Genomic DNA, 56,467 nt, shown 5'->3' with positions numbered 1-56,467 from the left:
CCAGCTGTTTGCCGTAATCGTCGGCTTGCTCAGCAAGCTGCGCGTTGTATGCGTTAGCCTGCCAAACCCAAGCTGCTCGGGCGCCAACCGCACAGGCATGCAGCAACGCCGCGACAGCCAATAGGCGGGAGACCCACCCGTTCACTGCAGCACCTCAAGCGCTCGAGCGTCGATGGCCTTTCGATCCTCCAGGCCATTGGTACCGCCGTTGAAGCGCTTGGTGATGGCCAAGAGGTCGCCTTTGTGCGCGACGCTATTCAGTCCCTCTTTCTGCCAGAGCCAGCCAGCCGACAACGATGCGTAGACCGGATGATCGAGCAGCTCTGGCGTGTTCAGCAGCCGGCTATCTCCGAACAGCGCTTCGCTACAAGCTTCACAGCTGAAACGGCCAGTCACTTGAATCAGACCCCGGCCGCGATAGAGTTGGTCATCCCCATCCACTTCAGGCGTGCTGCCGAGGCGCTAGGCCAGGTGACTGGTGCTTAACATGCCGTCGACAGGAGGGGCAGGCGTGATCCCAGCCTCTGGTTTGATGGTGTAGTACAACGGTACGTCGATCATCTCACTCGAACAGGTATGCGCTGACTACATTACGCGCCTCATGCCGCTCATATTCGAACGCAAGGTGCTGCCCGGGGAAATCAAGCTGCCTATCACCCGACTTGAATTGAGCCAGAAGAGCGCTATGGGCATACACATTGCCGATCTAGCCCTTTAGATAGAGCAGCAGCGGGATGCGGCGCGCAAAGAGTGTGCGCAGTTGAATGAGATGTGACGTGCGGCTGATACAAGACTGCGATCCAGGATCATTTTCAGCTGTCTACAGCGAACTATATGGCTGAATCCGCGTCTGCACCCAGTCGAGCCCACCTTAGCGACTTAGCGTTGATGGCCTCCTACAATCGGCGGCCATTTACTTGCTCTCTCAATGGGCTGGATGGCAACGGTCGGATTGCCCTAATCCCGGACACGATACTGACCGCTTTCGTGCCATAGCTGCCATTGGAGGACGATTGCTGGCTTGAAGCGAGCCGCAACTCGGTCTAGCCCCCCCACAGTACCATCAGCCTTTCTAGTGATGGAGGGCGCGCTCTATCTCGTTGCTTGCCACAGCTCGGAAACCTCGGATTTACTGGTCGTCCCACTTAATGGCTACGGCTTTTTCTCGCTATATCTTACAGTGATCTTGATATTTTCTGACTCTCGCCTTGCATAGTCGCAGCGCTTCGGTGTATGTCAGCCAGAAAGGAAACGAAGACGAAAAATGCGGGAGCTAAGCAATGCTCCAAGCCCAAAGTTAGCCCTAGAGGAAAATATTTTTTCGAGGCTTGCCACAAGCCGTGGCAGCCCCAAGCAAATACTTGAACAACCAGCACCTGCTGATGCACAATTAGCAATAGCACTCCAAGCACTGTTAGGCGCACATTCATGAATCTTGATATTTTGTTTTCTCCATCCATATTACTTTCTTTCTTAGCATGCCTCGCACTACCTTTATTATGTCTATTCAATTGCTTGATTAGCTCTAACCTTACACGCCCAGTTGTATTTATGCTTGGGATTTGCTTTATTGGTATCGGCGTCTTTGGACACATTGCTTTTCTCGATATGCTAGAGCGATGTAAAGAATGGCAATCTTCAGGCCATGTGTCGCAGAATGTACTGTCTCGGCTTGAGCGCTACCACCTGGTATTCGCCTACATGCTTCCATTCGTATCAGGAGCGATTGGGACTAACGTTATTTCCGATGCGCTACTGAAACACCATACTTATGAGCGGTCTTTTTCTGCTTTAGAATTCCTTCAAGACCTTACGAAAATTGCTCTGATGCCAGTCGGTCTAGTTGTCGGCGTTGTTGTCAGTATAGTTTGGATCTTGCTTCTGCCGATAACTCCTGCTCGCCGCCTGCTTCGCTCTATGCTTCCTAAAGTTTGGCGCTGGATATTTCTGAAGGCTTTAAAACTCAGCATTATTGCCCGAAATAATACTAGCTCGAAGCACGACAATCTAAATCTAGAGCACGACGGCACTAGCTGAGTTTTTCGAATGTTTCATTGCGCTTAATTGCGATCAACTACAATCAGCCTGCAGGCTACATTAGTAATGGGTTTTGGCCCGGTTTCGGGGTGGATGAGGGACCGCAGCGGGTTGAAAGCGGCCACTCTACTAATCGGATAGACCCAAAGCGGTGATAACAGAGTAGATAAGGCCTCTGCGGGCAGGCCGAACCGTCCATTGGGCTAATCAGCTCCGTTGCATCGAATCGTCAAAAAAAATCCGAGTGGCGCTTACCGACGCATGGATGATCCGTTCTCACCGGCTCCACTCCTTATATCGAACACCTCTCAGATGCGTGTAACGTCACAGCGAATGTCAGTCACAATGGCCGGGCATACTCGAAACCTGCCGGATAAACCAGGCCGTTCGGAACAACCTGTTCACACCTTTATTGCGTAGATCGTGAAAGTGCAGATACTCCACGCCAAGCATCTTGCATGCCATGAACTATGCCGTGCCAATTGAATCGGTGCCGTAAGGGAGATCTGCGTGCACAAACGTGGCAAGCTTTGCACAATCGCCCTCGCCCCATGCGGCAGATGTCACCACTCGTCGCTGCCGATCTCAATCATGTCCTTGACTGGGTGCCCTCCACGGTAGGCGATAGCGCCAGACACGGCCAACTCGGACTCTCGTCGCTTTGCCCAGACCTGTGCTGCTTGCTTGCGGACGAATGTCTGGGCTTCTTGATAGACTAGGCCACCCTTTTTGTTAAGGCTGACTTGGACGGATAACCCAACCGTTCAATCAGCCTTTTTCCTTGCTCTAATCGTTGCCATGATTTCCGGTGGTACAAGCGTTATTGGCCGGTGGTACATCGCACCAACGTCACACCAAGACGCCATAAAATCCCGGAAAAACGATTGAAAATGCGTAGACCAGAATGCCCCTAGAATCAGCCTCAAAGCCACAAACCACGCACCCTGAGCCCTCCCGCCGCTTCAGCGTTGCCCCCATGATGGACTGGACCGACCGCCACTGCCGGTTCTTCCTGCGCCTACTCTCCAAGCACACCCTGCTCTACACCGAAATGGTCACCACCGGTGCCCTGCTGCACAACGACGCCCAGCGTTTCCTGCGCCACGATGCCTCCGAGCACCCGCTGGCCCTGCAACTGGGCGGCAGCGTGCCGGCGGATCTGGCGGCGTGTGCGCGGCTGGCTGAAGCCGATGGCTATGATGAGGTCAACCTCAATGTCGGCTGCCCCAGCGATCGGGTGCAGAACAACATGATCGGTGCCTGCCTGATGGCGCACCCGGCGCTGGTGGCCGATTGCGTGAAGGCCATGCGCGACGCCGTCTCGACACCGGTGACGGTCAAGCACCGCATCGGCATCAATGGCCGCGACAGCTATGCACAGTTGTGTGACTTCGTCGGGCAGGTGCGCGAGGCGGGTTGCCGCAGTTTCACCGTGCACGCACGCATCGCCATTCTCGAAGGGTTGTCGCCCAAGGAAAACCGCGAAGTGCCGCCGCTGCGCTATGACGTGGCCGCGCAGCTGAAAGCTGATTTCCCGGACCTTGAGATCGTGCTCAACGGCGGTATCAAGACCTTGGCCGACTGCCATACCCACCTTCAGACCTTCGATGGCGTGATGCTGGGCCGCGAGGCCTATCACAACCCGTATCTGCTGGCCGAGGTGGATCAACAGCTGTTCGGCAGCGTTGCACCGGTGGTCACCCGCACCGAAGTGCTGGCGCAGTTACGGCCTTACATCGTGGCGCATATGCAGGCAGGGGGTGCGATGCATCACGTGACCCGGCATATTCTCGGCCTGGCCCAGGGCTTCAAGGGCGCTCGCCGGTTTCGCCAACTGCTTTCGGCAGACATCCACAAGGCGGCCGAGCCGCTGGCCGTGTTCGACCAGGCCGTCGAGTTGTTGCAGGGGCGTTGAGGGCGCTGGCGTGTCACGCAAGCGCCTGCCGATTGCGCGACACGATGCAAGGCCCGGCCTGAAGGGAACCTGGGAGACGGTGGGTACTCGAACACTCACCTCTCGTACAGCCGGGCCCTTGAGCGACCGTGGGGGCTGGGGTAATGTCGAGCCATTGCACAGGACAGAGCACGCCCATGACTTCCAAGCTGGAACAACTCAAGCAGTTCACTACCGTGGTCGCCGACACCGGTGACCTGGACGCCATCACGCGCCTGAAACCGGTAGATGCCACCACCAACCCGTCGCTGCTGCTCAAGGCTGCTGCCATCCCGGCCTATGCCGAGTTGCTCACGCGCGTGAAGGGCGAGGCCAACGGTAATGTGGACCAGGCCTGCGACATGTTCGCGGTGGCTGTGGGTTCGGGCATTTTGAAAGCCATCCCCGGGCGTATCTCGACCGAAGTGGATGCGCGGCTGTCGTTCGACGAGCCTGCCCTGCTGGCCAAGGCGCGCTCGCTGATCGAGCTGTACGACAAGGCCGGTGTTGGCCGTGACCGTGTGCTGATCAAGCTGGCGTCTACCTGGGAAGGTATTCGCGCCGCCGAAAAGCTGGAGAAGGAAGGCATCCAGACCAACCTGACCTTGCTGTTCTCCTTCGCCCAGGCCCAGGCCTGCGCCGACGCCGGTGTGTTCCTGATTTCGCCGTTCGTGGGCCGGATCTACGATTGGTACAAGAAAAGCACGGGCAAGGAGTACACCGGTGCCGATGATCCAGGCGTACAGTCCGTCACGCGGATCTACAACTACTACAAGGCCAACGGCTACGACACCGTGGTCATGGGCGCCAGCTTCCGCAACACCAACCAGATCGAACAGCTCGCCGGTTGCGATCGCCTGACCATCAGCCCAGAGCTGCTGCAGCAGTTGAGCGAAGACCAGGGCGACTTGCCGCAGGTACTGAAGCCAGGCAATGCCGGGGAGCCCAAGCGTCAACTGAGTGAGAGCGAGTTCCGCTGGGACATGAACGAAGACGCCATGGCTACCGAGAAGCTGGCCGAAGGCATCCGCCAGTTTGCACGCGATCAGGAGAAGCTTGAGAAGGTCATGGCTGAAAAGGGCTGACCCAACCTTAGGGACTTGAGGCGGGCGGGAAATGTTCGACATTTCCCGCCCGTTTCGTATTTGCCTCCAGGGTGACGCTGTCGTGTGTCCTGCACACCGTTGCCGAATGTCGCAACTCGATCAACTGCGCTCCAGCGCACTCACCAGGTCATGAAAGGCTTCGCGATTGGACTCATTCAAGCCCATCAGAATACGGTGCGCTTCCAACACCTTGGCGCGCACCACCTCTTCGTTCTGATCCTGGGATGGCAGGTCGGACAGGCATTCGGGGCATGGGATGGGGCGGTCGACGATGTTGAATACCTGATCGAACCCCATCGATTGCAACAGGCGGGAAATATCCGGGTTGGTAGTCACGACGGTCGGCAGCAGACCCACTTTCTGTCGCGACAGGATCGACAACTTGGCGAGCAAGCCAAGGGTGGTGCTGTCGATGCTTTCGGTTTCGGTCAGGTCGATCACGATGGTCGAGAAATTCAGCGCGGTGAATATTCGCTCGATCGTTGCATCGAGCGCCGAACACAAGGTCAGGCGCACTTCACCGACGAACTTCAGTACGAAGGTACCGTCCTGCTCGGCGAACTGGATTCTACCGGTACTCATTGAAGGTTCCTGCTCAACACCAATAGGGCGATATCATCCGGCATCTCCCCTAGCGTAGCCAATCCAAAACGTTGACGCAGCCCATCCAGGCTACCCTCTGCCGCCCTGACGATTTCAGGCAACGCGGCTTCTTTATCTTTGAGCGTATCACCTGGCAAAAGGTCCAGGATGCCATCGGACATCAGGCTCAGGCTAAAACGCGGTGGCAATTCGATCACCAGGTCCTGGTAACGGGCCTCCTCGAACAGCCCCACCGGCAAGCCGCGGCCTTCAAGGTAGCGGGTGTGCTCGGGCGTGTGCAGCACCGGCAGCGGCAAGTGCCCGCCTACGGCATAGGTCAGCAACCCAGTGTCCTCATCGATCACCCCGCCCACCATGGTCACGTGCTTGCCCAGCTTGCAGTTGATCAACCCACGGTTGATGTGGCTGAGTACTTCAGAAGGCTGGAACTCGCGCATGTTTTTGCCACGCTTGAATTCGAACAGAAGGCGGGTAGTCATGAACTTCAGCAGCACGGTGACAAAGGCCGAAGAAGCGCCGTGCCCGGACACGTCGGCCAGGTAAAAAACAATGCGCCGCTCATCCACACGGAAGTAGTCGGCGAAGTCACCTGACAGATACAGCGACGGGATGATCTGGTGCTCGAAGGCAAAATCACCCGCATGCCAAGGGCTCTGGGGCAACATGTTCATCTGCACTTGCCGACCGGCGGTCTGATCTTCCTGCAACAGGTGCAGGCTGGCCTCCAGTTCGCGGTTGGCAGCCTCGAGCTTCTCGCGGTAGCGCTGGTTTTCCAGCACAAGGTGCGCGCGATCCAGCGCACGGCGTACCGAGTGCTCCAGCACCGCCAGGTCTTCGAGTGGCTTGATCAGGTAGTCCGCAGCGCCCAGGCGCAATGCATCCACCGCATCGGCCATGACCCCGGCACCCGACACCACGATCACGGGTAACTGCGGTGCACGCGCGCTGATCTGACGAATCAGTTCGAGCCCGCCCATTTGCGGCATGCGCAAATCGCAGATCACAAGATCAGGCTGGTGTTCTTCGAAGACCTGAAGCCCCTGCTGGCCATTGCCAGCCTGGAGAACGCTGAAGCCACTGTCTTCAAGATACGCGGCGAGGCTTGCACGGACCACGTCGTCGTCATCGATGATCAGCAGCGTTGCACTGGTTTTCTGCATGTGGGCGAACGGCGCCGATTGGGGTTTGTGCAGCGAGCCGGTAAGGCAGACCAACAGCTGCGGGAATTCTTAACAGGTCGCAGGCTCTTTGCAGTTGCAGGGCAAGAAAGCCTACCGGGCAACTGCGAGATATGCGGTGTAAGGCGCAGACGGTACTCCCATCCGCCAGGGGTTTCAAGCATTCGAACGGTACGCTTGAGCGGCTTTACAGGGCAAATCACCGAGAGTTATAAGAAACCTTCACGATGTAACCTCACAGGAAGGATGCAGCATGCTCGATAGCGCCACCAGCCACAGCGAGAAACGCGATTTCATCCGCATGCGCATCGACACGCCGGTCACCCTGGTGCACGAGGGTAACGTCATCGCCGCCGTGTGTCTCGACCTGTCCAGTAGCGGGATGCAAGTACAAGCCCCTCAGCCGTTCCAGGTCGGGGATCGGCTGGAGGTGCGCCTGGAGTCGGATCACCCGTCGCTCGAAGGCTTGCACGCCACGGCGGAAGTGGTGTGGATCGCGGCCCAGGCGGATGGGCAGCATACGTTCGGGCTGCGCATCCTGGCCATGCGGTAGGATTAGAAATCGTCCTCGACTTCGCCGTCGCGCACCTTGAACTCACGGTTCTGCAGGTAGGCATTGCGAATGAAGATGTATTTGTCCCCCTGAATCAGCTTCTCGGCCGGCAGCAGGCTCGCACGGGTATCCACCACGTCCAGGGCGAAGGCCGAGTTGCGGGTAGGGACATGGTCTACGTAGCGATAGGGCCGGGTGAAGGTGTCCGGGTACTTGGCTACGCCATCGCGCACGGTGCTGGGGCCGAGCAACGGAATGACCACGTACGGGCCGCTGGGTACACCCCAGTAGCCCAGGGTCTGGCCGAAGTCCTCATCGCTGCGCTGCAGGCCCATCTTGGTGCCGACATCGAAGAACCCCGCCAGGCCGAAGGTGGTGTTGACGATCAGGCGCGCCGTATCCACCCCTGCCGCATGGGGCTTGAGCTGCAGGACGTTGTTGGCCAGGTTGGTCACATCGCCCAGGTTGCGGAACATATTGTGAATGCCGTCTTCGAGAAACTGCGGCGTCACGGTGTCATAGCCCTTGGCGAGCGGCTTGAGCGCGTACGTATCGAGGGTATCGTTGAAGCGGAAGATCGGGCGATTGACCGCTTCCCAGGGGTCTTCTTCGGTCGCGGCCTGGGTAGCCGCCACGGGCGCCAGCAGCATGCTGGCGCATACACAGGCCTGGGTGACTCGTTCGATCACACTGGCACCGATCCTACGCATAGTGTTTCTCCATCAGGATTATCGGCCGCAAGCGCAACAGGCGCGCTGCTGTAGTGCGGCAGTATAGAGTTTTGCAGGCCGATAGACAGCTTTCGGCAGCCATGAAGTTTAATGTGACCAAGTGTTGCGTCTGTGGTGCTACGCGATGGCTGCAAGTTTTAGCGAAAAGCCATTACTCCCCTGCCTTGTGGATGAAAATCATCGCTTGGCAGTTAATACGCGAGAAATACAGACACAGCCCAGCGGCTGCCAGTCATGCAAATCCAAGACGAAGGGTTTACGCTCAATACAGGCCAGAACCTTTGCCGCCTCGCTGAGGTCCATGGCTTGCCAAACCCATGATGGAGAATTGCCAATGCCTGCCCGCGAATTGCAAGAGCGCCTCAACAGCCTGCGCGAGCAACTGGATCGCAACGTGCCACTTTCGGACGAAGAGCTGGCTGCGCTCCACGAAGAAGCGCGCCAGATCGAAGCGCAACTGAAGCTGGAAAACGCCACGCCTGACAACAACCTGGCCGACGGTGTGAACCTCGCCGTGGAGCGATTTGAAGCCGACCACCCTGACCTGACGGCCACCCTGCGCAGCATTGCCAACTCGCTGCACAGCATGGGTATCTGAAACATACCGCTCGGGCTACTGCGCGCCCAGCGCAGCGCAGTGGCCTGCCTTGACCCGCACCCAGGCCAGAGGCGAACAGCACATGGCCTGCTGTCAGGATCGGCTGCTGTTCAACGCAGGCGCACCTCTGCGGCGGTCACTGCCTGGCTAGCCGCCCATTGTTCACGACGATTTCCCCCATGCTGCGGTAGGGGTTGATGTCCAGCCCACCTCGGCGCACATACCGGGCATAAACGGTCAAGTGCTCAGGCTGCAACAGATTCTTCAGGTCCAGGTAGATGCGCTCCACGCATTGCTCATGGAAGTCCGCATGCTGGCGGAAGCTGATGAGGTAGGTCAGCAGGCTGGCGTGATCAAGTGCCCTGCCTTTGTAGGTCACTACCACACTCCCCCAGTCAGGCTGTCCGGTGACCGGGCAGTTGGACTTGAGCAAATGGCTGTGCAGCGTCTCTTCGACCACCTGATGGGCGTCGCATTGCAACAGCTCCGGTTGCGGCTGCGCATAGTTGGAAATAGCCACGTCCAGCCCATCGATGCAGGTGCCTGGCAAAGCGACCACGCCTTGGGCCTCAACCTCTTCCAGCGTTTTGACCTTAACCCCTACCGCCTTGCCGGCGGCCGCCGAGAGATCCTTCTCAAGGCACGCCTGCAACGGCTCGATGCCCGCAAAAACGGTCTGGTTCAACGAGTTCAGGTAAAGCTTGAATGACTTCGATTCGATGATGTTGGGCGAATCGGCCGGGATGGCGAACTCGCCTATGGCAACCACCGGCTTACCCGAGGGCAGCAGCCAGGACAGTTCGAAGCAGTTCCAGTAATCCACACCTTGCCAGGGCAGCGTCTGCGCGGTGACGCCCAGCTCCGCCCACTTGGCGGTGCGTGGGATCGGGAACAACAGCTCCGGGGAATAGGTGGCGACGTATTCACTGGACTTGCCCAGCGGGGAGTGTTCGGCGGCAGGGTGCATTGGAACTGACCTGAAAGTGTGGAGTGGACGCTAGCGTTCGTACGGTGCGCGCCCCCATTCTGGGGCAATCCTGTCGTGTACAGGATGACGCGTAGGGCGCCCAGTCTACCCTTTTGCTTACCGCCTTGCAGCGCCACTCATTCGATGATCAGCGGCCCCACCATGCCCGCTTGGTAATGGCCTGGCACATTACAGGCGAATTCGACGGGTGCAGAGGCCTTGAAGCTCCAGGTCAACTCGGCGCGCTGGCCAGGCATCACCAGCACCGTGTTACCGCCGCCATGCCCATGGCCTGCACCATGATCATGCCCGCTCACGGCGCCATGCCCCATGCCCTGTTCGCCTACGGCCGCATTGAACAGCTCGCCTTGCATGGCAACCATCTGCTTCTGGTGTTCGGCATGCATGACCTTGTCACCGAGGTTGAACTCGTGGGGCAATTGCCCTTCGTTGATCAACACAAAGCGCACTGTCTCACCCGCCTTGACAGTGAGGCTGGTGGGCTCGAAGGCGATATCCTTGAGCCTCACCTCGACCGTACGGGTGGCTTTTTCGGCTGGCGCAGGCTCACCGAAAGCCAGTGTGTGGGCGGTGCCTGCCTGAGCAAGACTACTGGCCAGCGTCAGTGCGCAGGCGATGATAAAGCGAGACATCTGGGTTCCCATTCGTTGGATTGAACAGTGCGATAGTGAGCCCTCGCGACTGCCGTGAACCTGACCGTTGCATTACAAGCCTGTCAGTTTGGCCGAACGCTGCGCAGGTCACGTATGATCCTGGCACCCACGCGCCGGCTGGACTCCACCGCGGCGCCGCATCGCCAGCCGGAGCTTGCCTCAATGAAACTGTTGATCGTCGAAGACCAGGCCCGTACTGGCCAGTACCTGCATCAGGGCCTGAGCGAGGCCGGCTTCACGGTAGAGCTGGCCACCGATGGCGAGACTGGCCAGTTCCTGGCGCTGACGGGCGATCACGACCTTTTGATCCTGGATGTGATGCTGCCAGGGCGCGACGGCTGGCAGATCCTCAAGGCCGTGCGGCAAGCCGGTATCGATACGCCTGTGCTGTTTCTGACCGCCCGCGATGCCATCGAGGACCGGGTAAATGGCTTGGAACTGGGCGCCGATGATTACCTGATCAAGCCATTCGCCTTTTCGGAGCTGCTGGCGCGTGTGCGCAGCCTGCTCAGGCGCGGGGCCACGCCCAGTGCCGATACCTCGCTGGCGGTGGCGGACCTGCGCCTTGACCTGATTCGCCGGCGTGTCGAGCGCGGCGGCCAGCGCATCGACCTGACCGCCAAGGAGTTCGGTTTGCTCGAGCTGCTGTTGCGCCGTCATGGTGAAGTGCTGTCCAAGGCGCTTATCGCGTCCCAGGTATGGGACATGAACTTTGCCAGCGACACTAACGTGATCGAAGTGGCCATTCGGCGACTGCGGGCCAAGGTGGACGATGCCTACGACGACAAGCTGATCCACACGGTGCGCGGCATGGGTTATGTGCTGGAAGTGCGTTCGTCGTGAGGCGCCGCATTTCGCTGACCAGCCGCCTGGCGCTGCTGTTCGCCGCCTGCACAGCTGCGGTTTCGCTAGGGGCGGGCCTTGTGTTCAATCAGGCCAGCGAGCAGCATTTCATCGAACTCGACCAGCAGTTGCTGGCGTCGCGCCTGTCATTGTTGCGCCGTCACCTGACTGACGTCGGCACACAAGCCGATCTGCAAACCCGCCTGCCTGCCCTGCACGAGGAGCTGAGTCATCAGGCCGACCTGTCCGTGCGGGTCACCTCAGGCAGTGGCGCCACCTGGTTCGAGAGCCGCGCCGGCCTCCCCCCTGCGCCCTCCTCCACGGGTTTGAACACGCTACACGCGCAGGGCACTGACTACCGTAGCCTTGCTGTGGCGCTGATGCCCGGCAGCGCGGCCTCACCGCACCTTGTGCTGTACCTTGACATCACCCATCACCAGCATTTTCTGCAGGGCATGCAGCGTCTGGTCTGGCTGACAGTCGGGCTGTCGGCGCTGGTCACCGCCCTGCTGGGCGCCTGGGCAGCGCGTAGCGGCCTGCGCCCCTTGAGGCAGATGGGGCGCATCACCGCACGCGTCTCTGCCCGCTCGCTCACCACTCGCCTACCTGTGGAGCAGATGCCTGCCGAACTGGCCCAATTGGCTGACAGCCTCAATGCCATGCTGCAGCGCCTGGACGATGCGTTTCAGCGCCTGTCGGCGTTTTCGGCTGATATCGCCCATGAACTGCGTACGCCGCTGTCCAATCTGCTGACCCACACCCAGGTCACCCTGACTCGCCCACGCAGCCTCGACGCCTACCGGGAGGCCTTGCATGACAATCTGGAAGAGCTGCAAGCAATGGCGCAGATGATCAATGACATGCTCTTCCTGGCCAAGGCCGACCAGGGGCTATTGGCACCAGATGCCACACCACTGGCGCTGCATGATGAAGTGGATTCGCTGTTGGAGTATTACGCCCTGGCTGCTGAAGAAGCGGCCGTGCAGCTGACACGCCAGGGGCAGGCGTGGCTGCCCGGCGACCGGACCATGCTGCGCCGGGCGCTCTGCAACTTGCTCGACAACGCCCTGCGCTTCACGCCGGCGGGCGGACAGGTGCGGATCACACTGGCGGCTGGGCCGAGCATTACCGTGGCCAACACAGGCAGCGCCATCGAGGCGACGGCACTGCCACGGCTGTTCGATCGTTTCTACCGGGTGGACCCTTCCAGGCATGACGGCGGCGGCGAACACGCCGGCCTGGGCCTGGCGATCACGCGGTCGATCGTGCAGGCCCATGGCGGGCGGATTCAGGTGGCGAGCGAGTCTGGCTGGACCCGCTTCACGCTGGACTTCACAAGCCGGTAAAGGCTCCGTCAAACCGCCAGGCCGATGGCCGGTTGTACCTGGGAAGCCCGGTAGGCTGGGTATAGGGTCGCCAGGAAGCTCATCACCAGCCCTGCCGCGCAGATCATCACCACGTCCCCGCTTTGCAGCTCCGATGGCAGGCTGCTGATGAAGTACACGTCGGAGGTGAAGATATGCTGACCGCTGATCCGCTCCAGCCAGCCCACGATCTGGCTCACGTTGAGCGCGGCGATCACCCCCAGCACGCCGCCGATCAGCGTGCCGACCACGCCAATCAAGCTGCCCTGGACCATGAACGTACCCATGATCTGCGCAGGCGTTGCCCCGAGGGTACGCAGGATGGCGATATCCGGCCCTTTGTCGTTTACCACCATGACCAAGGTGGCGATGATGTTGAACGCGGCCACGGCAATGATCATCAGCAGCAACAGGCCGATCATGGTCTTTTCCATCTTCATGGCACTGAACAGGCTGCCTTGGGTATGGGACCAGTCATCTGCCCGATAGCCCTCACCCAGCTGCGCTGCGATGGCCTTGGACACCTGCGGGGCGGCGTACAGGTCATGCAGTTTCAGCCGCACACCCTGCACCTGGCCGGGCGCCCAACGCTGCATCGTCGCGGCATCAGCCATGTGAATGTAGGCCTGAGAGCCATCGAGTTCGGCGCCCACCTTGAAGATGCCCACCACGGTCAAGCGCTGCATGCGTGGGGTGATCCCGCCAGGCTCGCTGCTGATCTCCGGCACGATCAAGGTCAGTTTGTCCCCGGTATTCAGGCGAAAGCGGCGGGCCGTCAGCTCGCCGATCACCACGCCGAACTCGCCGGGCTGCAAGTCCTGCAGGCGACCCTGAACGATATGCCGCCCTACGATCGACACCTTGTTTTCCTCGGCCGGGTCGATACCGCCTACCTGAATCGGCTGCATGGCACCCTTGTAGGACAGCATGCCTTCCATTTCGGTGATCGGGGCCGCGGCAACCACGGCAGGGTTTTTCATGGCCGCATCGGCCACTTGCTGCCAGTTGTCCAGCGGCTGCTGGCCCAGGATAGCCGCGTGGGGTACCAGGCCCAGGATGCGCGAGCTCATTTCGCGCTGGAAGCCATTCATCACCGACAGCACCACGATCATGGCCAGCACGCCCAGGGACAGGCCGATCATCGAGGTCATGGAGATGAACGAGATGAAATGGTTGCGACGCTTGGCCCGGGTATAGCGCGCGCCGATGAAGATGGGCAGGGGTCTGAACATGTGCGGATACACCCAATCAAAACAGGTCGCGGGATGAAAGGGTCACCCCGCTCGGTCGGTCAGATCGCCACCAGGTGGCCATTGTCGAGTTTCAGTACACGGTCCATCTGACGCGCAAGGCTCAGGTCGTGGGTCACCACCAGGAACGCCGTGCGCGAAGCGCTGGACAGTTCCTGCATCAACTCCTGGATGCCCTGTGCAGTATGGTGATCGAGGTTCCCGGTGGGTTCATCCAGCATCACCAGGCCTGGGCGGTTGACCAGCGCACGTGCGATGGCCACTCGCTGACGCTCGCCGCCAGACAGCTCGGCCGGCTTGTGATTGAGCCGATGCCCCAGCCCAACGCGTTTAAGCAGCGCCTCGGCACGTTCACGCGCCTCTGGAATAGCCGTACGGCCGATCAGCAGTGGCATGCACACGTTCTCGAGGGCCGTGAATTCGGGCAGCAGGTGATGAAACTGGTACACGAAACCCAACTCGCGGTTGCGCAGCAGGCCCCGGGCGCGCTCGCCCAACGCCGATAGCTCTTCGCCGGCCAGCCAGACACTGCCCTGGGTAGGGCGATCCAGGCCGCCCAGCAGGTTGAGCAAGGTGCTTTTGCCCGACCCCGAACTGCCGACAATGGCGATACGCTCGCCGGCGTGCAGTTCCAGGTTCAGGCCAGACAAGACCTGCACCGACTCGGGGCCCTCATCGTAGGACTTGCCCAGGTTGCGGCAACTCAGAACGGCTTTATCACTCATGCGCGACTCACTCATAACGTAACGCCTCTGCTGGCTGGGTGCGTGCCGCACGCCAGGCAGGGTACAGGGTGGCGAAGAAACTCAGGACCAATGCCGCACCACAGACCATGTACACATCCTGGGCCTGGATCTGCGAGGGCAGGTAATCGATGAAATACACGTCGGCGTTGAGGAATTTGTGGCCGATCAGGTGCTCGATACCGGCGATGACCGTGCTGACGTTGAGCGCCGCAATGATGCCCACCACGGCCCCGATCAACGTGCCCACCACACCGATCACAGTGCCCTGCACCATGAAGATGAGCATGATTTGCCCAGGGGTGGCGCCCAACGTGCGCAGGATGGCGATGTCCCCCCGCTTGTCGTTGACCACCATAACCAGTGTGGAAATGATGTTGAACGCGGCAACCGCGACGATCAGCAGCAACAGCAGGCCGATCATGGCTTTTTCCATGCGAATGGCCTGGTAGAGATTGCCATGGGTACGGGTCCAGTCGCGGCTATAGAAATCCTGGTCACCCAGTTGTTGGGCGATGTCGTAGGCCACGCGCGGGGCCTGGAACAGGTCATCGAACTTCAAGCGCAGGCCCTGCACCTGGTCGGGCTTCCAGCGGTGCAGGCGCGACAGGTCGGCGATGTTGGTCAGCCCCAGGTAACCGTCGATCTCGCCGGCCCCCACATGGAAGGTGCCCACCACGGTGAAGCGCTTCATGCGCGGGAACATGCCGGCCGGCGTGACGCTGACCTCCGGGGCCACGAAAGTGAGTTTGTCGCCCACGGCCACACCCAACTTGGCCGCGGCCTTGTCACCGATCATGATGCCCCACTCGCCGGGCGCCAACTGGTCCAGCCCGCCCTGCTGGACGAAGTTGTCGATGATCGACACCTCCCGTTCCCGGGCCGGATCGATGCCGTTGAGCAGCACCTTCTGCACCTTGCCGTCATGGGTCAGCAGACCCTGCATCTGGGTGAAGGGCGCGACCGCCACCACCTGCCGATTCTGCTTTACTTGTTCGGCAAGGGCAGGCCAGTCGGCGATGGGCTGGCCGCTCTCGAGCGTGGCGTGAGGGATCATGCCCAACACGCGGGTGCGCATCTCGTGGTCGAACCCGTTCATCACCGACAGCACCACGATCATGACTACCACGCCCAGGGCGAGGCCGATCATCGAGGTCAGGGAAATGAACGAGACGAAGTGATTGCGACGTTTGGCACGGGTATAACGCGTGCCGATGAATGCGAAAAGAGGTCTGAACATGTCGGGGCTTGTTCGGATGGAAGGGAACGTCCTTGTGGCGAGGCGCCTATGGCGGCTTTACACTCGGACCACCGCCGCTACCATGGGTTCGCCATGACGACATTAGACGAAGAAGATCGCCGCGAATACTACCGCATCGCCGATCGGATCGCACTTCAAATCAGCCCATTGAGCGCGGCCGAAGCCCTGGATCCAGATGTGTTGCAGGATGATTCCCCGCTGTTCAATCTGCTCAGCGAGCTGCACCTGGCCGACTTCGAGGCCCAGCACCTGCTGCGCCAGCTCAGCGACAAGGACCGCACCCTTGCAGCGTTTCTACGGGTACAAAACAAGCGCCTGGACGTGCTCAGCGCCGTGGTCGCCCATACCCTGCTGGGCGAGGTAGGCCAGCCGCAGGCAGTCGTGGTGTCCGAAGGTGGCCTTGAGTGCATCCAGCCAGAGCCCTTTGCACAGGGTAGCCAGGTGAAGGTACAAATGGTGCTGATGCCGCGCGCCCACGGCCTGCTGTTGCGTGGCAAGATCACCCATTGCGACGCCAGGCCCCAGGGCGGCTTCGAGGTCGGCATCGAATTCATCGACATGGTCGATGCCCAGCGCCAGCTGCTTGCCCGCTACATTCTGCAACGCCAGCAACAGCAAAGACGCCAGCAACTTGAACAGAACGCCCCATCACCCTGACTCATTTTCTCACTGAAGGAACGAACGTGACCCTGATCTACGGCCATCGCGGCGCCAAGGGCGAAGCACCCGAGAACACCCTGAACAGCTTCCGCCAGTGCCTGTCCCACGGCATCATGCGCTGCGAGCTGGATCTGCACCTGTCGGCCGACAACCAGCTGATGGTGATCCATGACCCTACCCTCAAGCGCACCACCGGCAAGCGCGGCAAGGTGGTCGAGCACCCGGCCGATGACCTGGTCAAGCTCGACGCACGTCAGGGTGGCCCGGGCTGGGTCCAGCCTTGCCCTATCCCACGCCTGGAAGAGCTGTTCGAGAAGTGCCCGTTCGAGCACTGGCAGCTGGAAGTCAAGAGCGCCTCGCGCACCCGCGCAGCCACTACGGTGCTGGCCATACGCGAGCTGGCCCAGCAGTTCGGCTTGCTGGACAAGGTGACGATCACCTCCAGTTCACGCGAAGTGCTGGGCGCCGCTCAAGAATTGGTGCCGGACGTGCAACGCGGCCTGGTGGCCGAATACGCCTGGCTCGACCCGCTGAAGGTTGCACAGAATTATGGTTGCCAGATGCTGGCACTGAATTGGACGTTGTGCACCCCGGAACGCCTGCAAAAAGCGCAGAAGCAGGGTTTGCACGTATCGGTATGGACGGTCAACGAGCCGGCGCTGATGCGCAGGCTCGCTGATTTTGGCGTGGACAGCCTGATTACAGACTTTCCCGGTTTGGCCAGGACCACCCTCGGGCAGGGTTGAATTCGGTCTCTCCGACCGGCTCAGGCCACCGGTCGGAGCCGCTCAAAAAAGCCGGTTCAGACCGTCATAGGCCGCTACCCGATAGGCTTCTGCCATGGTCGGGTAGTTGAACGTGGTGTTCACGAAGTACTTGAGGTTGTTCAGCTCGCCTGGCTGATTCATCACTGCCTGGCCGATATGCACGATCTCGGATGCCTGGTAGCCGAAGCAGTGCACACCCAGCACCTGCAGGGTCTCGCGGTGGAACAGGATTTTCAGCATGCCCTGGGGCTCACCGGCGATCTGCGCCCGGGCCATGCTCTTGAAGAAGGCCTTGCCCACTTCATAGGGCACCTTGGCCTGGGTCAGTTCCTGCTCGTTCTTGCCGATCGAGCTGATTTCCGGAATGGTGTAGATGCCCGTCGGCACATCGTTGACGAAACGCCAGCTTCCGTTGTCGACGATGCTGCCTGCGGCCGAGCGGCCCTGGTCGTGCGCGGCACTGGCCAGGCTCGGCCAGCCGATCACGTCGCCTGCGCCGTAGATGTTCGGCACGCTGGTGCGGTAGGCCTCGTCCACTTCGATCTGGCCGCGGCTGTTGACCTTGATGCCGATGTTCTCCAGCCCCAGCTTGTCGGTATTGCCGGTCCGCCCGTTGCACCAGAGCAAGGCATCGGCCTTGATCTTCTTGCCCGACTTCAGGTGCAGGATGACGCCGTTGTCCAGGCCCTCGACCCGCTCATAATCTTCGTTGTGGCGCACGGTGATGTTGTTGTTGCTGAAGTGGTAGCTCAGGGCCTGGGAGATTTCCGAATCCAGGAAGCTGAGCAGTTGCCCACGGTTGTCCACCAGCTCGACCAGCACACCAAGGCCGCTGAAGATCGAGGCGTACTCGCACCCGATCACGCCGGCGCCATACACAATCAGCTTGCGCGGGGTGTGGCTGAGGCTGAGGATGGTGTCGCTGTCGTACACACGCGGGTGGTTGAAGTCGATGTCTGCGGGCCGATAGGGGCGCGAACCGGTGGCGATGATGATGTGCTTGGCGTTGAGTTTTTCCACCACGCCATTGGGGCAGACCACTTCGACGGTCTGCTCGTCAGCGAAGCTGCCGGTGCCGAAGAACAGGTCGACGCGGTTGCGGGCGTAGTAGCCCGTGCGCGAGGCCACCTGCTTGGCGATGACCTTTTCGGCGCTCTTGAGCACGTCCGGGAAGGAGAACCAACGCGGCTCGCCGATGGCGCGGAACATGGTGTTGGTGTTGAACTGCATGATCTGCCGCACCGAGTGACGCAGCGCCTTGGACGGGATGGTGCCCAGGTGGGTGCAGTTACCCCCGACCTGGCGACGGGTGTCGACCATTGCCACCTTGCGCCCTGCTTTGGCGGCGTTCATTGCCGCACCTTCCCCGGCCGGGCCGGAACCCAGCACCACTACGTCGTAGTTGTAGACAGCCATGCGTACTCCTTCAGAACTGGCCCGCAAGCCACGGTCGCTTGCGGCGCACGATCATGCCGCCTCGGCGCCATGAGAAAAATCGGGTGCAGTCTAATCAAGCGTGAACGGCGCGCACATTAACCCTTGGTCGCGTCGTAGGCCAATTTCGCCCGCACTACATAAAGCACCGTCTCCCTGGCGGCAATCATCCTTGTCCACGCTTTCGATCACCTTTCACTGCCTGCTCAGACGGAAATACCGCCCAGGCACCTGCGAAACGGCGGTTATTGTCCCTGAAATGTTGCGCTGAGTCACTCGATGCCCCCCTGCGCTCTGCTAGGACAAGCGCCCGTGCCCGGCAGCGCAAACGAAAACGGGAACCCGAAGGTTCCCGTGTGTTCAGCGTCTGACTGGCCGATCAGCGTGGAAAGGCAGGTGGGTTGACCCCGGCCATGTCTTCCATCACGCGCACGACCTGGCAGCTGTAGCCGAACTCGTTGTCATACCACACGTACAGCACGACGCGATTGTCGTTGCAGATGGTGGCTTCGGCGTCTACCACACCGGCGTGGCGCGAACCCACGAAGTCGGTGGAGACCACTTCCTGGGAGCTCACATAGTCGATCTGCTTGTGCAGGTCCGAGTGCATGGCCGTCTGGCGCAGGTACTCGTTGATTTCCTCGCGGCTGGTGGCCTTTTCCAGGTTCAGGTTGAGGATTGCCATCGACACGTTCGGCGTCGGCACGCGAATGGCGTTGCCGGTCAACTTGCCCTTGAGCACAGGCAGGGCCTTGGCGGCGGCGGTGGCAGCACCGGTTTCGGTGATGACCATGTTCAGCGGCGCGGCGCGGCCACGGCGGCTGCCCTTGTGGAAGTTGTCGATCAGGTTCTGGTCGTTGGTGAACGAGTGAACGGTTTCGACGTGGCCGTTGACGATGCCGTACTGGTCGTTGACGGCCTTGAGCACCGGCACGATGGCGTTGGTGGTGCAGGAGGCGGCGGAGATGATCTTGTCATCGGCCGTGATCTCGCCGTGGTTGATGCCATGCACGATGTTCTTCAGGGCACCCTTGCCAGGTGCGGTGAGGATCACGCGGCTGGCACCCGGGCAGGCCAGGTGCTGGCCCAGGCCGTCGGCATCACGCCATACGCCGGTGTTGTCCACGATCAGCGCGTTGTCGATGCCGTACTGGGTGTAGTCGACTTCGCTCGGGTTCTTGGCGTAGATGATCTGGATCAGGTTGCCGTTGGCCGTCAAGGTGTTGTTGGCTTCGTCGATGGTGATGGTGCCATCGAACGGCCCATGCACCGAATCACGACGCAGCAGGCTGGCACGCTTGACCAGATCGTTCTCGGCGCCTTTGCGCACGACGATGGCACGCAGGCGCAGGCCGTCGCCACCACCGGTCTTCTCGATCAGGATACGCGCCAGCAGGCGACCGATACGGCCGAAACCATACAGCACGACGTCGGTGCCTTTGCGCGCGGCGGCGTTCTGCTGGCCCACCACGTCAGCCAGTTCTTCACGCACGAACTGCTCGGCGCTGCGGCCGTTGCCTTCGAGCTTGAACTTGTTGGCCAGCTTGCCCAGGTCGACCGAGGCGGCGCCCAGTTTCAGCTCGCTCATGGCCTTGAGCAGGGGGAATGTCTCGTGAACGGACAGTTCGGTTTCGTCGGTCTGGCGATGACGCGCAAAGCGGTGTGCCTTGAGGATCGAGATAACCGAACGGTTGATCAGGCTGCGGCCATAGATCGAGCTCACCACATTGTTGTTGCGGTAGAGCTGACCGATAAGCGGGATCATCGCTTCAGCCAGGGCTTCACGATCGATCCACTCACCAAGACACTGGTCGGGCTTCTGAGTCACGGGAACCTTCCACATGTAGGGACAGAAAAAAGGGGCTACATTATGACGCCCCGATGCGTAACCGGCAATGAGCGCCTGTCGTGGTCACGCACATCGATCATCCTGCCCCATTGGAGCCTGACAGCCGCCAGCGTCACCGGTACAATCGGTCTCTTTGCCGAAACGCTTGGAGTGCAATCTCCCGTGTCAGTTCTGCGCCTACCGCAACTGTCGGCTACCGCCGGCAAACAAACCTGGGGCAACCTGCCCGGTGCCGCCCTCAGCCTTGCCATCGCCGAGGCCGCCAGCAGCGCTGGCCGCTTCACCCTGCTGCTGACGGCAGACAGCCAGGCCGCCGACCGCCTGGAGCAGGAACTGAAGTTCTTCGCGCCCGAGTTGCCGGTGCTGCCGTTTCCCGACTGGGAGACCCTGCCCTACGACCTGTTCTCGCCCCACCAGGACATCATCTCCCAGCGCATCGCCAGCCTGTACCGGCTGCCGGAGCTGAGCCACGGCATCCTGGTAGTGCCCATCACCACGGCCTTGCATCGCCTGGCCCCGACCCGCTTCCTGCTGGGCAGCAGCCTGGTGCTGGACGTGGGCCAGACCATCGATGTGGAGCAGATGCGCAGCCGCCTGGAAGCCAGTGGTTACCGCTGCGTGGACACCGTCTATGAGCATGGCGAGTTCGCCGTGCGTGGGGCCTTGATCGACCTGTTCCCGATGGGCAGCAAGCTGCCCTACCGCATCGACCTGTTCGACGACGAAATCGAAACGCTGCGCACGTTCGACCCCGAGACCCAGCGCTCGATCGACAAGGTCGACTCCATTCGCCTGCTGCCGGCACGCGAATTTCCGATGCAAAAAGAGGAAGTCACCCGGTTCAAGGCACGCTTTCGCGAGCGTTTCGACGTGGATTTTCGCCGCAGCGCGATCTTCCAGGACCTGGCCAGCGGCATCATCCCGTCCGGTATCGAGTACTACCTACCGCTGTTCTTCGAAGAAACCTCGACCCTGTTCGACTACCTGCCGGCCGATACCCAGGTGTTTTCGCTGCCGGGCGTGGAGCAGGCGGCCGAGCACTTCTGGAACGACGTACGCGGGCGCTACGAGGACCGCCGGGGCGACCTGAGCCGGCCCTTGCTGCCGCCGGCCGAGCTGTTCATGCCGGTTGAAGACTGTTTCGCGCGCCTCAAGCAGTGGCCACGGGTGGTGGTCAGCCGCGATGACCTGGACCCAGGCGCCGGGCGCCAGCGCTTCGCCGCTCGCCCCCTGCCTGACCTTGCCATCGAAGCCAAGGCCAACCAGCCGCTGGCGGCATTGGCAGGGTTTCTCGACCAGTTCGATGGGCGCGTGTTGTTCACCGCAGAATCGGCCGGACGCCGCGAAGTGCTGCTTGAGCTGCTCGAACGGCTCAAGCTGCGCCCGAACACGGTCGAAGGCTGGACCGACTTCGTCACCGGTAGCGAACGCCTGAACATCACCATCGCACCGCTCGACGAAGGCCTGCTGCTCGACGACCCGGCCATGGCCCTGATCGCCGAAAGCCCGCTGTTCGGTCAGCGGGTGATGCAGCGCCGCCGCCGCGACAAGCGCGGTGAAGCCGCCAACGATGCCGTCATCAAGAACCTGACCGAGCTGCGTGAAGGCGCGCCGGTGGTGCATATCGATCATGGCGTGGGCCGCTACCTGGGCCTGGCGACGCTGGAAATCGACGGCCAGGCCGCCGAGTTCCTGACCCTCCAATACGCCGAGGGCGCCAAGCTCTACGTACCCGTTGCCAACCTGCACCTGATCGCCCGCTACACCGGCAGCGATGACGCGCTGGCGCCCCTGCACCGCCTGGGCTCGGAAACCTGGCAGAAAGCCAAGCGCAAGGCCGCCGAACAGGTACGCGACGTCGCCGCCGAGCTGCTCGACATCTATGCCCGCCGTGCAGCGCGCAAGGGTTACGCGTTCGCCGACCCGGCCGCCGACTACGCCACGTTCAGCGCAGGCTTCCCGTTCGAAGAAACCCCCGACCAGCAAGCGGCCATCGAAGCGGTACGCGCCGATATGCTGGCGCCCAAGCCCATGGATCGTCTGGTGTGCGGCGACGTAGGCTTCGGCAAGACCGAGGTGGCCATGCGTGCAGCGTTCATCGCCGTGCACAGCGGTCGCCAGGTGGCTGTGCTGGTGCCCACCACCCTGCTGGCCCAGCAGCATTACAACAGTTTCCGCGACCGTTTTGCGGACTGGCCGGTCACCGTCGAGGTGATGAGCCGCTTCAAGTCGGCCAAGGAAGTGGCCAATGCCGCGGCCGAGCTGGCCGAGGGCAAGATCGACATCCTGATCGGCACCCACAAGCTGCTCCAGGACGACGTACGCTTCAAGGACCTGGGCCTGGCCATCATCGACGAAGAGCATCGTTTCGGGGTGCGTCAGAAAGAGCAGCTCAAGGCGCTGCGCAGCGAAGTGGACATCCTGACCCTGACTGCCACGCCCATCCCGCGCACCTTGAACATGGCCGTGGCGGGCATGCGCGATCTGTCGATCATCGCCACGCCGCCGGCCCGGCGCCTGTCGGTACGCACCTTCGTCATGGAACAGAACAACAGCACCGTCAAGGAAGCGCTGCTGCGCGAACTGCTGCGCGGTGGCCAGGTGTACTACCTGCACAACGATGTGAAAACCATCGAGAAATGCGCTGCCGACCTGGCCGAACTGGTCCCCGAGGCGCGCATCGGCATTGGTCACGGCCAGATGCGCGAGCGCGAGCTGGAGCAGGTGATGAGCGACTTCTACCACAAGCGCTTCAACGTGCTGGTGGCCTCGACCATCATCGAAACCGGCATCGACGTGCCCAGCGCCAATACCATCGTCATCGAGCGTGCCGACAAGTTCGGCCTGGCCCAGTTGCACCAATTGCGTGGCCGGGTCGGTCGCAGCCACCACCAGGCCTATGCCTACCTGCTGACGCCAACGCGCCAGAAGGTCAGCGGCGACGCCGAAAAACGCCTCGAAGCCATCGCCAACACCCAGGACCTGGGCGCCGGGTTCGTGCTCGCGACCAACGACCTGGAAATCCGCGGGGCTGGCGAGTTGCTCGGAGACGGCCAGAGCGGCCAGATCCAGGCGGTGGGCTTTACCCTGTACATGGAAATGCTCGAGCGCGCCGTCAAGGCGATCCGCAAGGGCACCCAGCCAAACCTTGAACAACCGCTGGGCGGCGGCCCGGAAATCAACCTGCGCCTGCCAGCCCTGATCCCCGAGGACTACCTGCCGGACGTGCATGCGCGGCTGATCCTGTACAAGCGCATCGCCTCGGCGGCCGATGAGGAAGGCCTCAAGGACCTGCAGGTCGAGATGATCGACCGCTTTGGCCTTCTGCCAGAGCCCACCAAGAACCTCATGCGCCTGACGCTGCTCAAGTTGCAGGCGGAGAAACTGGGCATCAAGAAAGTCGACGCCGGCCCCAATGGCGGCAAGCTCGAGTTCGAGGCCGAAACGCCGGTCGATCCTCTGACCCTGATCAAGCTGATCCAGAGCCAGCCCAAGCGCTACAAGTTCGAAGGCGCCACCCAGTTCCGCTTCATGGTCCCGATGGAGCGGCCTGATGAGCGTTTCAACACCCTTGAGGCGCTGTTCGAGCGCCTGACACCAAAGCCTGCCTAAGGAAGATCCATGCGCGCCATTCGCTGTCTGACCCTGCTACTGGTGGCGTTTGCCCCAGCGGCATTCGCCCAGGGCCCGTATCAGGTCGAAATGATCCTGGTAAGGCAGAACAACGTACCCGCGTTCACCAGCCCGTTCGCGCCTGAAGACTGGAGCGCTGGCGCGCCACGGCTGGACAAAGGCGCAGAGCAGCGCCCGGCGCTCGAAGACGAGGCTACACGCCTGGGTGCCACGACCGACTACACGGTGCTCATGCACCGGGCCTGGCAACAGCAGGTAGGCGATGGGCCCAGTCGCATCGCATTGGGTGAGGGTGCCGAGCAGTTCGGCCATTTCCCGATCGAGGGCAACCTGAGCATCACCCAGGGTCGCTTCATCCAGGTCGAAGCCAACCTTTGGGTCAACCAGCTCGACGGCAACGGCAGCGTGCTGCAGAGCGAGCAGTTTCGGCAGGCCAACAGCAATGTGAAAGGCGGACAACTGACCTACCTGGACGGCGGCCATCTGGCCATGCTGTTGAAGATCACCCCACCTGGCACACCCAAGATGCCGTCGCAGGACATGCTGGAGCAGTGACCCATGAGACGTAAAGGACCTGATGCCTTCGAGCTGCTGAACGAGTACCCCAACTGGATCGAATGTTTCGATGCAGGTGCTCTAAAGCGAGGCGAGGTCTATGCGAGCGAGGGCAAGGCCGAGCTCGAGTACCTGGACGGGCAAAGGTTTTCTGCGCTGTGCGAAGGCAGTGCAGGACAAACCTACAGGCAGACCATCGAAGTGAGCGTGCATGCCGGGCGCTGCATCGTCGAGGGCGACTGCAGTTGCCCTGTGGGGTACAACTGCAAGCATTGCGCAGCCGCGCTGCTGCTGATCAGCGACCCCTTCGACAAGCCACTGGTAGCCAAGCCCACCTCTGCGCAGATGTCAGCCGAGCTTCAGTATTGGCTCAGCAATCTCGAACAAGCGCCCGCACCGGTTAAACCCGGCAAGGACAAGCGCGGGCGCTCGGTCTGCTACAACCTGCACCTTCAGGACGATGCCAGTTGCTCGGTGGTCGTGCGCAAAGGCACCGAAACCGAAGACGGCATTCGCTTCAGCCGGGTGCAATCGGTCTACGACTTCCTGTACGACCGGCCAAAATTCGTGACCGAAGAAGACGCACGCATCCTGCGTCTGCTCTCCTCGCTCAACCAGGGGGGCGGCCAGGAGCGGGGCTACAGGTTGACCGGGGGCGAAGGCGGTGAGTTGCTCCAGCGCATTATCGACACGGGCCGGCTGTACCTGTTCGACACTCAGCCACCACTGCAGCCCGGGCCGGTGCGCCAGGGCGAGTTTCGCTGGGTGCGCCTGGACAATGGTGCGTACCGTGGCTTGTGGTTCACTGGCGAGGATAAATCCAACTGCGTCATCCCATTGCTTCCGCTGTACTACCTGGACATGGTCACCCATGAGATCGGCGTCCTGGAACATGGGCTAAACCCACACGTTGCGATGCAACTGACCCTCGCGCCCGAGGTGCCGGAGCACCTGGTCGTGCCGCTCAGCCACAAGCTCAACGCCTTGAGCCATGCCGTGCCGACGCCGACCGAGGTCCAGGAGCAACACGTCGATGACATTCAGCCCACCGCGCACCTGGTACTTGGGAGCCTGGAGTTCACCGCCTACATGCCCAAGACCGGTCGCATGCAGCGCCAGATGCAGCACCGCGCCGCGCTGTCGTTCGACTACGACGGCCTGTCGGCCAGCGGCAATACCGACAAGCCGCTGACGCGCCTGGTGGGCAGCGTGAGCCAGCGCATCAGCCGCCAGCCCAAGGCTGAGCAAGCCCTGCGCAATGTCCTGCGTGACATGGGGTTCAAGGTCGCGACCCGGCAGAGCAAGGCACTGCCCGACAGCGCCGGCGAAATGTTCCTGCTTCCCGACGACGAGGCCTGGCTGCAATTCGTGCGCACCAACCTGCCCCAGCTGCGTGAAGCGGGCTGGCAGGTGGACGTCAACCGCGACTTCGCGTTCGACTTGCAGGAGGTAGAAGACTGGTACGCCACGGTCGATGAAACGCCAGGCCGTGAATGGTTCGACCTTGAGTTGGGTATCGTCGTCGAAGGGCAGCGGCACAGCCTGCTGCCCATCGTCCTGCAACTGTTGCGCAACAGCCCTGAGCTGCTACGCCCCAGCGAACTGGCCAAGCGCAACGACGAGGAGCACCTGCTGATCGATCTCAACCGCGGCCGGATCGATGCCCCTGCCCTGCGCGTGGCTCTGCCTTATGGCCGGGTCAAGGCCGTGATGGCGACCTTGGGCGAGCTGTACCTGAGCGAACCTGAAGCCGGGACGGCACTGCGCATGAGCCGAGCAGACGCTGCGCGCCTGAACGGGATCGAAGCGCTGCCCCTGCATTGGGAAGGCGGTGAGCATGTGCGCGACCTGGGTCGCCGCCTGCGCGATGCCAGGGATTTGCAGGTCGCCCCACCTGCTGGCCTGCAAGCCAGCCTGCGCGGCTACCAGCAGCAGGGGCTCAACTGGCTGCAAGCACTGCGGGAAATGGGCACCGGTGGCATCCTTGGGGATGACATGGGCCTGGGCAAGACCTTGCAGGCCCTGGCCCATGTGCTGCTGGAAAAAGAAGCGGGCCGTTTGAGCGCGCCAGCACTGGCTGTCATGCCGACCAGCCTGATACCCAACTGGCTGGACGAGGCGCAGCGCTTCGCACCCGGCCTTCGGGTGCTGGCCCTGCACGGGCCAGCCCGCAGCAAGCATTTCGCCCGCCTGCACGATTACGACCTCATCCTGACCACCTATGCACTGGTGCCCCGCGATCTTGCGCATTTGCGTGCGCAGCCATGGCACCTGCTGTTGCTCGACGAGGCGCAGAACATCAAGAGCAGCACCAGCAAGGCAGCCATGGCCGTGTGCCAACTGCAGGCTACCCAGCGCCTGTGCCTGACCGGTACACCGATGGAAAACAATCTCGGCGAGCTGTGGTCGATCTTCCACTTCCTGATGCCCGGCTGGCTGGGTGACCTCAAGCGCTTCAATCAGGACTACCGCACGCCTATCGAGCGCCAGGGCAATACCGAGCGCCTGACCCACCTGATCACGCGCATTCGCCCCTTCCTGCTACGCCGCACGAAAGAGCAGGTCGCCACCGAGCTGCCAGCCAAGACAGAGCTGGTGCACTGGGTCGAACTGAGTGACGCACAGCGTGACACCTACGAGGCCGTGCGGGTGGCGATGGACAAGAAGGTCCGCGACGAGGTAGCCCGCAACGGTGCCGCACGCAGCCAGATCGTCATCCTCGATGCACTGCTCAAGCTGCGCCAGGTGTGTTGCGACTTGCGCCTGGTCAAGGGCGTGGACATCAAGGGCAACCAGAGCGACAAGGGCAAGCTGGGCGCGCTGCTGGAGATGCTCGAAGAGCTGATGGGCGAAGGCCGCCGCGTGCTGCTGTTCTCCCAGTTCACCTCGATGCTGGCGTTGATCGAGCAGGAACTGAAAAAGCGCAGCATCCGCTACAGCCTGTTGACCGGCGACACTCGCGACCGCCGCACCCCTGTCCAGCAGTTCCAGGAGGGGGACAGCCAGGTCTTTCTGATCAGCCTCAAGGCAGGCGGGGTGGGCTTGAACCTGACGGCAGCCGACACCGTCATCCATTACGACCCGTGGTGGAACCCGGCCAGCGAAAACCAGGCGACCGACCGGGCCTACCGCATTGGCCAGGACAAGCCTGTGTTCGTGTTCAAGCTGATCACCCGCGGCACGGTGGAGGAAAAGATCCAGCTGTTGCAGCAGGAAAAAGCAGCGCTGGCTGCCAGCCTGCTAGACGGTGGCAAGGCCGGGCAATGGCGACTGGGGGACGAGGAAATAGAGGCGCTGTTTGCGCCGCTGCCGGGCAAGCGCGGTCGGTAGCAGCTGTCGGAACGCGTACCCGCTGGGTATATGCGTTCCGACAGGCTGCTGGACGATGAGCGGCTAGTCGATCAACTGGGCGTCCTTGAGCGCGCACAGCGCCTGCAGCCAACGCGGATGCTGGCGATAATCGGTGCAGGCGGTGCCTTGGCCGCGCATGCTGGCGATCCGAGGTGACGGGGTGACCTGCATACGCTGAGCAGCACCCAGCGCCAGTTCGGCCGCAGCACGGTCGTTGCAAACCAGCCCCATGTCGCACCCGGCGCTGAATGCCGCCTCGATGCGGCTGGCCGCATCACCGACCACATGAGCACCGGCCATGGACAGGTCGTCACTGAAGATGACCCCGTCGAAACCTAGCTCGCCGCGCAAAATATCTTGCAGCCACCGGCGGGAAAAGCCTGCCGGACGGTTGTCGACCTGCGGGTAGATCACATGGGCAGGCATCACTGCTGCCAATTGACCACTCAGGCGGCTGAACGGCACCAGGTCTGCCGCACGCAGTTGCTCCAGGCTACGCTCGTCAGTGGGTATCGCCACATGGGAATCGGCTTCTGCCCAACCATGGCCTGGGAAATGTTTGCCACAAGCAGCCATGCCTGCCGCGTTCATGCCGCGGATGAACGCGCCGGCCAATTGCGTAGCCCGCAGCGGATCACCTTCGAAGGCGCGGCTGCCCACCACCGCGCTGCGCTGGTGATCCAAGTCCAGCACCGGAGCGAAGCTCAGGTCCAGGCCAACGGCAAGGACTTCGGTCGCCATCAACCAGCCACATTGTTCGGCCAGGTACTCAGCATTGGCAGTGTCGGCCAGGGCACGCATCGCCGGCAGGCGCACGAACCCCTGGCGCAGACGCTGTACCCGACCGCCCTCCTGGTCGACGGTCAGGATCAGGTCCGGGCGCAGCGCACGAATGGACGCGCACAACGCACGCACCTGGCGCGGGCTGTCGATGTTGCGGGCGAAGATAATCAACCCCGCCACTTCGGGCTGGCGCAACAGCTGCCGGTCTTCGGCGGTCAGCCAGGTACCGGCGATATCCACCATCAATGAGCCTTGCAGGCTGGCGGTCATGAGAAATCCTTCAATAGAGACAGGGGAAAGCCCGCTTAGGGCTGGCGACTGGCGAGCTCATGCCTTGGCGGGGGCTGCACCGCTGACGGTCTTGCTGCGCGGGCGCAACTGGGCGCTGGCCATGGCCGCATCGGTGACACCGGTATCGGCACGCATGCCGGCAGCCAGGAACGGCACCATCAAGCGCATCACCTGCTCGATGGAGGTGTTGATGCCAAAGTCAGTCTCCGCGATGGCTCGCAGCGCCTTGATGCCCGACATGCTGAACGCAGCAGCCCCGAGCATGAAATGCACACGCCAGAACAATTCGAGCGGAGGAATGCGTGGCGCGGCTTCGTTGACCAGCAACATGTAGCGGCGGAACACCTTGCCATACATGTCTTCGAGGTAACGGCGCAAATGGCCTTGGCTCTGGCTGAACGCCAGGCCCAGCAGCCGCATGAAGATCGACAGGTCGTTGTTGCTGCGCGGCTGCACGGCAAGGGCTTGCTCGACCAGCATCTCCAGTAACTCTTCGAGGGTGGGCTTGTGCTCGGGGCGGGCCTGGCGCCGCTCCAGCTCGCGCTCCAGGCTGGCGCAGAATGGCCCCAGGAAACGAGAGAATACCGCCTGGATCAGCGCTTTCTTGGAACCGAAGTGGTAATTCACCGCCGCCAGGTTAACGCCGGCCTTGCTGGTGATCAGCCGCAACGAGGTTTCGGCGAACCCGCGCTCGGCGAACAGCTGCTCGGCAGCATCAAGGATGCGTTCAACGGTTTCCGATTGGGCCATGACTACTCCAAGCACTGCGCCATACAAACAGGTGTTTGAAACATACGTTTCAACCCCCGATCTGTCAAGCGTTCGTGACCGGCCGGTCAACCATGTAGTTGCGAGGGCGTTTGGCGGCGAACCCGGTGTAATCCGTACCCATCAGCTGACCTGGGCAGTGGCAGAGCTTGCGGCGCGCCGAATACTGTATATAATCCCAGTCACTGTACAAAAAGACAGAGCGCTGATCATGTTGAAACTGACGCCACGCCAAGCCGAAATCCTCGCCTTCATCAAGCGCAGCCTCGAGGACAACGGCTTTCCGCCGACTCGTGCCGAGATTGCCCAGGAGCTGGGCTTCAAGTCACCCAATGCCGCCGAAGAGCATCTCAAGGCGCTGGCCCGTAAAGGCGCTATCGAGATGACACCAGGCGCCTCCCGAGGCATTCGCATTCCCGGCCTCGAAGCCAAGGCCGAAGAAGCCGGGCTCCCGATCATCGGCCGCGTTGCTGCCGGCGCCCCGATCCTTGCCGAGCAACATATCGAGCAATCCTGCAACATCAACCCAGCCTTCTTCCACCCCCAGGCCGACTATCTGTTGCGTGTGCACGGCATGAGCATGAAGAACGTCGGCATCCTCGATGGCGACCTATTGGCGGTGCATACCTGCCGCGAAGCCCGCAACGGCCAGATCGTCGTGGCGCGCATCGGCGACGAAGTCACCGTCAAGCGCTTCAAGCGCGAAGGCAACAAGGTTTGGCTGCTGGCCGAAAACCCGGAATTTGCCCCTATCGAAGTCAACCTGAAAGATCAGGAACTGGTGATCGAGGGCTTGAGCGTCGGCGTCATTCGCCGCTGAATCAGGAGGCGTCATGCAGCCATTCACCCATACAACCGAGCAAGTCCAGTTGCCGCTGTTCGAAGCATTCCTCGCCCAGCCTGTCCTACCTGGCCTCAAGGCCAGCGAACTGGCGCGCAAGAGCGACGTGCCCGACCTGTTCAGCGAATTGTCACTGCACGGCGCCCCCAGTCACTGTCACACCTTGCTGGCACCTGTGCTACGCGAACTCAGCGAAGAAGACGAAACACGCTGGTTGACCCTCATTGCACCACCGTCGAGCCTGACACAGGCCTGGCTGCGCAGGGCTGGGCTCAACCGCGAACGCATTCTGCTCCTTCATCCGCGAGGCAACCAGCTTCCCTTGCAGTTGGCGTGCGAAGCCTTGCGCCTGGGCCGTAGCCATACCGTGGTCAGCTGGTTGGGGAGCGTCAATGCCAACGCACGTCAGCTGCTGTTGCGTGCGGCAAGCGTAGGTAACGCGCAAAGCCTGAACATTCGTTTCGGCTGACACTGCGGCATTCGTACTACCGGCCTGACCGCTCCAGGCCATGCTCGCCCTGACGAGTAAAGAACGCCGACAACGCACAACGCGTTCCCGACACCCCCACACTCATCTGTTCGATACGTTTGCCGCCGACACCGGCCAGGCCGGTGGCAGCCATCTCACGACTGCGCGTTTCAGTGCAGAACGCGCGGCCCTTCGTCACGTTCGAGCTCGCCATCCACGAGTCGTCCAGCCATCTGCACACCCACGCTGAGCATGGCTTTGGCCACCTCGACGTGCTGACCCTGCAGGAATACTTTGGCATCCTCTGAGAAATCCAGGGTTACCAGTGAGCCTTCATCCTCGGCGCGACGCAGTTCGATGCGGCCATCAGGCAACTCGACAATTTCCAGAAAAGACGTAGACATAAAGGGCGGTTCTCCACGAAAGGCGAGCATTGTACCAGCGCTCGACGCTGTCAGCACTCACTCAACGCATCGCGAAAACGCCTGACGAGTGCCTTGAGATCGCTGCGCCACGCCTCAAGCTCGGCACGGGACAGCGGCGCAGGCACCTGCTCATCGAGGCTGACCGCCTGGATCAACGGCTGGGTGACGTCAGTCTTGGGTGGTTTGCGCATCACAGGCGCTCGGAACAAGTCAGCATAGGCAGCCAGCATCTGCGCCAGCCAGGTTTCCCGTTGCCGGGCAAGCTCCAGGAGCTCGGCAACTTCTGGTATGGCGATGCCATTGAAGGCGTCCTGCGCCAGAGCCTGCTCAACGCTTGCCAGCGCAGGCAAGCGGTAGTAACCACTGATTTCGTGACACAGGCCAAGCAAGGCACCATGCAGATGAAACAATGCCGACTCCCGCTCAGCCTGCACCAGCCCCTGGGCGTTCATGGCCTGGCTCTGTTCAGCCCTGGCCATCGATTCCAGTGCCAGCCCGGCAAAGTACAGTTTTTGATTAGTGCGGGTATAGAGCTCCTGGGCCATGTGCTGTCCTCCCATCAAGTGGCTTAGCGGATTGCTGCATCATAAATGAAAGGGGCCGTGCTGCGGCCTTTCGTGAAATCAGCTCACGAAAGACCGCAGCACGGCCCCATCCCTGGACGCTAGAACTCAGCGCTTGTCTTCGACTTTCCAGGCCTTGCCATCGTAAAACGCTTTCCAACCCGTGGGCTTGCCGTCCACTTCCGACTGGACGTACTGCTCCTTGGTCTTGCGGCTGTAACGAATTACGGTTGGTCGACCCTCGGGATCTTTCTGCGGCGCTTCGCACAAGAAATGGTACTTCGGATCGATTTCATGCTTGTGCGGGACAATCTCGCACACCAGGGGCGCACGTGTTTCGCGGTTCTTCGGGAACTGGCTGGCAGCCAGGAACAGCCCCGAAGCACCATCGCGCAGCACATAGGTGTCGTCCACCTTCTCGCACTTAAGCTCGGGCATGTCGACTTTGTCCATCTTCGGCGGCGCCGCTTCACCGCTTTTGAGCAGCTTGCGGGTGTTCTTGCACGCAGGGTTGGTGCACCCGAAGAACTTGCCGAACCGTCCGGTCTTGAGTTGCATTTCGCTGCCGCACTTGTCGCACTCAAGGCTTGGGCCTTCGTAGCCCTTGATGCGATAGCTGCCCTCTTCGATCTCGTAACCCGGGCAATCAGGGTTGTTCCCGCAAATGTGCAGCTTGTGCTTTTCATCGAGCAGATAAGCGTCCATCGCCGTTGCGCAAACTGGGCAGCGGTGCTTGCCAAGCAGCACGCGCGACTCCGATTCGCCCTCATCGTCAGCAGCGATCTCGTCGCCAGGCACGAGGTTGACGGTGGACTTGCAGCGCTCTTTAGGTGGCAGGCTGTAACCGGAGCAGCCCAGGAACACGCCCGTGGACGCTGTACGAATCATCATCGGGCGACCGCACTCCTTGCAAGGAATGTTGGTCATAGTCGGCTGATTGGCGCGCATACCGTGTTCGCTGGATTCGGCCGTCTGCAATTTCTTGCTGAAGTCGCCGTAGAACTCGTCCAGCACGTTCTTCCAGTCGCGCTCGCCGTGGGCGACGTCGTCGAGGTTTTCCTCCATGCCGGCGGTGAAACCGTAGTCCATCAAATTGGAGAAACTCTCGGAGAGCCGCTCGGTCACGATGTCGCCCATCTTTTCCGAATAGAAGCGACGGTTGTGCAACGTCACATAACCACGGTCCTGAATGGTCGAGATGATCGCCGCGTAGGTCGATGGTCGGCCAATGCCGCGTTTTTCCATTTCCTTGACCAGGCTGGCCTCGGTGAACCGGGCAGGCGGCTTGGTGAAGTGCTGGCTAGGGTCAAGCTGCATCAGCTTGAGCGCTTCACCCTGCACCATCTCAGGCAGCACGTCGTCTTCGCCAGGCTTGCTCTGCTGCGGCAACACGCGGGTGTAACCGTCGAACTTCAGGATGCGGCCCTTGGCACGCAGCTCGAAGCTGCCCGCTGCCACGGTCACGCTGGTGGACAGGTACTGGGCCGGCGGCATCTGGCAGGCCAGGAACTGACGCCAGATCAGCTCGTACAACCGCTCGGCATCGCGCTCCATACCGCTGAGCTTGGTCGGGTGAGTGCTCACGTCCGACGGCCGGATGGCTTCGTGCGCCTCCTGAGCCCCTTCCTTGCTGCCGTACACCTGCGGTGTTTCGGGCAGGTACTGCTTGCCGAATTCGCGCTCGATGTAGCTGCGCGCCATTTCCAGCGCATCGCTCGACAGGTTGGTCGAATCGGTACGCATGTAGGTGATGTAACCCGCTTCATACAGACGCTGGGCCATCATCATGGTTTTCTTCACGCCGAACCCCAGGCGATTGCTCGCTGCCTGTTGCAGGGTCGAGGTGATGAAGGGCGCCGATGGCTTGCTGCTAGTCGGGCGGTCTTCACGCTTGACGACGCTGTAGCTCGATGCCTTGAGCTTCTCCAGCGCGGCCATGGCCTGGGTTTCGTTCAGCGGCTTGAAGGCCTCGCCATTTTCACGGGCGACTTCGAAGCGAACCTTGGCGTTCTTGGCGGTGCCGAGATCGGCATGGATTTCCCAGTATTCCTGAGGAATGAAGGCGCGAATCTCGCGTTCACGCTCGACCACCAGCTTGACGGCTACCGACTGCACCCGCCCGGCCGACAGGCCGCGGGCAATCTTGGACCACAGCAGCGGGGACACCATGTACCCCACCACACGGTCGAGAAAACGGCGCGCCTGCTGCGCGTTGACCCGATCAATGTCGAGCTCACCGGGCTGCGAAAACGCTTCCTGAATGGCCTTCTTGGTGATTTCGTTGAACACCACGCGCTTGTAGCGGGTATCGTCGCCACCGATGGCCTCACGCAGGTGCCAGGCGATTGCCTCCCCTTCGCGGTCCAAGTCGGTCGCGAGGTAGATGGTGTCGGCATCCTTGGCCAGGCGGCGCAGCTCGTCGATCACCTTTTCCTTGCCAGGAAGGATCTCGTACTTGGCTTTCCAGCCCTGGTCCGGGTCGACGCCCATGCGTGCAACCAATTGGCGGCGCGCCTTCTCTTTGGGCGAAAGGGCCGGTGCCTCACCTGCCGCCTTGCCACGCTTGGCGGCCGGCTCTTTGCTCGCGCTCGCCGAACCGCTGGTGGGAAGGTCTCGGATATGGCCGATACTCGACTTCACCACGTACTGGTTGCCCAGGTACTTGTTGATGGTCTTGGCCTTGGCCGGGGATTCCACAATGACCAGCGATTTGCCCATGGATCGGAGTATTCCTGAATCTGAAGATTGAAAACACGTCAGGTACCAGACGCGGCACCGCTATATATAGTGGCGAAACTGCGAGGTCAAGTTCAGAACATCACGCCTGCGACTTGGCCGACGTCCCGCACAACCCCTCTTCGGCCTTGATCAACGCAAAGCGTGGCACCTGTTCGCCGTCGACTTCCACCGACTCGCGGAACATCGACAGTGGGCGCACCCAGAAGCTGTAATCACCATACAGGCATTGGTAGAACACCATCCACTCCTCGCTCTCAGAGTGCCGCGCAACACTGAACACACGGTACTCCGGGCCCTTGTAATGCCGGTACACACCTGGCTGGATCTGCATGTGGACTACCTCCTGGTTCGATTGAAACCGAAAAAAACAAAACCGGGGCACAAGGCCCCGGTCGCTGTCCTTCTCCTGCGCCTTAGACGCGTTCGAATACAGTGGTAATACCTTGGCCAAGGCCGACACACATGGTCGCAATCCCCAGCGTGCCGCCATTTTGCTTCATGACGTTGAGCAGGGTGCCGGAAATACGCGCCCCGGAGCAACCAAACGGGTGGCCCAAGGCGATCGCACCGCCGTGCAGGTTAACCTTCTCATTCATCTTGTCGAGCACTTTCAAGTCTTTCAACACAGGCAGGGCCTGTGCGGCGAACGCCTCGTTGAGTTCGATGAAGTCAATGTCGGCCATGCTCAAGCCCGCGCGCTTGAGGGCTTTCTGGGTGGCCGGCACTGGGCCATAGCCCATGATCGCGGGGTCGACGCCAGCCACAGCCATGGCACGAATGACCGCCAGAGGCTCGATACCCAGGTCCATTGCACGCTGCCCCGACATCACGATCATGCACGACGCACCGTCGGTGATCTGGGAAGAAGTGCCTGCGGTCACCGTTCCACCTTTGGGGTTGAAGGCCGGCTTGAGCGACGCCAGGCCCTCGAGGGTGGTTTCCGGACGAATGGTTTCGTCGAAGTCGAACACTTTCAGGAAACCATTCTCGTCATACCCCTGCATGGGAATGATCTCATCCTTGAACTTGCCCTCTACGGTGGCCTTGTGCGCCAGCTGGTGCGAGCGCAGGCCGAACTGGTCCTGCTGCTCACGCGTAATGCCGTGCATCTTGCCCAGCATCTCGGCCGTCAGGCCCATCATGCCCGAAGCCTTGGCCGCATGCAGCGCCAGATGCGGGTTGGGGTCTACGCCATGCATCATGCTCACGTGCCCCATGTGCTCGACGCCGCCTACCACGAACACGTCGCCGTTGCCGGTCATGATCGCTTGGGCGGCGGTGTGCAGCGCGCTCATCGACGAGCCGCACAACCGGCTGACGGTCTGCGCCGCGGACGTGTGCGGAATCTGGGTCATCAGCGATGCCATGCGGGCGATGTTCCAGCCCTGCTCCAGGGTCTGGTTCACACAGCCCCAGATCACGTCCTCGACTTCCTTGGGATCGACCTTGTCATTGCGCTCAAGCAACTTGCTGATCAGGTGCGCCGACATGTCTTCGGCGCGGGTATTACGGTGCATGCCACCCTTGGAGCGGCCCATTGGCGTGCGACCGAAGTCGACGATCACCACGTCTCTTGGATTAAGGCTCATATCAAATCTCTCGCTCTAGCTCGTTGACCGCTCAGTTGAAGAAGCGCTGGCCCGTCTTGGCCATCTCACGCAGCTTGGCGGTCGGGTGGTACAGCGGCCCCAGGTCGGCATAACGATCGGCCAGGGCGACGAATTCGGCTACACCCAGGGTATCGATGTAGCGCAGCGCACCGCCGCGGAAGGGTGGGAAACCAATGCCGTAGACCAGGCCCATGTCCGCCTCGGCGGCGGTCTCGACGATGCCATCTTCAAGGCAGCGCACGGTTTCCAGGCACAGCGGGATCATCATCCAGTTGACGATGTCCTCGTCACTGACTTCACGCTGCTCGTACACGATGGGCTTGAGCACCTCGAGCACATCGGCATCGGCGACCTTTTTCGGCTTGCCGCGCTTATCGGTTTCATAGGCGTAGAAGCCCTTGCCGTTTTTCTGGCCCAGCCGGTTGGCATCGTACAAGGCGTCGATGGCCGAGCGGCGCTCATCCTTCATACGATCGGGGAACCCCTCGGCCATGACGTCACGCCCATGATGCCCGGTGTCGATGCCCACCACGTCCATCAGGTACGCTGGGCCCATGGGCCAGCCGAATTTTTCCATGACCTTGTCGATGCGCACGAAGTCCACCCCCGCGCTGACCAGCCTGGCGAAGCCGCCGAAGTACGGGAACAGGACGCGGTTGACCAAAAACCCTGGGCAGTCGTTGACCACGATCGGGTTCTTGCCCATTTTCTTGGCGTAGGCGACGGTGGTGGCGACTGCCGTTTCACTGGATTTTTCGCCACGAATCACTTCCACCAGCGGCATCATGTGCACCGGGTTGAAGAAGTGCATGCCCACGAAGTTTTCCGGGCGCTTCAGCGCTTTTGCCAGCAGATTGATGGAAATGGTCGAGGTATTGGATGCCAGGATCGCATCCTCCCTCACCTGCCCTTCCACCTCGGCAAGCACGGCCTGCTTGACCTTCGGGTTTTCGACCACTGCCTCGACCACGATGTCTACGTGGGCGAAATCACCGTAGGACAGCGTCGGACGAATCGCGTTGAGCGCCTGGGCCATCTTGGCCGGTGTCAGCCGACCTTTCTCGACCCGATTGCCCAGCAGTTTGGACGCTTCGTTCAACCCAAGCTCAATGGCCTCTTCGCGGATATCCTTCATCAGGATCGGGGTGCCCTTGACCGCCGACTGATAGGCGATGCCGCCGCCCATGATACCGGCGCCCAGCACGGCCGCCTGCTTGACGTCACGGGCAATCTCGTCATGGGCCTTGGCCTTGCGCTTGAGTTCCTGATCGTTCAGGAACAAGCCGATCAAGCTCTGTGCGACCGACGTCTTGGCCAGCTTGGCAAAGCCTGCCGCTTCGATTTCCAGTGCCTTGTCACGACCGAAGTTGGCCGCTTTCTGAATGGACTTGATCGCCTCGACAGGCGCTGGGTAATTAGGGCCTGCCTGCCCAGCGACGAAGCCTTTGGCGGTTTCGAAGGCCATCATCTGTTCGATGGCATTGAGCTTGAGCTTCTCGAGCTTGGGTTGGCGCTTGGCCTTGTAGTCCAGCTCGCCGCTGATGGCGCGCTTGATCAGGTCCAGAGCACCGGCCATGAGCAACTCAGGCGCGACCACGGCATCGACGGCACCCACTTTCAGGGCGTCTTCGGCACTGTTTTCCTTGCCCGCGGCGATCCACTCGACGGCATTGTCCGAGCCGATCAGGCGCGGCAGGCGCACGGTGCCACCAAAGCCTGGGTAGATGCCCAGTTTCACTTCGGGCAGGCCGATGCGCGCGGTGGTGGCCATGATGCGGTAGTCGGCTGCCAGGCACATCTCCAGGCCACCGCCCAGGGCGATACCGTTGATGGCCGCAACCGTGGGCACCTGAAGGTCTTCGAATGCGTTGAAGATACGGTTGGCTTCCAGGCTGCCGGCGACCAATTCGGCCTCGGGCAACTTGAAGTTGTCGACGAACTCGGTGATGTCGGCACCAACGATGAACACGTCCTTGCCGCTGCTGACGATGACACCTTTGACCGACGCATCGGCCTGGATGGCGTCCACAGCCTGGCGCAGCTCGCTCAGGGTCAGGCGGTTGAACTTATTGACGGACTCACCCTTGAGGTCGAACTTGAGCTCGACGATGCCACTTTCAAGAGCCTTAACCGTGATGGCTTTACCTTCGTAAATCATCAACTGATCTCCAAGATATGGAAGCTGAACTGTACACGCCGATCGCTGCGGCACCGCAGCCATCATGGCCACCTGCCCCAGGCACACCCGTCAGCGCGCGAGTCGAGCGCATGAATGAGTGAAGTGCAATGCAAACGCTCAATTCATACGCCCGTTTGATTTGGGTGTGCACACATTCTCCGAAAAGATCTGCATTGTCAAATGCTGCACCCACGGCAGAAAAGCCGACTTTGCGGTCACTTTCCACAGACCGGGCACGACCGATCATGGGGCTGATCGCTGGCCATTCATGCTGGCAATTTTCAAACCTTGTCAGCCTTGGCGTGCTCTGCAGTCTGGCTGATCCGAACACAAGCGCCAGCCCCTGCATGACGCGATGAATTCACTGGCCTGCCCTGCCTTCGCTTGAGGCAGAACGACAAAGCGGCGATTGAGCAGGCCCTGTCAGGGGACCGCCCAATCGCCGCTTTGTCGTTGCACCGCATCTCAGAAGGCCTTGGACAGCCCGCCGAGCGTCTTTGGAGTCAGGCCAGTGTCTCCAGCACATAGGCAACATCCTGCAATACAGCCGTATCTCCGCGCTCCGTCCAGTAGAGCGCTATCATCCGCGCATCAGCCTCGACCTTGTAGGCGCTTGCCGGCAGACGGGCCAACGCTTGCATGAAGCGCGGGTCTTCGCACGGCTCGCGCCATTGGTTCCACCATACGCCAGGGCTGATCTGCCAGAAGCTGAAGCTGTCGACATGCCCCCGCTTGCGGGCCCGATGATATTGCGGGCATGGGCTCGGCGGCTGCTTTTCCAACCAGTGCGGCCACTGCTGAGGCGCCAGCTGCATGGCCAGACCCATGCGCCGCGCCTCCAGGCGCAAGCGCATCTGCTCGCTCTGATTGCGCGAGTTGCGCAGCCAGGAGAGCGGGCTGAGAATCAGCGCAAGGATTGACACCACCAGCAATACCGTCATATCAGTAGTTCCCATAAACCGTTGCAAATGAGCTGGTTAGCCATTTTTCACGCATGACCCGCCCGAAAGCGACCATACTTCTTCTATAGCGATTGCCTGGAGTACAGCTCATGACCTACCAACATCTGCTGGTCGCCGTCGACCTGACGGAAGAATGCGACCCTGTGATCAAGCGCGCCATGGCGCTGGCCCAGCCAACCAACGCCAAGGTCTCACTGGTGCACATCGTCGAACCCATGGCCATGGCGTTTGGCGGGGACGTGCCGATGGATCTGTCGCAATTGCAACAGCAGCAGTTCGACCAGGCCAAGGAACGCATGGATCGCCTGTTCAACAAATATCCGGACATCCAGCGCGGCGACTCGCACTTGACCTACGGGCAGCCCCGTCAGGAAATCCATCAATTGGCCAAAGACCAGCACTGCGACCTGATCGTCGTGGGCAGCCACGGTCGCCACGGCCTGGCGCTGCTACTGGGCTCCACGGCCAATGACGTTTTACATGGTGCACCCTGCGATGTGCTGGCAGTGCGACTGCAGAAAAAGGACTGAATCTGTCCATCGCGGCAGGTCAAGCCGCAACGCCAGGTGCCTCGGGCTTGTATCCTCCCTCCGGCACCTGGTAGCGGGCTCGCCCGCCACGCGCAGGCCCTAAGCGTCCTGTCTGCTCAGCCTTCCAGCTCGGCCCAGCGTTCCACCAAGGCATCGAGCTCACCTTGCAGCTTCTCGATGTTCGCCAGCACCGCTGACGTCTCCGCGATCGGACGTTGGTAGAAACCGGCCGCGCTCACTTCTTCCTGAGCCTGGGCCATGCGCTGTTCCAGCGCGTCGATCTGACCTGGCAGCATCTCCAGCTCACGCTGCAGCTTGTAGCTGAGCTTTTTCTTCGACTCCTCGACCACTGGCGCAGCGACGGCTTGCGGCTTGGCCTCGACCTTCTCCACCACCGCACTGTTGAGCGCCGACTTGCCGCCCTTGCTCTCGGTGACCCCAAGCAGCTTTGGCGAACCGCCCTGACGAATCCAGTCTTCGTAACCGCCCACGTACTCGCGGACCAGGCCATCGCCTTCGAACACCAGGGTGCTGGTCACGACGTTGTCGAGAAACGCTCGGTCGTGGCTGACCATCAGCACGGTACCCTTGTAGTTGGAGAGCACCTCTTCGAGCAACTCGAGGGTTTCGACGTCCAGGTCGTTGGTGGGTTCGTCGAGCACCAGCAGGTTGGCCGGCTTGCTGAACAGCTTGGCCAGCAGCAGGCGCGCCCTTTCGCCGCCGGACAATGCCTTGACCGGGGTGCGGGCCCGCTGCGGGCTGAACAGGAAGTCACCCAGGTAGCTCAGCACATGCCGGTTCTGCCCCTCGATCTCGATGAAGTCACGGCCTTCGGCGAGGTTGTCGATGACGGTCTTTTCCAGGTCCAGCTGATGGCGCATCTGGTCGAAATAGGCGACTTCAAGCTTGGTGCCGCGCTCGATCTTGCCCGACGTGGGCTCCAGATCACCCAGCATCAGCTTGAGCAAGGTGGTCTTGCCGGTGCCGTTGGCCCCCAGCAGACCGATACGGTCCTGGCGCTGCAGCACCATGGAAAAATCCTTGACCAGCATCGGCCCGTCCGGGTGCGAGAAGCTGACATGCTCGAGCACCATGACCTGTTTGCCCGACTTGTCGGCCGCCTCGATCTGGATGTTGGCCTTGCCCTGCCGCTCCCGGCGCTCGCCGCGCTCAACGCGCAGCGCCTTGAGCGCCCGCACGCGGCCCTCGTTACGGGTGCGACGGGCCTTGATGCCTTGGCGAATCCACACCTCTTCCTGGGCCAGGCGCTTGTCGAACAGGGCGTTGGCGGTTTCCTCGGCGGCCAGCGCGGCCTCCTTGTGCACCAGGAAACTGGCGTAGTCGCCGTTCCAGTCGATAAGGCCGCCCCGGTCCAGCTCGAGGATGCGGGTGGCCAGGTTCTGCAGGAAGGATCGGTCGTGGGTGATGAACAACACGGCGCCGTTGAACCCGCGCAGTGCTTCCTCAAGCCAGGCGATGGCACCAATGTCCAGGTGGTTGGTCGGTTCGTCGAGCAGCAACAGGTCGGGCTCGGACACCAGTGCCTGGGCCAGCAATACGCGACGGCGCCAGCCGCCGGACAACTCCGCCAGGGTCTTGTCCGCCGGCAACTGCAGGCGGCTCAGGGTGCTTTCAACCACCTGCTGCAGGCGCCAGCCATCGCGGGCCTCCAGCTCGTGCTGCACGTGCATCAGTTTCTCCAGGTCTTCATCGCCCTGGATGTTCTGACTCAGGTGATGAAACTGTGCCAACAGCTCGCCAACGCCATCCAGGCCTGCCGCCACCACGTCGAACACAGTGCGCTCGTCGGCCAATGGCAGTTCCTGGGGCAACTCGCCGATCTTCAGCCCAGGGGCGCGCCAGATGTCGCCGTCATCGCCTTTCTGCTCGCCCTTGACCAGGCGCAGCATGCTCGACTTGCCGGTGCCGTTGCGGCCGATGATGCACACCCGCTCGCCACGAGCGATCTGCCAGGACACCTTGTCCAGCAGCGGCATGGCGCCGAATGCGAGGGACACATCGCTGAATTTGAGCAGGGTCATGTTCGTCTCCATAAATCGGGCGCGCATTCTACCTGAGTTGGCCCTGCGCCGACATCCGCAAGGCCAGCGCCTGCCACCCACGGCGACATCCGGTCGAACTTAATATCCCGATACAAGCACAGTGCTTTCACCTGTCATCCGCAAACGGCTAAGCTAGGGCCATCGTTCCCAACAGTGCTGGCCCCGCCGCCACTTTCCCATGGTTCAACTGCCCGGACGTATCATGCGCAGCCGCCTGTTACAAATTGCTTCATGCCTGTTGCTCACCGCTGCCACCGGCGCGGCCCAGGCCACCGACATCACCGTGCAACGTCAATACTACGATGAAGCCAAGCGTGCGCTGGCCAAGGGCGACAAGGGCCCGTACCTGCGCTATGCCCAGGCGTTGAGCGACTATCCGCTGACACCCTACCTGGCCTATGACGAACTGACCGCGCGCCTGAAATCTGCCAGCAACGAGGAGATCGAGGGTTTCCTGGCCAAGCACGGTGACCTGCCACAAGCCAACTGGATGAAACTGCGCTGGTTGCGCTGGCTGGCCGAACGCGGCGAGTGGCAGACCTTCGCCAACTACTACGATCCCAAGCTCAACTTCACCGAGCTCGATTGCCTGAACGGCCAGTACCAGCTTAGCCACGGGATGCGCACCGAAGGCTTTGCCACGGCAGACAAACTGTGGTCGGTGGGCAAGTCCCAGCCTGCTGCCTGCGACCCGTTGTTCGCCATGTGGGCCGCAGAGGGCCAACTCACGGAGGGCAAACGCTGGGAACGAGCCAAGCTTGCTGCCCAGGCGCGCAACTACGGCCTGGCCGAGAACCTGGTCAAGACCCTGACCACGCTGGCGCCACAAGGCCGCCTGCTGATCGATGTGGCGCAGAAACCCGAACTGCTCAACCAGCCATCACGCTTCACCCAGGCCGACGAGGCCACCTCGGACGTCGTCAGCCTCGGCCTGCGCCGCCTTGCACGGCAGGACCCGGAGCGCGCCATGGGGCTGCTTGACGACTATGCCCAGCGCATGCACTTTTCCCGCGATGAAAAAGTGGCCATTGCCCGCGAGATAGGCCTGACCCTGGCCCGGCGCTATGACCCGCGCGCGCTTGACCTGATGACCCGCTACGACCCGGAGCTGCGGGACGACACCGTCAGTGAATGGCGCTTGCGCCTGTTGCTGCGCCTGGGCCGCTGGGAAGACGCCTACGCGCTCACCAAGCGCCTGAGCGGCGACCTGGCCCAGAGCAGTCGCTGGAAGTACTGGCAGGCGCGCAGCCTGGAGCTGGCGCAGCCGAAGAATCCGCAAGTCCCGCAGTTGTACAAGGCCGTTGCCCGCGAGCGTGATTTCTATGGCTTCCTGGCTGCGGACCGTGCGCAAGCCCCTTACCAGCTGAACAACAAGCCCCTGGTGCTCAGCCCACAGCTGGTCAAGAAAGTGCGCAACACCCCTGGCATCCAACGCGCCCTTGAATTCCATGCTCGCGGTCAGATCGTCGAAGGTCGCCGCGAGTGGTATCACGTTAGCCGTCACTTCAACCGCGACGAAATGGTTGCCCAGGCGCGCCTGGGTTACGAGTTGCGCTGGTATTTCCCGGCCATTCGCACCATCAGCCAGGCCAAGTACTGGGATGACCTGGATGTGCGCTTCCCCATGGCGCACCGCGACACCCTGGTACGCGAAGCCAAGGTGCGCGGCCTGCATTCAAGCTGGGTCTTCGCAATCACCCGTCAGGAAAGCGCCTTCATGGAAGATGCTCGCTCCCCCGTGGGCGCCAGCGGGCTCATGCAGTTGATGCCTGCTACAGCCAAAGAAACGGCGCGCAAGTTCAGCATCCCACTGGCATCGCCCGCACAGGTCCTGAACCCGGACAAGAACATCCAACTGGGGGCCGCCTACCTCAGCCAAGTGCACAGCCAGTTCAACGGCAACCGAGTACTGGCGTCAGCGGCTTACAACGCAGGCCCAGGCCGCGTGCGGCAATGGCTCAAAGGTGCCAAGCACCTGAGCTTCGACGTGTGGGTCGAGTCCATTCCGTTCGATGAAACCCGTCAGTACGTTCAGAACGTGCTGTCCTACTCGGTGATCTACGGGCAGAAGCTCAACATGCCACAACCTCTGGTGGACTGGCACGAGCGCTACTTCGACGACATGTAAGGGCCACTGCCGGCTGATCAAGCCTGGGCGCCGGTCACACCGGCGTCCAGCTGCCCGGCGAATCAGAGCACCTGCACCTTCATGCCAACTTCCAGGTGCCCGCTGCCATCGGCTGCCAGGTTTTGCCCAAACAGTATGTCCCCTTCCTTTTCCCGGAACGTGCGAAGCGTGGTCATGGGCTCACGGTCAGGGCTGCGCTCCCCTGTAGCAGGGTCGATGGTGGTGAAAATACAGCGCACGCTTGGCTTCAGAACACGAAACTCCACCGTACCGATGCGAATGCGTTTCCAGCCATCCTCTGCAAAGGCCTCGGCCCCTTGAACCACCAGGTTGGGCCTGAACCGCAGCATGTCCATGGGCCGGCCGATACGGCGATCGAGCTCATCGAGCGACCCTTGGCCAATAAGCAACAACGGGAAACCGTCGGGAAAGGCGGCACGGTCACGGTCGGTGCCATAGCCATTGGGCAGGTACCTGGCCCGCTGCTGCGGGCAGTAGACCAACCTCACCGGTTTGCCTAGCCAGCCACTGAGCCAGGCGGCGGCCTCATCGCCGGCATCCGGCACGCGCAAGGTGTCGCGCCACAAGGTCACCCCTCGCAGCTGGGCATCCTCGGCTGGGGCCACCACATTCAGCGGCACTTGCCCAGGCGCCCGCAGCAACAGTGCCCCGCCTGACTCCACTGCCTCGAGCTGCCCGAGCTGCGGCCAGGCACGCTGGGTCAGGAAGCGCCCGTTTTCTTCCTCCACCAGCATCCAGCGACGGTCTCCTTCCAGTCCAAGCAGACCGACGGGAGAGGCTTGCAGGCTTTGTGCCCGCCCTGACTTGACCGGATACCGATAGAGCTCGCTGAGAAACATCCCTGCCGCCTCATAATTCACCAAAACGTCAGCTTATACCCGGCAGGGCGCGCGATCACGCGTTGGTGTTGTCCAGCAACAGGCGCTGCTTGACCACATCGACCAGGCGATCAGGCTGGAACTTGGACAGAAAATTGTCGCAACCCACCTTCTTGACCATGGATTCGTTGAAGCTCCCCGACAAAGACGTGTGCAGAACCACGTAAAGCTTGCGCAGGCGCGCATCCTCGCGGATCTCGGTTGTCAGGCGATAACCGTCCATTTCCGGCATTTCAGCATCCGTGAAGATCATCAATAGCTTTTCGCACATGTCCTCCCCGGCATCGGCCCAAGCCTTGAGCATGCGCAGCGCCTTGAGGCCATCACTGGCAACGTGCAGTTTCATCCCCAACTGCGAGAGCGTGTCGCGCAACTGGGCCAGGGCCACACTGGAATCGTCCACCAGCAGCACCTCGCGACCACGCGCCCTTGCCAGTACCGGGTCAGCCAACTTCTCGCCCGAAACGCGAGCGTTGTAAGGCACGATTTCGGCGAGCACCTTTTCCACATCGATCACCTCTACCAGCTGGTCGTCTACCTTGGTGATGGCGGTCAGGTAATGCTGACGGCCGGCACTGGTCGGTGGCGGCATGATGGACTCCCAGTTGAGGTTGACGATGCGGTCGACCCCGCCCACCAGAAACGCCTGCACCGAGCGGTTGTATTCAGTGACGATGATGGTGCTGTCAGGGCCAGGCTGAATGGGGCGCATGCCGATTGCCTGGGACAGGTCGATGACCGGGAGGGTCTGGCCTCGCAGGTTGACCACACCGCAGACGAACGCGTGGCGCTGCGGCATCAGTGTCAGCTTGGGCAGCTGTAACACCTCCTGCACCTTGAAGACATTGATCGCGAAAAGCTGACGCCCAGCCAGCCGGAACATCAGGATTTCCAGCCGGTTCTCACCTACCAGTTGTGTGCGTTGGTCTACCGTGTCGAGAATGCCAGCCATTGGTAAGCCCCCAGGCTCATGTCGAAAATATGCGCGATTGTGTGTGTATCGGCAGTTGGCGTAGCATCTTGACCCCAGTAAACGCTACACCCCTCCCAAATTTGATGTCACTTTAACAGCATGCTCAACGGCTTTCATAATGCCACTCCCATACGCTGAAAAGTTCCGTTTTTTTCTTGCCTATCAGGGAAACCCCTAGTGGCACTCAGGTACAACCTGATGTTCGCTCTATCCTTTAGCCATTAATGTGACGCCATTCTCACTGCATGAATGGAGTCAGGCTTTGCTAGCTATCGTAACGGCGTGCCCGTCTCTATCGCCTGTCCTGCCCATGGAGTCACCATGATGGACAGTGCCTTACACTTCTCGGAAGCGCTGAAGGTTTTTCGCGAGAAGGCTCAAAAGCGCCTCCACAGAGCAGAGGACTGCTTGCAGCATCTTGAGCTCATTGAAAATGACCCTGATGCCTGCAGGTGCCTGGACGCCGTATTAAGCGACCTGGCACATGACGCACAGCGTTTGGGGCTGCTCGAAGTGGCTCACTTCACTACCTCCCTTCAGCAGATACTGGCCCCCTGCTGCCAAGGCGCGTGCCTGCATCTCGGCACGCTGCGCATCACTGCTGCATGCCTGAGGCTGCTAGCCTGGCAGCTCGAGCTACTGGACGCACACACAGGGCGACTGGACCTGGACGCTGGAGAACAATTTGTGTTGCTCGGCGAACTGACCAATGCGGTTCGATCTTCTCTGGCATAAGCCTGGGTGAAAGGTGACGGCGCAGCGCATAACCGCCAACAGCCCGACCTTGGCGACAAACCGTAGGGCAATTTGCCATCCTGCAGTTGCATGCCAGAAGTGCAACTTTGCCGAAACTGGAAAGTTGTAGCTTTAATTTACAAACTTGTAGGAAATAGCCTCAGACAAGCAAGTCAGGCGCCGCTATGTGGTAATTCACAACAATAAGAATTATCTAGGTGAAGTCGTCTTCGGCGGCGACCTCGGGAATTCGAGGTGGTAGTATGCCCCACCGAAACGCTTCAACTTGACACAAGGTTGAATGAACCGTGGTCGAAAAAGCATCGAAAGTACGGCGCAAAAGCCTCTGAGCAGTAATGTGCAAGGCCTCCATCAGCAATACTTCAGCGGCTCCCCAACCTATGTTCCCACGCTTGATGACCTCTTTTCGTTGTAGCCCCCCGTACACCAGGCTGTGCTGGGCCACGGCAGGCATCAGTGTGGTTTCCTGCATCGCCTGCCTGGTGTTGCACCTGACTGAGCGCCCCGTACCCATCAGCCTGGTGTTGCTGCAGCTGACCGGTGTGTTGGTCGCTGCCGTGCAACTGCGTACGGGGGCGCGCTCAATCAGCTTGCGCCCTGCGGAACTCGCCGAGCGCCTGCTAAAAGTGCAAGAAGATGAACGCCAGCACCTGAGCCGGGAGCTTCATGACGACATCGGCCAGCTGCTGACCGCTGCGAAATTGCAGCTGCAATGGCTGCAGCGACGAACGCCCGGGGATGTGCAGGGGCATTGCGATGCCTTGCATGCCACGCTGGATGATACGTTGAGCGCTGTGCGCGACGTTTCTGCCCTACTCAACCCCCGTCAGCTGGCCAGCCTTGGTCTTGAGACCAGCCTGCGCGCGCACTTGCTGCGCACCTTGGACGGCAGCGGCGTGCAATGGAGCCTGTCTTGCAAGCAACGCCTTGGGGGCATTGCCGAAAATGTCGCAATGGCAGTGTTTCGCATCACCCAGGAGGCGGTGACCAACATGTTGCGCCACGCTGGGGCGCGCAACCTCGTCATCCACCTACGGCGCACGGAGCTGGGCCTGGCCTTGTCGATCGAGGACGATGGCTGCGGCTTCAAGCCTGCCAGAAACCCGCACCTTGCCAGTCAGCGTGGGCTGGCTGGCATGCTCGAGCGGGTCACTGCCCTTGACGGCAGCTTGAAGATTACCAGCGATGTAGGCCAGGGCACCCGCATCGAGGCCGTGTTCCCCTGGCCGCCCCGCAGCCGGCAACGCGCTGAGCGAGTGGATACCCATGACCTGTAGATTGTTGCTGGTGGATGACCATTCGTTGATCAGGGCGGGGGTCCGCGCCCTGGTCAGTGACATACCCGGGTACGAGGTAGTCGGCGAGGCCGACGATGGCGGGCAGTTGCTGGATCAGGCGCGGACGTTGATGCCCGATATCATCCTGCTGGACCTCTCCATGCGATCAACCAGCGGGCTGGACGCTCTTACCCAGCTCAATGCCAGCGGCAGCGCCTGCAAGGTGCTGATCCTCTCCATGCACACGGACCCGGAGTTGATCATGCGCGCCCTTGAGGGCGGTGCCCATGGGTATCTGCTCAAGGACACCAGCGCCTCTGAACTTGAGCAGGCGCTTAGCGCGGTGCGCAACGGGGAGCGCTACCTAAGCCCGGCCATTGCCCACACCGTCATCAATCAGGCCTTGCGTCATACTAGACCCACCAGACGTCCGGCGTGCGAGCGACACAACCTGACTGCCAGGCAGCTGGAGATTCTGCGCCTGATCGTGCGCGGCAAGTCCACCCGCGAAATCGCCAACGGTCTGGGGCTGTCGATCAAGACAGTCGAAACCCATCGCTCGCAAGTGATGAAACGTCTGCAAATTCACGACGTCGCCGGGCTGGTGCTGTTCGCGGTGCGCGAAAAGATCATCAGCCTCGATGACTGAGCAATGGACAGCCTTGCGGCAGGTGCAGGCGCAACGCCTGGGGCCGCGCTTCGAAACGCAGGCTGTCCGCCTTGAGCGGCTCGCCGTCGAGGTTGATATCAAGGCCCTGTTGACTGTTGATCTCTACCCACGGCAACCGTGTGCGAATGAACAGCCCATCGCCTGCCAGCAAATCGCGTAATGCGCCGACCACTTCCTGCGGCTTGGGCAGGATCGCAACATCCAGCAACCCGTCATCTACCACCGCATCCGGACACAACTCCTGCCCTCCCCCGGCTTGGCGACCGTTGCCGATCCCTAGCGCCAGCAACTCACCCTGCCAATGGAAATCCGGGCCTTTCAACTCGACCGAGGCTGCCTCCAGTTCACTGAAGCGTGACAAGCCGGTGAACACGTAGGCGGCGGCCCCCATCAACTTCTTCAGGTCTTCGGACGTACTGGCTGTGACCTGGCTGCCAAAGCCGCCGGTCGCCATATTCAGGAACAGTTGCTCGCCCACTTGCCCAAGATCAACTGCCTGCGCCGGCTCATTGAGCAGCGCCAGTGCCTGGGCAGGCTCCAGCGCAATACCGGCCGCCTTGGCAAAGTCGTTGGCGGTTCCAAGCGGCAGCAACACCAGGCTGGCTTCGGTGCCCGCCAGGCCCATGGCTTCGGCCACATCCCGCAAGGTGCCGTCACCACCGCCGGCGACAATGTGGCTGTAACCGGCGGCAAGTGCCTCCTTGACCAGGCGCTGGGCATCACCGCCCTCCCAGGTTACGCGCACGTCCAATGCCCAGCCAGTGTCGCGCAGGTCGTGCACGGCGGTGCGTACGTCTTCGTTCATGGCTTGCTTGCCGTGCAGAATCAGCATTGCCTTGCGCGCTTGCATGTAGGTGCCTCCATAATTGACCACCTGCATCTTGACTCTTAGCCGTTACCAATTGTTGCACGGCCGTTCAAATATTGCGGCGCAGGGCTCGCGCACTGGAGCGAGCCTGCGCCGCTGGCGTGCGTCAACCGAGTAGGTCACTGAAGGGAATGAAGGGTACGAGGTCACCTTGACCAGGCGTAGTGCCCTCCTGCACCTCGACCAGCCCATCGGCCCACACTGCGCTGCGCAACACGCCAGAGCTCTGGTTAGGGTAAAGGCACACCTTGCCCTGCTCGATGCGCGCACGCAGGTACTCACGCCGTGACCCAGCTTTGGGCCAATCGAAACCGGCGGGCAGGCACACGCGCAGCGGGGCGACGTCGATCACACCCTGACGGCGCAACAAGTAGGGGCGCGCCAGCAGGCCGAAGGTCACTAGGGTAGAGGCCGGGTTACCGGGCAGGCCGATCACTGGCACGCCCTGGAAGTGGCCGAAGGTCAACGGCTTGCCGGGTTTGATCGCCAGTTTCCACAAGGCCAGCTCACCGGCCTCGCGCAGGGCCGCGCCGAGATAATCGGCCTCGCCCACCGAGACGCCACCTGTCGAGAGGATCAGGTCCACCCCTTGCAACTGAGCCAGGCTCGCGCGGGTACGGGCCAAGTCATCAGGCAGGATACCGGCGTCGGTGACGTCGCACCCCAGGCGCTGCAACCAACTCACCAGCAAGCGACGATTGCTGTTGTAGATTTGCCCAGGCCCCAGCGGCAGGCCTGGCTCGACCAGTTCATCCCCAGTCGACAGCACTGCCACCCGCACCCTGCGCACTACATCGAGCTGGCCATGCCCCAGGGTGGCGGCCAAGCCCAACTCGATCGGCCCAAGACGCGTGCCGGCGTCGAGCACCTGCTCACCCTTGCGGGTTTCTTGTCCTTGCGGGCGAATGTTCTGCAGCGCCTTGAGGGGGTGCAGGAACTGCACATGGCCATTGGCATGAACCTGGGTGTTTTCCTGCATCTCCACGCAGTCGGCGCCGTCGGGAACCGGTGCACCCGTAAAGATCCGCGCACAGGTGCCAGGCTGCAATGGGCCAGGTGCGTGGCCGGCAAAGATTCTCTGGCTGACCGGCAGCGGCGCCCCCTGCCAGTCGGCCCGGCGCAGGGCATAGCCATCCATTGCGCTGTTGGGCCAAGGCGGCAGATCCAGCGAAGCCACCAGGGCAGTGGCCAGCACTCGGCCTTGTGCCTCGGCCAACGCCACGCGCTCGGTGTCGCGAATCGGCGCGGCATCTGCCAAGGCCAGCAATTGCTCGAGGGCCTGTTCCACCGGCATCAGTGGCCTGGGCTGCACGGCCTCAGCCACGGCTTTCACAGGCCGCCGCCTGCTTCAGATGTGCGACGAAGTTGCAGGGACGGTGCCGTGCATCGAGCTGTTCGGCCAGGATACCGTCCCAACCGGTGCGCACCGCATTGGTCGAGCCGGGCAGGCAACACACCAGGGTACCGTTGGCCAACCCTGCCAGTGCACGCGATTGCACGGTCGAGGTACCGATATCCGCCACGGAGATCTGCCTGAACAGCTCGCCAAAACCGTCGACCTGCTTGTCGAGCAGACAAGTAACCGCCTCAGGCGTACTGTCACGTCCGGTAAAACCGGTACCGCCGGTAATGAGCACCACCTGCACGGTGTCATCGGCGATCCAGGTCGCGACCTGGGCGCGGATCTTGTAGAGATCATCCTTGAGCAGTGCGCGCTGGGCGAGCCGGTGGCCCGCCGCTGTCAGCCGGTCTACGAAGACCTGGCCCGATGTATCGTTGTCGAACGTGCGGGTGTCGCTGACCGTGAGCACTGCGATATTGAGAGGAACGAACGGGGTGTCTGCCGAGGCTTTCATAGGTACCGGTCACTGGTAATGGCAATGACGGCAGTTATATCACAGGGCACTCCCGCCGGCTTGGGGGAGCGCTGTCTGCACTGGATCGCGCCGAGCGAATGCCGTTATGCTGCACGTGCAAGGAACTTGCACTAACGTCCCGCGTCTTAACAGTCATCTTGCACCATCGCACTGGAGAAACACGATGATCAAACGGACCCTTCCCGCCTTTATGCTCGCCCTGGGCCTGGCTGCCCTGGCCGGCTGCTCGACCCCAACCGTCATCACCTTGAACGACGGTCGCGAAATCCAGGCGGTAGACAAGCCGTCCTATGATGAAGATTCCGGCTTCTACGAGTTCGAGCAGCTCGATGGCAAGCGCATGCGTCTGAATAAAGACCAGATTCGCACCGTCAAAGAACTCTGATAGCCCATCCGAGTTGGCCAAAGCTTCGTTCTTTTACAAGGACTTGCGGGCAAATTTCGGATGCAGTAGGATTTTGTTCATCGGAGTGTAGCGCAGCCAGGTAGCGCGTCTCGTTCGGGACGAGAAGGCCGCAGGTTCGAATCCTGTCTCTCCGACCAAATCCTTCAAAAAAACCCGCCTTGTGCGGGTTTTTTGTTGTTCACGATTCAGGCTCGTACCTGCATCGCGCATCAGCCGGCCAGCCTTTCAAGCGGTCGTAAACTGCAGCGCTGCCAGCCGTGCATACAACGGGCTGGCTTCAATCAGCTCGCTGTGGGTCCCAGTAGCGACCACTTTGCCTTGGTCGACCACGGCAATGCGGTCGGCGTGTTGCACCGTAGCCAAACGGTGCGCGATCACCACCGTTGTCCGCCCCGCCATCAGGCGCGGCAAAGCTTGCTGGATCAGGTGCTCACTGTGAGCGTCGAGCGCGCTGGTCGCCTCGTCAAGCAGCAGGATTGGGGCATCCACCAGCAACGCACGGGCAATCGCCAACCGTTGGCGCTGCCCACCGGATAAACCCACCCCGCCCTCCCCCAGGCAAGTCTGGTAGCCCTGCGGCAACTGACGTATGAACCCGTCGGCATGGGCTGCGCGCGCGGCTGCTTCGATGTCGGCCAGGCAAGCGCCAGGGCGTCCATAGGCAATGTTGTCCGCCACCGTACCTCGAAACAGTGCCGGTTGCTGTGCGACCAATGCAAACTGCTGGCGAAGGTGGTCGGGGTCGAGTTGGTCGATGGGTTGGTCATCAAGCAGAATCTGCCCGTGCTGAGGATCATAGAAGCGCAGAAGCAGGTCGAACAGGGTGGATTTACCCGCACCGGAGGGACCGACCAATGCAAGCGTCTGGCCTGCCTGGATGGCCAGGCTCAGGTCATCGATAGCCTTGTGCTCGGGTCGCGAGGGATAGGCAAACACCACGCTTTGCAACGTCAGGCAGCCCCGTGCACGGCCTCCCGCCAGCAGCCGCGCACTGGACGGCGCCAGAATCTGGCTTTGCGCTGCCAGTAATTCGGCTATGCGCTCTGCTGCTCCAGCAGCACACTGGAGCTCGCCAATCACCTCGCTGAGTGTGCCGAACGCACTGCCCACTACCAGGCTGTAGAACACGAACGCCGCCAACTCGCCCCCCGACATACGCCCGGCGATAACGTCCAGGCCGCCGACCCACAGCATTGCGCCGATAGCACCCAGCACCAGCACGATCACCACGGTAATCAGCCAGGCCCGCTGCGCAATGCGCTGGCGGGCCACTGCAAATGCCGACTCCACCGTATCGGCGAACAGTGCCCGGTCATGGGCTTGATGAGTGTAGGCCTGCACGGTCTTGATCTGGCCCAGGGTTTCGGCCACATAGCTACCCACATCTGCCACCCGGTCCTGGCTCTGGCGGGAGAGGCTGCGCACACGACGACCGAACAGCAGGATCGGGGCCAGCACCACCGGCAATGCCACGACCACGATGCTGGTCAGTTTCGGGTTGGTGATGAACAGCAAGACCACACCCCCCACCACCATCAGCGCATTACGCAGGCACATGGACAGGGAAGAGCCAATCACCGATTGCAGCAACGTGGTGTCGGCCGTCAACCGAGACTGAATTTCCGAGCTACGGTTGTCTTCGAAAAAACCCGGATGAAGCCCAAGCAAATGGTCAAAAACGGCGCGACGAATGTCCGCCACGCACCGCTCACCTATCCAGGAGACGAGGTAGAACCGGCTGAAGGTCCCTACCGCCAGGGCCAGCACCAGCAGCAGGAAGAGGCCAAGGGTCTGGTTGAGCTGATGGACGGAACCGGTCATGAACCCCTGATCCACCAGCAGGCGGATGCCTTGCCCCATGGACAGGGTAATGCCGGCAGTCACCACCAGTGCCAGCAAGGCCAGCACCAGGCGCCGCCGATATGGGCGAAGAAAATGCCAACCAAGGCGCAAGGCGCGGCTGGGGCGCGGAGTTGTAGAGGCCATGGATCTGCTCTCGAAGGCGGAACATGCAGCCTACCATTCATGCCGCAGCACGGAACTGTCTGGCGCGGCTATAGCCTATTGTTCTAACCGCGCTCTGGCACTTGTTCGCCATCTCTGGTGGACTATGGCCCAGCCTCAGGTTGCGCCGCACCCGCGTCGACGATCTGCCAGGCGCAAGGTTGATACCAGACGTCATCTGAAGAGGAGACCCTGCATGAGCTTGCACCATGACCGCGAACACCACACGCCCCGTCACGCACCGTCCCCCCAGGCAAGCGGCGCGCTGATCGACGCCCAAGGGCGGGAGGTACCGATCACCGAGCAGATGATCCAGCAGGCCTGCAAGGCCTTGGAAGAAAGCCGGGTCGAGCGCTCGCAGAAAAACTGATCACTTTATTCCTGACCCGGCGCTGGCGCCGGGTTTTTTATGCGCGCTGCTTTGCCCTTGGGCAATGCCAGAGCGTCAGACCCTTTTCGCTCCGATGGCGTCAATCAGCTGCGCAAGCTGAGGCGAGTCACCACGGATGCGCACGGATAATCCTTCGATCTCACGGCGTGGCGGATAGTGTTTGCGCAATAGGTCGAAAGCCGCACGTTGCTGCTGCGCGTCTTCGCTCAGGCTGCGGCGAAAATCAGCATCATCGCGGCGCGGGTCATAGACGGCGCGGCACAGCATCGCTAGTACCCATTGCAGGTCGGCCTCGGCGTCCAACTCAATCTGCGCGACTGGCGGGCGTGGTAACAGGTCGGCCAGTTGAATGCGCTCATCCACGCCCAGGTGTTGACACAACGCGCGATAGATCTGGGCGGTGCCACGCTGACGGCCATCGAGGCTATAGCCGGCGATGTGGGGGGTGGCGACGGTACACAGGTCGGCCAACTGCAGATCTACCTGGGGCTCGCCTTCCCACACGTCCAGCACCGCGTGCAGGTCATCGCGCTGCTGCAGAAGGGTACGTAATGCGCCATTGTCTACCACCGCCCCTCGACTGGCGTTGATCAGCCAGGCGCCGGGGCGCAGTTTCGCCAGTTCTGTAGGGCCTAGCAGGTGCCAGGTCGGGTACTGGCCACCGCGTTCGAGGGGTGTGTGCAGGCTGATGACATCGCAGGCTTGCAGCAGGGTATCGAGCTCGACGTAGTCACCACCTTCGGCGGCCTGGCGCAATGGATCGCAGACCATCACCTTCCACCCCAGGGCGCGTAGCACGCCCACCAGCCGCCCACCTACTTCGCCTGCACCCACCACGCCGTAGACTCGCTCGGGCAGTGATGCACCCTCAAGGTCAGCGAGGGTCAGCAGGCTGCCCAGCACATAGTCCACCACGCCCCGGGCGTTGCAACCGGGTGCACTGCTCCAGCGGATACCCGCTTGTTCGAAGTAGTCGAGGTCGAGGTGATCGGTGCCGATGGTGCAGGTACCCACGAACCGCACGCGACTGCCTTCTAGCAGTTGCCGATCGACCTTGGTCACGGAGCGGACCAGCAGGATGTCGGCCTCCCGGACGCTGGCGGCGTCGAGGCTACGCCCAGGATAGCGACGAATCTCGCCAAACCCTTGGAAGAAGGCATCGAGCAAAGGGATGTTTTCGTCGGCAACTATCAGCATGGCGCTCTCCTGTCTGGGGAACGCAGTGTAGGCTCAACGCGGAGCGTGTTCCAGAGCGGCTCAGTCGGCTTTCTTGCGGATCCAGTAGAGGAAGGTGCCGGCGGCTTCCTGTTGTTCCAGCAGTTGGTGGCCCAGGAAGGTACAGAACTTGGGGATGTCGCGTTGGGTCGAGGGGTCGGTGGCGATGACTTTCAGCAGGCCGCCGGCGGCGAGGGCGCGCACGTGTTGGTGCAGCATCATCACAGGCTCTGGGCAGTTGAGGCCGGTGGCGTCGAGGGTGGCATCGGGGGTGAGGTCGGTCATGAAGGGCTCCGCAAATGATGGGTATTGTGGCGCATTCCATGGATGCGGGCCAAGTGGGGCTGTTGGGGGACCCGCTGGGTCAGGGGCGCCGGACCGGCGAGACCGCCTCTACCCGGAATCCGTTGGCTTTTGAGTGCGGTGCAAGGCAAATTTCCCCATACAAATGAGACAGGTTGCCAATCTCTATAAGATGCAAGTTGTGTGGCATTGCTAGTTCATACCACCCTTTCTTTTGATAATACATAACCATGACATTCCAGCTCGTGGTATCGGCCAGGATAAGATGCTCGATGCCTGTTGCTGTTGCTGTTGCTGTTGCTGTTGCTGTTGCTGTTGATCTTGATCTTGATCTTGATCTTGATCTTGATCTTGATCTTGATCTTGATCTTGATCTTGATCTTGATC

51 protein-coding genes, 1 tRNA gene and 2 pseudogenes (1 of these 54 cut by a window edge) are annotated in these 56,467 nt (G+C 61.4%); 23 read left to right on the top strand and 31 right to left on the bottom strand.

Annotated features, from left to right (window positions below; translation table 11 throughout):
• Both FS767_RS19175 and FS767_RS19170 read right to left on the bottom strand, forming a co-directional pair.
• On the bottom strand, positions 1 to 145 hold the beginning of the coding sequence (locus FS767_RS19175; protein ID WP_144967475.1) for a lysis system i-spanin subunit Rz. Its footprint begins 419 nt before the window's first position; only the first 145 of its 564 coding nucleotides appear in the window; its start codon is at positions 143 to 145; its stop codon lies off the left edge, out of view.
• Positions 142 to 462, bottom strand: a pseudogene (locus tag FS767_RS19170) (glycoside hydrolase family 19 protein); the annotation flags it as partial. The gene FS767_RS19175 and the pseudogene FS767_RS19170, both read right to left, overlap by 4 nt.
• Positions 463 to 541: 79 nt before the next feature.
• On the opposite strand from FS767_RS19170, the pseudogene FS767_RS19165 reads away from it, so the two are divergent.
• The 4 genes and pseudogenes from FS767_RS19165 to tal all read left to right on the top strand — a co-directional run.
• Positions 542 to 718: pseudogene (locus FS767_RS19165) on the top strand (pyocin activator PrtN family protein); the annotation flags it as partial.
• Between the two features lie 710 nt (positions 719 to 1,428).
• Complete coding sequence (locus tag FS767_RS19160; RefSeq protein WP_144967473.1) at positions 1,429 to 2,037, top strand: hypothetical protein; 609 nt, start codon at positions 1,429 to 1,431, stop codon at positions 2,035 to 2,037.
• Positions 2,038 to 2,941: 904 nt separating this feature from the next.
• A complete protein-coding gene (dusA, locus tag FS767_RS19150; RefSeq protein ID WP_144967471.1) occupies positions 2,942 to 3,952 on the top strand; it encodes a tRNA dihydrouridine(20/20a) synthase DusA in 1,011 nt (336 codons plus the stop codon).
• A gap of 176 nt (positions 3,953 to 4,128) precedes the next feature.
• The gene (gene tal, locus FS767_RS19145) at positions 4,129 to 5,055 is read left to right on the top strand and encodes a transaldolase (protein WP_144967469.1); all 927 of its coding nucleotides are present in this window, start codon (positions 4,129 to 4,131) and stop codon (positions 5,053 to 5,055) included.
• Positions 5,056 to 5,175: 120 nt separating this feature from the next.
• Here tal and rssC read toward each other — a convergent pair whose 3' ends face one another.
• Positions 5,176 to 5,658, bottom strand: coding sequence for an anti-sigma factor antagonist RssC (rssC, locus tag FS767_RS19140; protein ID WP_058639645.1), 483 nt, complete (start codon positions 5,656 to 5,658; stop codon positions 5,176 to 5,178).
• The gene (gene rssB, locus FS767_RS19135) at positions 5,655 to 6,839 is read right to left on the bottom strand and encodes a two-component system response regulator RssB (RefSeq protein ID WP_144967467.1); all 1,185 of its coding nucleotides are present in this window, start codon (positions 6,837 to 6,839) and stop codon (positions 5,655 to 5,657) included. The genes rssC and rssB overlap by 4 nt, the downstream gene beginning before the upstream one ends.
• Positions 6,840 to 7,110: 271 nt before the next feature.
• Between rssB and FS767_RS19130 the strand changes: the two genes are divergently transcribed.
• Positions 7,111 to 7,410: a PilZ domain-containing protein gene (locus FS767_RS19130; RefSeq protein WP_144967465.1), complete on the top strand. Its 300-nt coding sequence runs from the start codon at positions 7,111 to 7,113 to the stop codon at positions 7,408 to 7,410.
• A 2-nt stretch (positions 7,411 to 7,412) separates the two neighbouring features.
• Here the strand turns inward: FS767_RS19130 and FS767_RS19125 are convergent, their stop codons facing one another.
• Entirely contained in the window at positions 7,413 to 8,120 is a 708-nt protein-coding gene (locus FS767_RS19125) for a VacJ family lipoprotein (protein ID WP_058605700.1), read from the bottom strand.
• 355 nt (positions 8,121 to 8,475) lie between these two features.
• On the opposite strand from FS767_RS19125, the gene FS767_RS19120 reads away from it, so the two are divergent.
• Positions 8,476 to 8,739, top strand: coding sequence for a DUF4404 family protein (locus tag FS767_RS19120; protein ID WP_023534264.1), 264 nt, complete (start codon positions 8,476 to 8,478; stop codon positions 8,737 to 8,739).
• Between the two features lie 136 nt (positions 8,740 to 8,875).
• Here FS767_RS19120 and queF read toward each other — a convergent pair whose 3' ends face one another.
• On the bottom strand, positions 8,876 to 9,706 hold the full coding sequence (gene queF, locus FS767_RS19115; protein WP_144967463.1) for an NADPH-dependent 7-cyano-7-deazaguanine reductase QueF: 831 nt from the start codon (positions 9,704 to 9,706) through the stop codon (positions 8,876 to 8,878).
• 137 nt (positions 9,707 to 9,843) lie between these two features.
• On the bottom strand, positions 9,844 to 10,359 hold the full coding sequence (locus FS767_RS19110) for a plastocyanin/azurin family copper-binding protein (protein WP_144967461.1): 516 nt from the start codon (positions 10,357 to 10,359) through the stop codon (positions 9,844 to 9,846).
• Positions 10,360 to 10,542: 183 nt separating this feature from the next.
• Between FS767_RS19110 and FS767_RS19105 the strand changes: the two genes are divergently transcribed.
• Both FS767_RS19105 and FS767_RS19100 read left to right on the top strand, forming a co-directional pair.
• Positions 10,543 to 11,223, top strand: coding sequence for a heavy metal response regulator transcription factor (locus FS767_RS19105; protein WP_144967459.1), 681 nt, complete (start codon positions 10,543 to 10,545; stop codon positions 11,221 to 11,223).
• Positions 11,220 to 12,569, top strand: a complete 1,350-nt coding sequence (locus FS767_RS19100) for a heavy metal sensor histidine kinase (RefSeq protein ID WP_144967457.1) — start codon at positions 11,220 to 11,222, stop codon at positions 12,567 to 12,569. The genes FS767_RS19105 and FS767_RS19100 overlap by 4 nt, the downstream gene beginning before the upstream one ends.
• An 8-nt stretch (positions 12,570 to 12,577) precedes the next feature.
• On the opposite strand, the gene FS767_RS19095 is transcribed toward FS767_RS19100, so the two are convergent.
• From FS767_RS19095 to FS767_RS19085, 3 genes are read right to left on the bottom strand one after another with little or no spacing between them, the layout of a single operon-like run.
• Positions 12,578 to 13,819, bottom strand: coding sequence for a lipoprotein-releasing ABC transporter permease subunit (locus tag FS767_RS19095; protein ID WP_023534194.1), 1,242 nt, complete (start codon positions 13,817 to 13,819; stop codon positions 12,578 to 12,580).
• Between the two features lie 59 nt (positions 13,820 to 13,878).
• Positions 13,879 to 14,562 carry a lipoprotein-releasing ABC transporter ATP-binding protein LolD gene (lolD, locus tag FS767_RS19090; RefSeq protein ID WP_174435400.1) on the bottom strand — a complete coding sequence of 228 codons (684 nt, stop codon included), beginning with the start codon at positions 14,560 to 14,562 and terminating at the stop codon, positions 13,879 to 13,881.
• Positions 14,563 to 14,569: 7 nt separating this feature from the next.
• Positions 14,570 to 15,820, bottom strand: a complete 1,251-nt coding sequence (locus FS767_RS19085) for a lipoprotein-releasing ABC transporter permease subunit (protein WP_144967455.1) — start codon at positions 15,818 to 15,820, stop codon at positions 14,570 to 14,572.
• Positions 15,821 to 15,913: 93 nt separating this feature from the next.
• Here FS767_RS19085 and FS767_RS19080 point away from each other — a divergent pair, with 93 nt between their 5' ends.
• Both FS767_RS19080 and FS767_RS19075 read left to right on the top strand, forming a co-directional pair.
• Positions 15,914 to 16,498: a PilZ domain-containing protein gene (locus tag FS767_RS19080; protein WP_144967453.1), complete on the top strand. Its 585-nt coding sequence runs from the start codon at positions 15,914 to 15,916 to the stop codon at positions 16,496 to 16,498.
• Between the two features lie 26 nt (positions 16,499 to 16,524).
• On the top strand, positions 16,525 to 17,247 hold the full coding sequence (locus FS767_RS19075) for a glycerophosphodiester phosphodiesterase (protein WP_144967451.1): 723 nt from the start codon (positions 16,525 to 16,527) through the stop codon (positions 17,245 to 17,247).
• 42 nt (positions 17,248 to 17,289) lie between these two features.
• On the opposite strand, the gene sthA is transcribed toward FS767_RS19075, so the two are convergent.
• Together sthA and FS767_RS19065 are read right to left on the bottom strand one after the other, a co-directional pair.
• A complete protein-coding gene (sthA, locus tag FS767_RS19070; RefSeq protein ID WP_023534167.1) occupies positions 17,290 to 18,684 on the bottom strand; it encodes a Si-specific NAD(P)(+) transhydrogenase in 1,395 nt (464 codons plus the stop codon).
• Between the two features lie 397 nt (positions 18,685 to 19,081).
• Positions 19,082 to 20,545 carry a glyceraldehyde-3-phosphate dehydrogenase gene (locus tag FS767_RS19065; protein WP_027915082.1) on the bottom strand — a complete coding sequence of 488 codons (1,464 nt, stop codon included), beginning with the start codon at positions 20,543 to 20,545 and terminating at the stop codon, positions 19,082 to 19,084.
• Between the two features lie 168 nt (positions 20,546 to 20,713).
• Here FS767_RS19065 and mfd point away from each other — a divergent pair, with 168 nt between their 5' ends.
• The 3 genes from mfd to FS767_RS19050 are packed head-to-tail and all read left to right on the top strand — an operon-like array spanning position 20,714 to position 28,069.
• Positions 20,714 to 24,163: a transcription-repair coupling factor gene (gene mfd / locus FS767_RS19060; protein WP_144967483.1), complete on the top strand. Its 3,450-nt coding sequence runs from the start codon at positions 20,714 to 20,716 to the stop codon at positions 24,161 to 24,163.
• A gap of 9 nt (positions 24,164 to 24,172) precedes the next feature.
• On the top strand, positions 24,173 to 24,739 hold the full coding sequence (locus FS767_RS19055) for a peptidoglycan binding protein CsiV (protein ID WP_144967449.1): 567 nt from the start codon (positions 24,173 to 24,175) through the stop codon (positions 24,737 to 24,739).
• Positions 24,740 to 24,742: 3 nt separating this feature from the next.
• Positions 24,743 to 28,069: a DEAD/DEAH box helicase gene (locus FS767_RS19050; RefSeq protein ID WP_144967447.1), complete on the top strand. Its 3,327-nt coding sequence runs from the start codon at positions 24,743 to 24,745 to the stop codon at positions 28,067 to 28,069.
• Between the two features lie 63 nt (positions 28,070 to 28,132).
• On the opposite strand, the gene nagZ is transcribed toward FS767_RS19050, so the two are convergent.
• Complete coding sequence (gene nagZ / locus FS767_RS19045) at positions 28,133 to 29,131, bottom strand: beta-N-acetylhexosaminidase (protein WP_178102752.1); 999 nt, start codon at positions 29,129 to 29,131, stop codon at positions 28,133 to 28,135.
• A gap of 69 nt (positions 29,132 to 29,200) precedes the next feature.
• On the bottom strand, positions 29,201 to 29,914 hold the full coding sequence (locus FS767_RS19040) for a TetR/AcrR family transcriptional regulator (RefSeq protein ID WP_058639655.1): 714 nt from the start codon (positions 29,912 to 29,914) through the stop codon (positions 29,201 to 29,203).
• Between the two features lie 229 nt (positions 29,915 to 30,143).
• Here FS767_RS19040 and lexA point away from each other — a divergent pair, with 229 nt between their 5' ends.
• A complete protein-coding gene (lexA, locus tag FS767_RS19035) occupies positions 30,144 to 30,752 on the top strand; it encodes a transcriptional repressor LexA (RefSeq protein ID WP_023534260.1) in 609 nt (202 codons plus the stop codon).
• 13 nt (positions 30,753 to 30,765) lie between these two features.
• Entirely contained in the window at positions 30,766 to 31,242 is a 477-nt protein-coding gene (gene sulA / locus FS767_RS19030) for an SOS-induced cell division inhibitor SulA (protein ID WP_144967443.1), read from the top strand.
• A gap of 16 nt (positions 31,243 to 31,258) precedes the next feature.
• On the opposite strand, the gene FS767_RS22930 is transcribed toward sulA, so the two are convergent.
• From FS767_RS22930 to FS767_RS18995, 8 genes are all read right to left on the bottom strand, one after another.
• On the bottom strand, positions 31,259 to 31,396 hold the full coding sequence (locus tag FS767_RS22930; RefSeq protein ID WP_167339380.1) for a hypothetical protein: 138 nt from the start codon (positions 31,394 to 31,396) through the stop codon (positions 31,259 to 31,261).
• A gap of 16 nt (positions 31,397 to 31,412) precedes the next feature.
• Positions 31,413 to 31,646, bottom strand: coding sequence for a hypothetical protein (locus FS767_RS19025; RefSeq protein WP_023534164.1), 234 nt, complete (start codon positions 31,644 to 31,646; stop codon positions 31,413 to 31,415).
• Positions 31,647 to 31,696: 50 nt separating this feature from the next.
• On the bottom strand, positions 31,697 to 32,212 hold the full coding sequence (locus tag FS767_RS19020; protein ID WP_058639657.1) for a DUF6586 family protein: 516 nt from the start codon (positions 32,210 to 32,212) through the stop codon (positions 31,697 to 31,699).
• A gap of 126 nt (positions 32,213 to 32,338) precedes the next feature.
• Positions 32,339 to 34,948: a type I DNA topoisomerase gene (gene topA, locus FS767_RS19015; RefSeq protein WP_058606158.1), complete on the bottom strand. Its 2,610-nt coding sequence runs from the start codon at positions 34,946 to 34,948 to the stop codon at positions 32,339 to 32,341.
• A gap of 100 nt (positions 34,949 to 35,048) precedes the next feature.
• The gene (locus FS767_RS19010; RefSeq protein WP_058606157.1) at positions 35,049 to 35,300 is read right to left on the bottom strand and encodes a DUF1653 domain-containing protein; all 252 of its coding nucleotides are present in this window, start codon (positions 35,298 to 35,300) and stop codon (positions 35,049 to 35,051) included.
• Positions 35,301 to 35,382: 82 nt separating this feature from the next.
• Positions 35,383 to 36,558, bottom strand: coding sequence for an acetyl-CoA C-acyltransferase FadA (gene fadA, locus FS767_RS19005; protein ID WP_058639658.1), 1,176 nt, complete (start codon positions 36,556 to 36,558; stop codon positions 35,383 to 35,385).
• A gap of 31 nt (positions 36,559 to 36,589) precedes the next feature.
• Positions 36,590 to 38,737, bottom strand: a complete 2,148-nt coding sequence (gene fadB / locus FS767_RS19000; protein ID WP_144967441.1) for a fatty acid oxidation complex subunit alpha FadB — start codon at positions 38,735 to 38,737, stop codon at positions 36,590 to 36,592.
• A gap of 524 nt (positions 38,738 to 39,261) precedes the next feature.
• Positions 39,262 to 39,699 carry a hypothetical protein gene (locus FS767_RS18995; protein WP_100851173.1) on the bottom strand — a complete coding sequence of 146 codons (438 nt, stop codon included), beginning with the start codon at positions 39,697 to 39,699 and terminating at the stop codon, positions 39,262 to 39,264.
• Between the two features lie 110 nt (positions 39,700 to 39,809).
• Between FS767_RS18995 and FS767_RS18990 the strand changes: the two genes are divergently transcribed.
• Positions 39,810 to 40,250: a universal stress protein gene (locus FS767_RS18990; protein WP_144967439.1), complete on the top strand. Its 441-nt coding sequence runs from the start codon at positions 39,810 to 39,812 to the stop codon at positions 40,248 to 40,250.
• A gap of 116 nt (positions 40,251 to 40,366) precedes the next feature.
• Here FS767_RS18990 and FS767_RS18985 read toward each other — a convergent pair whose 3' ends face one another.
• Entirely contained in the window at positions 40,367 to 42,292 is a 1,926-nt protein-coding gene (locus FS767_RS18985; protein ID WP_100851172.1) for an ATP-binding cassette domain-containing protein, read from the bottom strand.
• 223 nt (positions 42,293 to 42,515) lie between these two features.
• Between FS767_RS18985 and FS767_RS18980 the strand changes: the two genes are divergently transcribed.
• Complete coding sequence (locus FS767_RS18980) at positions 42,516 to 44,441, top strand: transglycosylase SLT domain-containing protein (protein ID WP_058639662.1); 1,926 nt, start codon at positions 42,516 to 42,518, stop codon at positions 44,439 to 44,441.
• Positions 44,442 to 44,503: 62 nt separating this feature from the next.
• Here the strand turns inward: FS767_RS18980 and FS767_RS18975 are convergent, their stop codons facing one another.
• Together FS767_RS18975 and FS767_RS18970 are read right to left on the bottom strand one after the other, a co-directional pair.
• Positions 44,504 to 45,301, bottom strand: a complete 798-nt coding sequence (locus tag FS767_RS18975) for an MOSC domain-containing protein (RefSeq protein WP_144967437.1) — start codon at positions 45,299 to 45,301, stop codon at positions 44,504 to 44,506.
• A 55-nt stretch (positions 45,302 to 45,356) separates the two neighbouring features.
• Positions 45,357 to 46,292: a chemotaxis protein CheV gene (locus FS767_RS18970; RefSeq protein WP_144967436.1), complete on the bottom strand. Its 936-nt coding sequence runs from the start codon at positions 46,290 to 46,292 to the stop codon at positions 45,357 to 45,359.
• A gap of 342 nt (positions 46,293 to 46,634) precedes the next feature.
• Here FS767_RS18970 and FS767_RS18965 point away from each other — a divergent pair, with 342 nt between their 5' ends.
• The 3 genes from FS767_RS18965 to FS767_RS18955 all read left to right on the top strand — a co-directional run bounded on the left by FS767_RS18965 (position 46,635) and on the right by FS767_RS18955 (position 48,995).
• Positions 46,635 to 47,048: a histidine kinase gene (locus FS767_RS18965; RefSeq protein WP_144967434.1), complete on the top strand. Its 414-nt coding sequence runs from the start codon at positions 46,635 to 46,637 to the stop codon at positions 47,046 to 47,048.
• Positions 47,049 to 47,449: 401 nt separating this feature from the next.
• Entirely contained in the window at positions 47,450 to 48,346 is an 897-nt protein-coding gene (locus FS767_RS18960) for a sensor histidine kinase (protein ID WP_144967432.1), read from the top strand.
• Positions 48,336 to 48,995: a response regulator transcription factor gene (locus FS767_RS18955; RefSeq protein WP_144967430.1), complete on the top strand. Its 660-nt coding sequence runs from the start codon at positions 48,336 to 48,338 to the stop codon at positions 48,993 to 48,995. The genes FS767_RS18960 and FS767_RS18955 overlap by 11 nt, the downstream gene beginning before the upstream one ends.
• Here FS767_RS18955 and yegS read toward each other — a convergent pair.
• From yegS to moaB, 3 genes are all read right to left on the bottom strand, one after another.
• Positions 48,979 to 49,866: a lipid kinase YegS gene (yegS, locus tag FS767_RS18950; protein ID WP_058606173.1), complete on the bottom strand. Its 888-nt coding sequence runs from the start codon at positions 49,864 to 49,866 to the stop codon at positions 48,979 to 48,981. The two genes, FS767_RS18955 and yegS, sit on opposite strands and share 17 nt — an antisense overlap.
• Positions 49,867 to 49,990: 124 nt before the next feature.
• Complete coding sequence (gene glp / locus FS767_RS18945; protein WP_144967428.1) at positions 49,991 to 51,217, bottom strand: gephyrin-like molybdotransferase Glp; 1,227 nt, start codon at positions 51,215 to 51,217, stop codon at positions 49,991 to 49,993.
• Positions 51,201 to 51,740, bottom strand: a complete 540-nt coding sequence (gene moaB, locus FS767_RS18940; protein ID WP_144967426.1) for a molybdenum cofactor biosynthesis protein B — start codon at positions 51,738 to 51,740, stop codon at positions 51,201 to 51,203. Before moaB ends, glp begins: the two co-directional genes overlap by 17 nt.
• A 184-nt stretch (positions 51,741 to 51,924) precedes the next feature.
• Here moaB and FS767_RS18935 point away from each other — a divergent pair, with 184 nt between their 5' ends.
• Positions 51,925 to 52,146: a YgdI/YgdR family lipoprotein gene (locus FS767_RS18935; protein WP_023534255.1), complete on the top strand. Its 222-nt coding sequence runs from the start codon at positions 51,925 to 51,927 to the stop codon at positions 52,144 to 52,146.
• Between the two features lie 81 nt (positions 52,147 to 52,227).
• Positions 52,228 to 52,304, top strand: a tRNA-Pro gene (locus FS767_RS18930).
• 88 nt (positions 52,305 to 52,392) lie between these two features.
• On the opposite strand, the gene FS767_RS18925 is transcribed toward FS767_RS18930, so the two are convergent.
• Positions 52,393 to 54,153 carry an ABC transporter transmembrane domain-containing protein gene (locus tag FS767_RS18925; RefSeq protein WP_144967424.1) on the bottom strand — a complete coding sequence of 587 codons (1,761 nt, stop codon included), beginning with the start codon at positions 54,151 to 54,153 and terminating at the stop codon, positions 52,393 to 52,395.
• Positions 54,154 to 54,367: 214 nt separating this feature from the next.
• Here FS767_RS18925 and FS767_RS22925 point away from each other — a divergent pair, with 214 nt between their 5' ends.
• Complete coding sequence (locus FS767_RS22925) at positions 54,368 to 54,541, top strand: PA1571 family protein (protein WP_165919263.1); 174 nt, start codon at positions 54,368 to 54,370, stop codon at positions 54,539 to 54,541.
• A 75-nt stretch (positions 54,542 to 54,616) separates the two neighbouring features.
• Here the strand turns inward: FS767_RS22925 and pdxB are convergent, their stop codons facing one another.
• Both pdxB and tusA read right to left on the bottom strand, forming a co-directional pair.
• A complete protein-coding gene (gene pdxB / locus FS767_RS18920; protein ID WP_144967422.1) occupies positions 54,617 to 55,759 on the bottom strand; it encodes a 4-phosphoerythronate dehydrogenase PdxB in 1,143 nt (380 codons plus the stop codon).
• Positions 55,760 to 55,819: 60 nt separating this feature from the next.
• Positions 55,820 to 56,062 carry a sulfurtransferase TusA gene (tusA, locus tag FS767_RS18915; RefSeq protein ID WP_058605718.1) on the bottom strand — a complete coding sequence of 81 codons (243 nt, stop codon included), beginning with the start codon at positions 56,060 to 56,062 and terminating at the stop codon, positions 55,820 to 55,822.
• Between the last annotated feature and the right edge of the window lie 405 nt (positions 56,063 to 56,467).

Origin of the sequence: Pseudomonas sp. DE0010, assembly GCF_007680745.1 — a bacterium.
GTDB classification, from domain to species: Bacteria; Pseudomonadota; Gammaproteobacteria; order Pseudomonadales; family Pseudomonadaceae; genus Aquipseudomonas; species Aquipseudomonas parafulva_B.
The sequence above is the reverse complement of the archived record's forward strand: the minus strand, read 5'-3'. Positions and strand labels throughout refer to the sequence as shown.

What these genes read in the sequence shown, in the direction of transcription:
- FS767_RS19010 (WP_058606157.1), bottom strand. Translation starts at nt 35,300, where the DNA reads ATGCAGATCCAGCCAGGTGTGTACCGGCATTACAAGGGCCCGGAGTAC.
- FS767_RS19020 (WP_058639657.1), bottom strand. Translation starts at nt 32,212, where the DNA reads ATGGCCCAGGAGCTCTATACCCGCACTAATCAAAAACTGTACTTTGCC.
- FS767_RS19105 (WP_144967459.1), top strand. Translation starts at nt 10,543, where the DNA reads ATGAAACTGTTGATCGTCGAAGACCAGGCCCGTACTGGCCAGTACCTG.
- topA (WP_058606158.1), bottom strand. Translation starts at nt 34,948, where the DNA reads ATGGGCAAATCGCTGGTCATTGTGGAATCCCCGGCCAAGGCCAAGACC.
- sthA (WP_023534167.1), bottom strand. Translation starts at nt 18,684, where the DNA reads ATGGCTGTCTACAACTACGACGTAGTGGTGCTGGGTTCCGGCCCGGCC.
- FS767_RS22930 (WP_167339380.1), bottom strand. Translation starts at nt 31,396, where the DNA reads ATGGCTGCCACCGGCCTGGCCGGTGTCGGCGGCAAACGTATCGAACAG.
- FS767_RS19065 (WP_027915082.1), bottom strand. Translation starts at nt 20,545, where the DNA reads ATGTGGAAGGTTCCCGTGACTCAGAAGCCCGACCAGTGTCTTGGTGAG.
- rssB (WP_144967467.1), bottom strand. Translation starts at nt 6,839, where the DNA reads ATGCAGAAAACCAGTGCAACGCTGCTGATCATCGATGACGACGACGTG.
- tal (WP_144967469.1), top strand. Translation starts at nt 4,129, where the DNA reads ATGACTTCCAAGCTGGAACAACTCAAGCAGTTCACTACCGTGGTCGCC.
- FS767_RS18970 (WP_144967436.1), bottom strand. Translation starts at nt 46,292, where the DNA reads ATGGCTGGCATTCTCGACACGGTAGACCAACGCACACAACTGGTAGGT.
- FS767_RS18960 (WP_144967432.1), top strand. Translation starts at nt 47,450, where the DNA reads ATGTTCCCACGCTTGATGACCTCTTTTCGTTGTAGCCCCCCGTACACC.
- FS767_RS19050 (WP_144967447.1), top strand. Translation starts at nt 24,743, where the DNA reads ATGAGACGTAAAGGACCTGATGCCTTCGAGCTGCTGAACGAGTACCCC.
- tusA (WP_058605718.1), bottom strand. Translation starts at nt 56,062, where the DNA reads ATGACCGACCTCACCCCCGATGCCACCCTCGACGCCACCGGCCTCAAC.
- fadA (WP_058639658.1), bottom strand. Translation starts at nt 36,558, where the DNA reads ATGAGCCTTAATCCAAGAGACGTGGTGATCGTCGACTTCGGTCGCACG.
- lolD (WP_174435400.1), bottom strand. Translation starts at nt 14,562, where the DNA reads ATGAGTGATAAAGCCGTTCTGAGTTGCCGCAACCTGGGCAAGTCCTAC.
- FS767_RS19130 (WP_144967465.1), top strand. Translation starts at nt 7,111, where the DNA reads ATGCTCGATAGCGCCACCAGCCACAGCGAGAAACGCGATTTCATCCGC.
- FS767_RS19095 (WP_023534194.1), bottom strand. Translation starts at nt 13,819, where the DNA reads ATGTTCAGACCCCTGCCCATCTTCATCGGCGCGCGCTATACCCGGGCC.
- FS767_RS18985 (WP_100851172.1), bottom strand. Translation starts at nt 42,292, where the DNA reads ATGACCCTGCTCAAATTCAGCGATGTGTCCCTCGCATTCGGCGCCATG.
- FS767_RS19040 (WP_058639655.1), bottom strand. Translation starts at nt 29,914, where the DNA reads ATGGCCCAATCGGAAACCGTTGAACGCATCCTTGATGCTGCCGAGCAG.
- FS767_RS19080 (WP_144967453.1), top strand. Translation starts at nt 15,914, where the DNA reads ATGACGACATTAGACGAAGAAGATCGCCGCGAATACTACCGCATCGCC.
- FS767_RS19025 (WP_023534164.1), bottom strand. Translation starts at nt 31,646, where the DNA reads ATGTCTACGTCTTTTCTGGAAATTGTCGAGTTGCCTGATGGCCGCATC.
- FS767_RS19160 (WP_144967473.1), top strand. Translation starts at nt 1,429, where the DNA reads ATGAATCTTGATATTTTGTTTTCTCCATCCATATTACTTTCTTTCTTA.
- FS767_RS19125 (WP_058605700.1), bottom strand. Translation starts at nt 8,120, where the DNA reads ATGCGTAGGATCGGTGCCAGTGTGATCGAACGAGTCACCCAGGCCTGT.
- fadB (WP_144967441.1), bottom strand. Translation starts at nt 38,737, where the DNA reads ATGATTTACGAAGGTAAAGCCATCACGGTTAAGGCTCTTGAAAGTGGC.
- FS767_RS19055 (WP_144967449.1), top strand. Translation starts at nt 24,173, where the DNA reads ATGCGCGCCATTCGCTGTCTGACCCTGCTACTGGTGGCGTTTGCCCCA.
- FS767_RS18995 (WP_100851173.1), bottom strand. Translation starts at nt 39,699, where the DNA reads ATGACGGTATTGCTGGTGGTGTCAATCCTTGCGCTGATTCTCAGCCCG.
- rssC (WP_058639645.1), bottom strand. Translation starts at nt 5,658, where the DNA reads ATGAGTACCGGTAGAATCCAGTTCGCCGAGCAGGACGGTACCTTCGTA.
- pdxB (WP_144967422.1), bottom strand. Translation starts at nt 55,759, where the DNA reads ATGCTGATAGTTGCCGACGAAAACATCCCTTTGCTCGATGCCTTCTTC.
- sulA (WP_144967443.1), top strand. Translation starts at nt 30,766, where the DNA reads ATGCAGCCATTCACCCATACAACCGAGCAAGTCCAGTTGCCGCTGTTC.
- FS767_RS18955 (WP_144967430.1), top strand. Translation starts at nt 48,336, where the DNA reads ATGACCTGTAGATTGTTGCTGGTGGATGACCATTCGTTGATCAGGGCG.
- moaB (WP_144967426.1), bottom strand. Translation starts at nt 51,740, where the DNA reads ATGAAAGCCTCGGCAGACACCCCGTTCGTTCCTCTCAATATCGCAGTG.
- queF (WP_144967463.1), bottom strand. Translation starts at nt 9,706, where the DNA reads ATGCACCCTGCCGCCGAACACTCCCCGCTGGGCAAGTCCAGTGAATAC.
- FS767_RS19085 (WP_144967455.1), bottom strand. Translation starts at nt 15,820, where the DNA reads ATGTTCAGACCTCTTTTCGCATTCATCGGCACGCGTTATACCCGTGCC.
- lexA (WP_023534260.1), top strand. Translation starts at nt 30,144, where the DNA reads ATGTTGAAACTGACGCCACGCCAAGCCGAAATCCTCGCCTTCATCAAG.
- FS767_RS18965 (WP_144967434.1), top strand. Translation starts at nt 46,635, where the DNA reads ATGATGGACAGTGCCTTACACTTCTCGGAAGCGCTGAAGGTTTTTCGC.
- dusA (WP_144967471.1), top strand. Translation starts at nt 2,942, where the DNA reads ATGCCCCTAGAATCAGCCTCAAAGCCACAAACCACGCACCCTGAGCCC.
- FS767_RS18925 (WP_144967424.1), bottom strand. Translation starts at nt 54,153, where the DNA reads ATGGCCTCTACAACTCCGCGCCCCAGCCGCGCCTTGCGCCTTGGTTGG.
- FS767_RS19110 (WP_144967461.1), bottom strand. Translation starts at nt 10,359, where the DNA reads ATGTCTCGCTTTATCATCGCCTGCGCACTGACGCTGGCCAGTAGTCTT.
- FS767_RS19120 (WP_023534264.1), top strand. Translation starts at nt 8,476, where the DNA reads ATGCCTGCCCGCGAATTGCAAGAGCGCCTCAACAGCCTGCGCGAGCAA.
- FS767_RS18980 (WP_058639662.1), top strand. Translation starts at nt 42,516, where the DNA reads ATGCGCAGCCGCCTGTTACAAATTGCTTCATGCCTGTTGCTCACCGCT.
- FS767_RS18935 (WP_023534255.1), top strand. Translation starts at nt 51,925, where the DNA reads ATGATCAAACGGACCCTTCCCGCCTTTATGCTCGCCCTGGGCCTGGCT.
- FS767_RS18990 (WP_144967439.1), top strand. Translation starts at nt 39,810, where the DNA reads ATGACCTACCAACATCTGCTGGTCGCCGTCGACCTGACGGAAGAATGC.
- FS767_RS18975 (WP_144967437.1), bottom strand. Translation starts at nt 45,301, where the DNA reads ATGTTTCTCAGCGAGCTCTATCGGTATCCGGTCAAGTCAGGGCGGGCA.
- FS767_RS22925 (WP_165919263.1), top strand. Translation starts at nt 54,368, where the DNA reads ATGAGCTTGCACCATGACCGCGAACACCACACGCCCCGTCACGCACCG.
- yegS (WP_058606173.1), bottom strand. Translation starts at nt 49,866, where the DNA reads ATGCAAGCGCGCAAGGCAATGCTGATTCTGCACGGCAAGCAAGCCATG.